The 57,671-nt window shown below is 39.5% G+C and carries 57 protein-coding genes and 3 tRNA genes (1 of these 60 running past the window's edge); 18 read left to right on the plus strand and 42 right to left on the minus strand.

The genetic code is table 11. From position 1 onward, the window contains the following. Positions 1 to 471 precede the first annotated feature (471 nt). The 4 genes from EAX61_RS10570 to EAX61_RS10585 all read right to left on the minus strand — a co-directional run bounded on the left by EAX61_RS10570 (position 472) and on the right by EAX61_RS10585 (position 3,875). Positions 472 to 972 carry a lipocalin family protein gene (locus tag EAX61_RS10570; protein ID WP_121917667.1) on the minus strand — a complete coding sequence of 167 codons (501 nt, stop codon included), beginning with the start codon at positions 970 to 972 and terminating at the stop codon, positions 472 to 474. Next, complete coding sequence (locus EAX61_RS10575; RefSeq protein ID WP_121917789.1) at positions 969 to 2,063, minus strand: COX15/CtaA family protein; 1,095 nt, start codon at positions 2,061 to 2,063, stop codon at positions 969 to 971. The genes EAX61_RS10570 and EAX61_RS10575 overlap by 4 nt, the downstream gene beginning before the upstream one ends. A gap of 123 nt (positions 2,064 to 2,186) precedes the next feature. Continuing rightward, positions 2,187 to 2,669: an Lrp/AsnC family transcriptional regulator gene (locus tag EAX61_RS10580; RefSeq protein WP_121917668.1), complete on the minus strand. Its 483-nt coding sequence runs from the start codon at positions 2,667 to 2,669 to the stop codon at positions 2,187 to 2,189. Between the two features lie 78 nt (positions 2,670 to 2,747). Continuing rightward, on the minus strand, positions 2,748 to 3,875 hold the full coding sequence (locus EAX61_RS10585; RefSeq protein ID WP_121917669.1) for a M14 family zinc carboxypeptidase: 1,128 nt from the start codon (positions 3,873 to 3,875) through the stop codon (positions 2,748 to 2,750). A gap of 270 nt (positions 3,876 to 4,145) precedes the next feature. Here EAX61_RS10585 and EAX61_RS10590 point away from each other — a divergent pair, with 270 nt between their 5' ends. The 3 genes from EAX61_RS10590 to EAX61_RS10600 all read left to right on the plus strand — a co-directional run bounded on the left by EAX61_RS10590 (position 4,146) and on the right by EAX61_RS10600 (position 6,534). Beyond that, positions 4,146 to 4,568, plus strand: coding sequence for a helix-turn-helix domain-containing protein (locus EAX61_RS10590; protein WP_121917670.1), 423 nt, complete (start codon positions 4,146 to 4,148; stop codon positions 4,566 to 4,568). 51 nt (positions 4,569 to 4,619) lie between these two features. Beyond that, positions 4,620 to 4,991 (plus strand): DNA topoisomerase IV, encoded by a 372-nt coding sequence (locus EAX61_RS10595; protein ID WP_121917671.1) that lies wholly within the window; start codon positions 4,620 to 4,622, stop codon positions 4,989 to 4,991. Positions 4,992 to 5,178: 187 nt separating this feature from the next. Further along, positions 5,179 to 6,534 carry a hypothetical protein gene (locus EAX61_RS10600; protein WP_121917672.1) on the plus strand — a complete coding sequence of 452 codons (1,356 nt, stop codon included), beginning with the start codon at positions 5,179 to 5,181 and terminating at the stop codon, positions 6,532 to 6,534. An 80-nt stretch (positions 6,535 to 6,614) separates the two neighbouring features. Here the strand turns inward: EAX61_RS10600 and EAX61_RS10605 are convergent, their stop codons facing one another. From EAX61_RS10605 to EAX61_RS10635, 7 genes are all read right to left on the minus strand, one after another. Next, the gene (locus EAX61_RS10605) at positions 6,615 to 8,081 is read right to left on the minus strand and encodes a lipopolysaccharide biosynthesis protein (protein ID WP_121917673.1); all 1,467 of its coding nucleotides are present in this window, start codon (positions 8,079 to 8,081) and stop codon (positions 6,615 to 6,617) included. Between the two features lie 2 nt (positions 8,082 to 8,083). After that, entirely contained in the window at positions 8,084 to 9,373 is a 1,290-nt protein-coding gene (locus tag EAX61_RS10610) for a glycosyltransferase family 4 protein (RefSeq protein WP_121917674.1), read from the minus strand. A gap of 1 nt (position 9,374) precedes the next feature. Further along, on the minus strand, positions 9,375 to 11,801 hold the full coding sequence (locus EAX61_RS10615; RefSeq protein WP_121917675.1) for a YfhO family protein: 2,427 nt from the start codon (positions 11,799 to 11,801) through the stop codon (positions 9,375 to 9,377). 116 nt (positions 11,802 to 11,917) lie between these two features. Further along, a complete protein-coding gene (locus EAX61_RS10620) occupies positions 11,918 to 12,466 on the minus strand; it encodes a DUF4252 domain-containing protein (protein ID WP_121917676.1) in 549 nt (182 codons plus the stop codon). A 4-nt stretch (positions 12,467 to 12,470) separates the two neighbouring features. Then, positions 12,471 to 13,007: a DUF4252 domain-containing protein gene (locus tag EAX61_RS10625; protein WP_236642027.1), complete on the minus strand. Its 537-nt coding sequence runs from the start codon at positions 13,005 to 13,007 to the stop codon at positions 12,471 to 12,473. Between the two features lie 25 nt (positions 13,008 to 13,032). Beyond that, positions 13,033 to 13,470, minus strand: coding sequence for a hypothetical protein (locus EAX61_RS10630; protein ID WP_121917677.1), 438 nt, complete (start codon positions 13,468 to 13,470; stop codon positions 13,033 to 13,035). After that, on the minus strand, positions 13,457 to 13,966 hold the full coding sequence (locus EAX61_RS10635) for an RNA polymerase sigma factor (RefSeq protein ID WP_121917678.1): 510 nt from the start codon (positions 13,964 to 13,966) through the stop codon (positions 13,457 to 13,459). The genes EAX61_RS10630 and EAX61_RS10635 overlap by 14 nt, the downstream gene beginning before the upstream one ends. Positions 13,967 to 14,111: 145 nt before the next feature. Between EAX61_RS10635 and EAX61_RS10640 the strand changes: the two genes are divergently transcribed. After that, positions 14,112 to 14,576, plus strand: a complete 465-nt coding sequence (locus EAX61_RS10640; RefSeq protein WP_121917679.1) for a hypothetical protein — start codon at positions 14,112 to 14,114, stop codon at positions 14,574 to 14,576. Between the two features lie 4 nt (positions 14,577 to 14,580). On the opposite strand, the gene EAX61_RS10645 is transcribed toward EAX61_RS10640, so the two are convergent. Continuing rightward, positions 14,581 to 15,075: a YkgJ family cysteine cluster protein gene (locus EAX61_RS10645; RefSeq protein ID WP_121917680.1), complete on the minus strand. Its 495-nt coding sequence runs from the start codon at positions 15,073 to 15,075 to the stop codon at positions 14,581 to 14,583. A 22-nt stretch (positions 15,076 to 15,097) separates the two neighbouring features. On the opposite strand from EAX61_RS10645, the gene EAX61_RS10650 reads away from it, so the two are divergent. Next, entirely contained in the window at positions 15,098 to 15,805 is a 708-nt protein-coding gene (locus EAX61_RS10650) for a class I SAM-dependent methyltransferase (RefSeq protein ID WP_121917681.1), read from the plus strand. Here EAX61_RS10650 and EAX61_RS10655 read toward each other — a convergent pair. Further along, on the minus strand, positions 15,792 to 16,328 hold the full coding sequence (locus tag EAX61_RS10655) for a DUF2059 domain-containing protein (protein WP_121917682.1): 537 nt from the start codon (positions 16,326 to 16,328) through the stop codon (positions 15,792 to 15,794). The genes EAX61_RS10650 and EAX61_RS10655 overlap by 14 nt on opposite strands. A gap of 38 nt (positions 16,329 to 16,366) precedes the next feature. Between EAX61_RS10655 and EAX61_RS10660 the strand changes: the two genes are divergently transcribed. After that, positions 16,367 to 17,155 (plus strand): zinc metalloprotease, encoded by a 789-nt coding sequence (locus EAX61_RS10660; protein WP_121917683.1) that lies wholly within the window; start codon positions 16,367 to 16,369, stop codon positions 17,153 to 17,155. A 74-nt stretch (positions 17,156 to 17,229) separates the two neighbouring features. On the opposite strand, the gene EAX61_RS10665 is transcribed toward EAX61_RS10660, so the two are convergent. The 9 genes from EAX61_RS10665 to EAX61_RS10705 form a co-directional block, all read right to left on the minus strand. Then, a complete protein-coding gene (locus EAX61_RS10665; protein ID WP_121917684.1) occupies positions 17,230 to 19,272 on the minus strand; it encodes a LysM peptidoglycan-binding domain-containing protein in 2,043 nt (680 codons plus the stop codon). Positions 19,273 to 19,281: 9 nt separating this feature from the next. Continuing rightward, positions 19,282 to 20,814 (minus strand): glutamine-hydrolyzing GMP synthase, encoded by a 1,533-nt coding sequence (guaA, locus tag EAX61_RS10670; RefSeq protein WP_121917685.1) that lies wholly within the window; start codon positions 20,812 to 20,814, stop codon positions 19,282 to 19,284. 145 nt (positions 20,815 to 20,959) lie between these two features. After that, positions 20,960 to 21,033: transfer RNA gene (locus EAX61_RS10675), tRNA-Arg, on the minus strand. A 14-nt stretch (positions 21,034 to 21,047) separates the two neighbouring features. Next, positions 21,048 to 21,122: transfer RNA gene (locus EAX61_RS10680), tRNA-Pro, on the minus strand. Between the two features lie 80 nt (positions 21,123 to 21,202). Continuing rightward, positions 21,203 to 21,291 (minus strand) — tRNA-Ser (locus tag EAX61_RS10685). Between the two features lie 202 nt (positions 21,292 to 21,493). Then, complete coding sequence (locus tag EAX61_RS10690) at positions 21,494 to 23,284, minus strand: T9SS type B sorting domain-containing protein (RefSeq protein ID WP_121917686.1); 1,791 nt, start codon at positions 23,282 to 23,284, stop codon at positions 21,494 to 21,496. 68 nt (positions 23,285 to 23,352) lie between these two features. Continuing rightward, the gene (locus EAX61_RS10695) at positions 23,353 to 26,031 is read right to left on the minus strand and encodes a DNA gyrase/topoisomerase IV subunit A (RefSeq protein ID WP_121917687.1); all 2,679 of its coding nucleotides are present in this window, start codon (positions 26,029 to 26,031) and stop codon (positions 23,353 to 23,355) included. 22 nt (positions 26,032 to 26,053) lie between these two features. Continuing rightward, a complete protein-coding gene (locus tag EAX61_RS10700) occupies positions 26,054 to 26,476 on the minus strand; it encodes a hypothetical protein (RefSeq protein ID WP_121917688.1) in 423 nt (140 codons plus the stop codon). 94 nt (positions 26,477 to 26,570) lie between these two features. After that, positions 26,571 to 28,427 carry a DNA topoisomerase IV subunit B gene (locus EAX61_RS10705; RefSeq protein ID WP_121917689.1) on the minus strand — a complete coding sequence of 619 codons (1,857 nt, stop codon included), beginning with the start codon at positions 28,425 to 28,427 and terminating at the stop codon, positions 26,571 to 26,573. A gap of 202 nt (positions 28,428 to 28,629) precedes the next feature. On the opposite strand from EAX61_RS10705, the gene EAX61_RS10710 reads away from it, so the two are divergent. The 4 genes from EAX61_RS10710 to EAX61_RS10725 all read left to right on the plus strand — a co-directional run bounded on the left by EAX61_RS10710 (position 28,630) and on the right by EAX61_RS10725 (position 32,148). Beyond that, positions 28,630 to 29,388 carry a hypothetical protein gene (locus EAX61_RS10710; protein ID WP_121917690.1) on the plus strand — a complete coding sequence of 253 codons (759 nt, stop codon included), beginning with the start codon at positions 28,630 to 28,632 and terminating at the stop codon, positions 29,386 to 29,388. 27 nt (positions 29,389 to 29,415) lie between these two features. After that, entirely contained in the window at positions 29,416 to 29,589 is a 174-nt protein-coding gene (locus EAX61_RS10715) for a Lacal_2735 family protein (protein WP_121917691.1), read from the plus strand. An 83-nt stretch (positions 29,590 to 29,672) separates the two neighbouring features. Further along, positions 29,673 to 31,520, plus strand: a complete 1,848-nt coding sequence (locus EAX61_RS10720) for a DNA polymerase III subunit gamma/tau (protein ID WP_121917692.1) — start codon at positions 29,673 to 29,675, stop codon at positions 31,518 to 31,520. Positions 31,521 to 31,566: 46 nt separating this feature from the next. Then, entirely contained in the window at positions 31,567 to 32,148 is a 582-nt protein-coding gene (locus EAX61_RS10725) for a MiaE family protein (RefSeq protein ID WP_121917791.1), read from the plus strand. A 71-nt stretch (positions 32,149 to 32,219) separates the two neighbouring features. On the opposite strand, the gene EAX61_RS10730 is transcribed toward EAX61_RS10725, so the two are convergent. From EAX61_RS10730 to pdxH, 5 genes are read right to left on the minus strand one after another with little or no spacing between them, the layout of a single operon-like run. After that, positions 32,220 to 32,855 carry a porin family protein gene (locus EAX61_RS10730; protein ID WP_121917693.1) on the minus strand — a complete coding sequence of 212 codons (636 nt, stop codon included), beginning with the start codon at positions 32,853 to 32,855 and terminating at the stop codon, positions 32,220 to 32,222. Between the two features lie 19 nt (positions 32,856 to 32,874). Then, entirely contained in the window at positions 32,875 to 33,777 is a 903-nt protein-coding gene (locus EAX61_RS10735; protein ID WP_121917694.1) for a Ppx/GppA phosphatase family protein, read from the minus strand. Continuing rightward, entirely contained in the window at positions 33,770 to 35,839 is a 2,070-nt protein-coding gene (gene ppk1, locus EAX61_RS10740; RefSeq protein WP_121917695.1) for a polyphosphate kinase 1, read from the minus strand. The genes EAX61_RS10735 and ppk1 overlap by 8 nt, the downstream gene beginning before the upstream one ends. Beyond that, positions 35,839 to 36,324, minus strand: coding sequence for a SixA phosphatase family protein (locus tag EAX61_RS10745; protein WP_121917696.1), 486 nt, complete (start codon positions 36,322 to 36,324; stop codon positions 35,839 to 35,841). The genes ppk1 and EAX61_RS10745 overlap by 1 nt, the downstream gene beginning before the upstream one ends. A 1-nt stretch (position 36,325) precedes the next feature. Beyond that, positions 36,326 to 36,973 (minus strand): pyridoxamine 5'-phosphate oxidase, encoded by a 648-nt coding sequence (pdxH, locus tag EAX61_RS10750; RefSeq protein ID WP_121917697.1) that lies wholly within the window; start codon positions 36,971 to 36,973, stop codon positions 36,326 to 36,328. Positions 36,974 to 37,126: 153 nt separating this feature from the next. Between pdxH and EAX61_RS10755 the strand changes: the two genes are divergently transcribed. Next, complete coding sequence (locus tag EAX61_RS10755; RefSeq protein WP_121917698.1) at positions 37,127 to 37,495, plus strand: hypothetical protein; 369 nt, start codon at positions 37,127 to 37,129, stop codon at positions 37,493 to 37,495. Between the two features lie 3 nt (positions 37,496 to 37,498). Beyond that, entirely contained in the window at positions 37,499 to 39,076 is a 1,578-nt protein-coding gene (locus tag EAX61_RS10760; RefSeq protein ID WP_201739447.1) for an FAD-binding protein, read from the plus strand. A gap of 3 nt (positions 39,077 to 39,079) precedes the next feature. On the opposite strand, the gene EAX61_RS10765 is transcribed toward EAX61_RS10760, so the two are convergent. The 5 genes from EAX61_RS10765 to pyrR all read right to left on the minus strand — a co-directional run bounded on the left by EAX61_RS10765 (position 39,080) and on the right by pyrR (position 42,324). Then, positions 39,080 to 39,478, minus strand: coding sequence for a hypothetical protein (locus tag EAX61_RS10765; RefSeq protein ID WP_121917700.1), 399 nt, complete (start codon positions 39,476 to 39,478; stop codon positions 39,080 to 39,082). A gap of 109 nt (positions 39,479 to 39,587) precedes the next feature. Beyond that, the gene (locus tag EAX61_RS10770; protein ID WP_121917701.1) at positions 39,588 to 40,502 is read right to left on the minus strand and encodes a ribonuclease Z; all 915 of its coding nucleotides are present in this window, start codon (positions 40,500 to 40,502) and stop codon (positions 39,588 to 39,590) included. 8 nt (positions 40,503 to 40,510) lie between these two features. After that, positions 40,511 to 40,846 carry a ribonuclease Z gene (locus EAX61_RS10775; protein ID WP_121917702.1) on the minus strand — a complete coding sequence of 112 codons (336 nt, stop codon included), beginning with the start codon at positions 40,844 to 40,846 and terminating at the stop codon, positions 40,511 to 40,513. 4 nt (positions 40,847 to 40,850) lie between these two features. Continuing rightward, positions 40,851 to 41,777 (minus strand): aspartate carbamoyltransferase catalytic subunit, encoded by a 927-nt coding sequence (locus EAX61_RS10780; RefSeq protein ID WP_121917703.1) that lies wholly within the window; start codon positions 41,775 to 41,777, stop codon positions 40,851 to 40,853. Between the two features lie 7 nt (positions 41,778 to 41,784). After that, positions 41,785 to 42,324, minus strand: coding sequence for a bifunctional pyr operon transcriptional regulator/uracil phosphoribosyltransferase PyrR (pyrR, locus tag EAX61_RS10785; protein ID WP_121917704.1), 540 nt, complete (start codon positions 42,322 to 42,324; stop codon positions 41,785 to 41,787). Positions 42,325 to 42,585: 261 nt separating this feature from the next. On the opposite strand from pyrR, the gene EAX61_RS10790 reads away from it, so the two are divergent. Continuing rightward, complete coding sequence (locus EAX61_RS10790; protein WP_121917705.1) at positions 42,586 to 42,924, plus strand: DUF6249 domain-containing protein; 339 nt, start codon at positions 42,586 to 42,588, stop codon at positions 42,922 to 42,924. A 125-nt stretch (positions 42,925 to 43,049) separates the two neighbouring features. On the opposite strand, the gene EAX61_RS10795 is transcribed toward EAX61_RS10790, so the two are convergent. From EAX61_RS10795 to pabB, 5 genes are all read right to left on the minus strand, one after another. Beyond that, positions 43,050 to 43,742: an HAD family hydrolase gene (locus tag EAX61_RS10795; RefSeq protein WP_121917706.1), complete on the minus strand. Its 693-nt coding sequence runs from the start codon at positions 43,740 to 43,742 to the stop codon at positions 43,050 to 43,052. Between the two features lie 81 nt (positions 43,743 to 43,823). Beyond that, complete coding sequence (ettA, locus tag EAX61_RS10800; RefSeq protein ID WP_121917707.1) at positions 43,824 to 45,515, minus strand: energy-dependent translational throttle protein EttA; 1,692 nt, start codon at positions 45,513 to 45,515, stop codon at positions 43,824 to 43,826. Positions 45,516 to 45,593: 78 nt separating this feature from the next. Then, on the minus strand, positions 45,594 to 46,097 hold the full coding sequence (locus EAX61_RS10805) for a phytanoyl-CoA dioxygenase family protein (protein WP_236642028.1): 504 nt from the start codon (positions 46,095 to 46,097) through the stop codon (positions 45,594 to 45,596). Beyond that, positions 46,081 to 46,317: a hypothetical protein gene (locus EAX61_RS16645; RefSeq protein ID WP_236642029.1), complete on the minus strand. Its 237-nt coding sequence runs from the start codon at positions 46,315 to 46,317 to the stop codon at positions 46,081 to 46,083. Before EAX61_RS16645 ends, EAX61_RS10805 begins: the two co-directional genes overlap by 17 nt. A gap of 5 nt (positions 46,318 to 46,322) precedes the next feature. Continuing rightward, on the minus strand, positions 46,323 to 47,630 hold the full coding sequence (gene pabB / locus EAX61_RS10810) for an aminodeoxychorismate synthase component I (protein ID WP_121917792.1): 1,308 nt from the start codon (positions 47,628 to 47,630) through the stop codon (positions 46,323 to 46,325). Between the two features lie 108 nt (positions 47,631 to 47,738). On the opposite strand from pabB, the gene EAX61_RS16475 reads away from it, so the two are divergent. From EAX61_RS16475 to EAX61_RS10825, 3 genes are all read left to right on the plus strand, one after another. Continuing rightward, positions 47,739 to 50,552 carry a Kelch repeat-containing protein gene (locus EAX61_RS16475; protein WP_161555221.1) on the plus strand — a complete coding sequence of 938 codons (2,814 nt, stop codon included), beginning with the start codon at positions 47,739 to 47,741 and terminating at the stop codon, positions 50,550 to 50,552. A 78-nt stretch (positions 50,553 to 50,630) separates the two neighbouring features. Further along, positions 50,631 to 52,241, plus strand: coding sequence for a class I SAM-dependent methyltransferase (locus tag EAX61_RS10820; RefSeq protein WP_121917708.1), 1,611 nt, complete (start codon positions 50,631 to 50,633; stop codon positions 52,239 to 52,241). Between the two features lie 19 nt (positions 52,242 to 52,260). Then, a complete protein-coding gene (locus EAX61_RS10825) occupies positions 52,261 to 52,482 on the plus strand; it encodes a VF530 family protein (protein ID WP_121917709.1) in 222 nt (73 codons plus the stop codon). 197 nt (positions 52,483 to 52,679) lie between these two features. On the opposite strand, the gene mazG is transcribed toward EAX61_RS10825, so the two are convergent. From mazG to ruvX, 4 genes are all read right to left on the minus strand, one after another. Continuing rightward, entirely contained in the window at positions 52,680 to 53,456 is a 777-nt protein-coding gene (mazG, locus tag EAX61_RS10830; protein ID WP_121917710.1) for a nucleoside triphosphate pyrophosphohydrolase, read from the minus strand. A gap of 158 nt (positions 53,457 to 53,614) precedes the next feature. After that, on the minus strand, positions 53,615 to 54,031 hold the full coding sequence (locus EAX61_RS10835; RefSeq protein WP_121917711.1) for a DUF5606 family protein: 417 nt from the start codon (positions 54,029 to 54,031) through the stop codon (positions 53,615 to 53,617). Between the two features lie 90 nt (positions 54,032 to 54,121). Continuing rightward, a complete protein-coding gene (gene def, locus EAX61_RS10840) occupies positions 54,122 to 54,712 on the minus strand; it encodes a peptide deformylase (protein ID WP_121917712.1) in 591 nt (196 codons plus the stop codon). Between the two features lie 3 nt (positions 54,713 to 54,715). Next, positions 54,716 to 55,126, minus strand: coding sequence for a Holliday junction resolvase RuvX (gene ruvX / locus EAX61_RS10845; protein ID WP_121917713.1), 411 nt, complete (start codon positions 55,124 to 55,126; stop codon positions 54,716 to 54,718). Between the two features lie 212 nt (positions 55,127 to 55,338). On the opposite strand from ruvX, the gene EAX61_RS10850 reads away from it, so the two are divergent. After that, entirely contained in the window at positions 55,339 to 56,154 is an 816-nt protein-coding gene (locus tag EAX61_RS10850) for a 2,3,4,5-tetrahydropyridine-2,6-dicarboxylate N-succinyltransferase (RefSeq protein WP_121917793.1), read from the plus strand. Between the two features lie 14 nt (positions 56,155 to 56,168). Beyond that, entirely contained in the window at positions 56,169 to 57,230 is a 1,062-nt protein-coding gene (locus EAX61_RS10855; RefSeq protein ID WP_121917714.1) for a glycosyltransferase family 9 protein, read from the plus strand. Here the strand turns inward: EAX61_RS10855 and EAX61_RS10860 are convergent. Beyond that, positions 57,220 to 57,671, minus strand: the end of a protein-coding gene (locus tag EAX61_RS10860) for an NAD-dependent epimerase/dehydratase family protein (protein ID WP_121917715.1). Its footprint extends 493 nt past the window's final position; only the last 452 of its 945 coding nucleotides appear in the window; its start codon lies beyond the right edge, outside the window — the gene reads right to left on this strand; it ends in the stop codon at positions 57,220 to 57,222. The two genes, EAX61_RS10855 and EAX61_RS10860, sit on opposite strands and share 11 nt — an antisense overlap.

Consider the following 57,671-nt stretch of genomic DNA (forward strand, 5'->3'; position numbering starts at 1 on the left):
ATTTCTTCTACTACTTGAAGCTTAAAAGAAAGCGAGTAGTCTTTTTGGGTACGTTTAACATACCCAGTGGTTACTGGTGTTTTCATTACACTAAGAATTTAGTGTATCGCTATTTCAGGACGGGACAGAAGCAATAATGAAAAAAGCAACGTTTGTTATCATTTTTACAGAAGCATATGATTTAATTTTATTCAAATAATTTTGAACACTAAATTCACATGAACTTCCAAAAGCATCCAAAATTTTTGTTAATTGGGCTATTTCTGTGGAGTTAGAATTTCAAAGCGCTTTCAAGCTTAATAAACGCTATGTAAAGGAGATTATGAACAGTTCCTCTTTCTCCGCAAAAAACCCACACCTTTTCAAGTTGTGGGTTTTTACTTAGGTGTACTTACTACTAAAACTAAATCTGCACGGAAGCTAACATCTCTACTTGCTCTAGGATTTCAGAGTAAAACAAAATATCAATCTCTAAAAATGGAAATTCCTATCTGATACCGAAACATCTTCTCTCACCAAATAATCTGATATCCTCCTTCGTTGTCCGAATTGATCGTGCAAAAAAGAAATATGGAGCGAATCTGCACTCACATAAAAAATCTTAAAATCCTTATAATCCTTCTCCATCCCAAAAATCTCACCTATCTGCGGACTACTAATTCGGATATTACTATATCCTAAACTATCCTTTAAAACAGCCCAAGATCCTCGAAGTGATGGGCCACAATCATAATTTTCTTCATTATTGTCAAAAACTGTCCCGTCACTTTTAAATGTTTGGCGATAACTCAAGAAGCAATCACCCATATTCATTCTAGTCTTACCATTATACCGTTTAGCAATTTTCCAAACTTTTGTAGAGTCCCCCGCAATAAGCAGGTGTACATTTTCAGGAACCTGATATAAATTACTCTTATTTTCCGAACAAGAAAAATAAGCTACAAAAACTAAAACAACAATTACCCACCTCATAATGCGCTTACTCCTTTACGATCACTACTCGGTCGGAAACTCTGTAGCACCAAGTAAAATTGCACTCCAAATAACAGCGCAGCTATGACTAGGTGAAGCGGTTGACTTGTAAAAGGAAAATCTAGATAATACATCGCCACACCAGTAATAACTTCTAGCCCAATCAGAATCAAAACCCAATTAAGAAGTGCCGTATGTCCTAAATTCAACTTACGATTGCGCCAGTATACGTAGACATTTAACAAGGTAACCAGAATCGAAAATGAGCGGTGTACATAAAACCCAAGCGTAGGCGGATCAAGCCAAAGACTCTTAACCTCATAACCTACCTTAGAAACACGCTCATCCACATATTGCCTTACCTGTGTACCCATAGCTACTTGCACCAATGTCAGCATCACCGCGATTAACATTAAATATTTAAATGTAGGATCGTATATAAGGGAGTGATCCCTTTCAGAAAATACTGTATGATTCGTATTACGCTTTCGCGAAAGCGTAACCTCTCTCTCACGAAGTTTAAACCATAAGAATAGTAAGAGTCCCGCAATTACAAGCGCTGCAATCATATGGATCGTAATTTTTACAGGAGTAAGGTTACTATCTACAACAAGTTTTCCCAACCAAGCCTGAAATCCCATAAGCGGCAAGACAAGAAATGAAGCAAAAATAAGCCACGGACGACCTTTCCAATACCAGAAGGCAAAAACAACCATAAGCAACATCGGGATTCCTGCCAAAACTGTAACCAGCCTATTAATGTACTCAATCCAAGTATGCCATTTATTAAAGCTCGAATAATCGTGCTTTGTATAGCGCTCCCAATTTTGAGCATTATAGCTTGAAGTTGTTTCAAAATCTGCAGAAGCAACACGTAATTCCTTATTTCTAATAATAACCTGCCCCTCTTTATAAAATCTATTTGCTTCCCATTCTAAATCTGCCTCTTCTTGTGGCGGGATGTAATACCCAAAACATTTAGGCCAGTCAGGACAGCCCATACCACTACCAGTCATACGTACCACAGCACCTGCGACGATAATGAGATATAAAAATATGATGGAAATTTTAAGACTATTGCGATACCACATGCGCTCAATGATTAGGAATACAAAAATAACGAAATGACAAAAGCTTCTCATAAACTCAAATCAATAAAAACAAAAAGGCCTTTCAAAAAAATTGAAAGGCCCTTAAATTATATTTCGAGACATTTAGTTAAGATCCTGAAAGATAGAATGCATTAAACGCTTTTTATCATTTATACTCTCTTCTAGTGAGATCATTGTTTCTGTGCGATAAACTCCATCTATATCATCTAGCATAAATATGATGTTTTTTGCGTGGTTTGTATCCTGAGCCCTGATCTTACAGAAAATATTAAATTTTCCAGTAGTTACATGAGCCACAGTAACATAAGGAATTTGGGCAATGCGCTCCAGTACAAAAGTTGTTTGAGAAGTCTTATTTATAAACACACCTACGTAAGCAATAAAAGCGTATCCCAGTTTTGCATAGTCAAGAACAAGAGAAGACCCTGTAATAATACCAGCCTCTTCCATTTTCTTAACACGAACGTGTACCGTTCCTGCAGATATCAGAAGCTTCTTTGCAATGTCTGTAAAAGGTGTTCTAGTATTCTCAATAAGCATATCGAGAATTTGGTGATCTACTTCGTCTAGCTTAAATTTTGCCATTATATTCGTTTTAATTGAATTATATGCAAAAATAATTGAATATTAGTGAATAATCCGCAAACAATTTAGGATTATTGACTACAACGTTATCGTTAGGTCGATACTGTTATTCCATTCTGTAAGCGTATCCCCTACTTCTATTTTCTTATCTTCCTCATCATAAAGTCCTGCAGAACTAATTGCAATCTCCTTATGGCCAAAAAACCTATCTAAATCCCCTATTTGAGAGACTTTAGGAACGAATAAGACTTTATTACCCTGGAGCACCTCTTCGTACTGTACAGCGATATCATCTCCAGAGCTATTTCTTAAAATAATGTCAAAAAAGCACTTTTGATGTTCTGGTATTTTAAAATAGTCACCATCTACATCTTCTTTTTTCAACGCAATACCCGCTAAAGCTATTGAAATTGCAGCAAATACATAGCCTCTTGTGACCTCGCGCTCATAATCATCAGGGTAATGCCCAGCCTCAAATAAAATTGTCGGAATACCAGCCGCCATGAAAGTATCTCCAGTACAATTGAGATTAAAGTCATCGTCGTAACGTCCTATTTTTCCTGAAAGTTGTGGATTTAGGCCATTATATATATGAGAAATAATATTCATAGCCCGCTTTCGCGAAAGCGTAACACTACGCCCTTCATCACCAGAAGGAGCTAAAAACGAGAGCACAGATAGCGCCCCCGAAGCCTCAAAACCATAAATTGTGCGCTGTCCGTGTAGGTTAAAACAGTAATCTGGTTTAAAATCTTCAAAAATCTTAGCTAGAACTTGGCTTTCTGGTTGCGTAAGATCCTGCGCATCCCTATTTAAATCTACTTGAGCTGCATTTACCCTAGTGTAAGCCTGAGCTCCATCAGGGTTGAGCATAGGGATGATTATAATTGTAAAATGCTCCGATACCCAATCAAAGTTCTTATCTGCATCATCTACAGCTTTAAATAGGTCAAATACTGCCTTTGTTGTAGTGCTTTCATTACCGTGCATTTGGGACCACATCAAGATCTTTATTTTACCTTGACCAAACTCAATAGCATAAATAGGACGCTCTTCTACAGAATGACCTAAGACACTAATCTTAAATGAGGACGATAAATCATCTATCAAAGGTTCAATCTGATGCAGATTTATATAGCGTCCTTTAATGACTTTTTGATGATTGCTCTTATGCCAATCTAATAAATTTTCCAATTGTAAATTCATAAGATTACAAATGTAAACAAGTCAATGTTTCCAAATGTATACAGATACAATTTACAATTGTATACAGGTTTTGTTTTTGAGTTTTTTGATTACTCGGATAAATTCCTACTTAGAATATAATATATTTTAAAATGCTCTTATTTAGATTATTAATTACTATATATTCATCCTATGATTTAAATATTTATTCATTATTTAAGGATAGATTAGGTTATTTTCTTTCCAATGTTTACATTTGTATACTCTCAAAATAATGAGACGCTGTAAACAATGGTAAACACCCCTGAATTTACTAAACGACTTGAAAAAATATGCCAAGAGCACGACCTTTCGGGGGCTGCTTTTGCAGAGCGTATTGATGTGGGAAGGGCTACGATTTCTCATATTATGAGCGGTCGCAATAAGCCAAGCTTAGACTTTGTGATGAAGGTGGTCTCCTCCTTCCCCGATGTAGATTTATATTGGTTACTTAATGGAAGAGGCTCTTATCCCAAAAACATCCAACCCGAAATAGTTCAAAGAATAGTCCCAAATACAAAATCTTCAGATCAACCAGAAAATCCTGAACAAGAACAAAACCCAGCCATAAATCCCGTAATTGAAAAAAAGCTAGCATCTCCAGCAAATGGCTCAGCTATCAAACGAGTGGTGATCTTCTTTGAAGATGGAACTTTTGAGAGCTATACACCTTAAAATGCCCAGATAAATAGAAATTACTCTATCGTTTCATATTTTTGCAGCGCTATGAGATGGATTCCTTTTTTACTTATTACATTACTATTTTCGTGTACACCCCTAAAGCGGGATTGCAAAGCGTTTAAAACAGGAACGTTCAGTTTTGAAACATTACAGGACGGCCAGCTCATCACAACCACATTTACCCGCAACGACACGCTCGAGGTTGCTATGGTAAACGGACGTCCAGATTCTTCGGATGTGCGGTGGATAAATGATTGCGAGTATATCGTGAGCAAACGCAACCCTAAGAACCGTGCAGAAAAGCAAGCTGTACACATGAAAGTGCTATACACAGAGGCAAATTCTTATACTTTTGAATATTCTTTGGTGGGTAAACCGCGCAAGGAAAAAGGCTCAGTTTCTAAACTGAAGGACTAATTTTAGCTGATATATTTAATTACAATATGCTGAAATTCAAGTATTTAAGATTATTATTTTGCGAAAGCGTAGCCCTTTTACATCTATTCTTCTAGAGGGCTTTTTCAATTTCTGGCACGTTACTTGTTTACTATTCATTGTTCATCAATTAATCACGAACAATTAAGAACCCTTAAAACAAGATATTATGAAAAAGCTCGCTTTACTACTTATCGGCTTTATGACATTTGGTTTTACAAATGCCGCCGAGGATACGACAACAATTACGCGTTATGCAAACTATGACGGCAGTAGATATACTTTTACAGAAGCGGGAATTGAGTTTTCTGTTTTTCCAGATGGAGAATTTGATTTTTACATCCCACAATACACAGAGGGTGTTTCTGTTTCGGTTAATGCTGGTCCTGTAGGACTTACATTTAACACAGGATACGACTATGATCCTTATGTACAGTATGATGATTTTGGTGCGGTAATACAAATTGAAAACACTCCATTATATTATGACAACTTTGGTCGCTTGACACAGGCCGGAAGCGTAGATATAAGATATAATAGTAATCGTATTGTACGCGTGGGAGGACTTAACGTTTTTTACAACCGCTATGGAGCGTTTGATTACTATACTGGATTTATTAATGTTTATAACAGACATTATGTGTACCGCCCATTTTACGACTATTTTTACAGACCAGTTTTTAATAGATGTCTAGTATGGACAACTCCATATAGATTACACTACGCCCCTATTCGCTATGGATATGCGTTTCATAGAGATAACTACTGGAGAGGATATAATGACGGATACAGAAATGCACGTCGTGACTTTAGACGTCCAGACCGTGGTCGTGTGGCTCACAATAACGGACGACGTGGTAATGTAGATCGCAATAACAGAAGCTTTAGAAGAGCTGCAGTTACAAACACGACAGGAAGATCCAGAAGTAATAATGGCGTAGTCTCGAGAAGTAATACTTCAAGAAGCAACTCTAGAGGTACAGCTAGCACATCTAGAAGTACAAGAGGAAATAGTACAGCAAGTCGCTCATCACGTTCGGCTAGTCCTAGAGCAACATCGGGTAACCGTTCAACGAGCAGAGATACTGCAAACAGAGGTTCATCACGCTCTAGCCAATCGGCAAGAACGGCTGGTGCGTCAGGTAACTCTAGAGGTACAGCATCGAGAACTGCACGTAGTACGAAACCAAGAGCAACTCAATCTCGTACATCTAGTAGTTCAAGAGGAACAGCGTCTGCGAGTGGCAGAAGTTCAAGTAAAGCCTCAAAGCGCTCATCGAGTAGCTCAAGAGCCATAGCTTCTAATGATGGTCGTAAGAGCAGAACGAGTTCGGCACAACGAGGTACTACATCTAGATCGAGTAAATCAACTGCATCACGCAGTTCGAGATCAAGTTCTAATAAGAGTACATCTCAAAGAACATCAAGAAGTTCTAGTAAGCGTTCAAGCGCAAGCAAAGCTCCACAAAGAACAACAAGCCGTAAGAGCTCAAGTAGCAAAAGCACAAGAGCCCGTCGCGGATAGAAAATTTAGATTTTTGGTTGGTTAGTTTGGAATTCCCGTTACAGTGTGGTTACTGTGCGGGAATTCTTTTTTGTATGCATTTAGAACTTTGTATATTTCTTGACAGCTTCGGTTATATCTGTTGAGATATTTGTCAAGCGTACGACCAGAATAAATAAACCGCCCAGCAACAGTGATTTCACTAAAATGCTGAGGACTGGATGCCAGTCAAAATTCCAAAAATAGAAAACGCTAAAGAAGACCCCTCCTACTAGAATCATTTTTAAGGTGCCTATGGTAAAAGGATGCATCTTAAATTTCCACTGGACAATCATAATTTTCATTACACCATAGCCTACACTTGAAATAAATGTTGCCACGGCCGCACCGTGAATCCCATACAGCGGGATAAGCCACATATTAAGACCTATAGCGATAAAAATAAGAACTACACCTATCACTAGTACAAGCCTATAATAATCACTATTGAAAATTATCGCATTATTCACACCAAGTACGTTATCAAAAACTCTTGCAAGACCTATAAGCAATACCACATAGAGACCATCTGCATACTGAGGCTCTACAAGTTTATATAGTGTTTCCACATTGCAGGCGATAAGCAGGAAAAGTAATGATGAAATAATAAAAAGGGTTAATGAACTCCGTTTGTATAAATTCTCAATTTCTGGAAAATTCTTCTCATTTAGGAGCTTAGCGACCATTGGGCTTGTAATTTGATGCATCGCCCGTTGCGGGATCACGATGGTGGTTGCAATATAAATCGCAACCGAATAATAGGCTACATTCTGAATAAACTCATATTTTCCTATCATAAACTTATCAATGTCCAGAAGCATTGTTGCCACAGAACCTGCTATAATGATGAGTAGCGTATACTTAATGACTCGTGAGAAATTCTTCGGCAACTGGTAACCATCACTTCCGAATGAAAACTTAGGCATTCTCAAATGGAACGCGTAAATTTTCATAATCACCATTCTTAAAATGTAAACAGCGGTAAACAGAATAAAGAAAAGGTTTAGGTCAATAATCTCGTAGCCCAGCAACAATAATAGCAAGGCCACGAGCAAGCGATGAAAAACTTCCTTTAAGAAATTACCAAAAATGCTTTTGAGCTGTACACGAGCCCAGGCAAAAAAGATTTCAAAATAGGCCGCAGTAATAGCGAGAATAACGATATACCATACATAGTCTGCAACTAGATCGTTTTTTGTAGATAAATAGGCTCCGATTTCATCATAAAAAACAAAGAAAACCCCTAGTCCAATTGTGACGGGAATCAATGGCAATAAAAGCATCACCCACAAAAACCGATCTTGTTCAGCTCCGGCATATGATGAATAAAATTTAATGAGTGTATTGTGAACGCCAAAGGCAAAAATGGGCATCAATAACATTGCCGTAGAGAGCAAGAAGCCTACTAAACCATAATAAGTGTCATTCATAAATTGCACATAAAAAAACAACGTGTTAAGCGCGCCTATCCCAAACCCTAAAAAGGTCGTGATAAGATTGCTCAACGATTGTTTGATTACGATTCCCACACTTAAATTTTAATGATTTCCGCAAGTCGGCTTGTTAGTTCGCGCCTATGATATTTATTTATCTCAACAGATTTTACACTTAAATCTTTACTTGAGATAAAGCCCTTAAATTTCTCTAAAACAAAGTGCTTTATCTCTTCTTTCGAATTATATGTAAAGTACTTTCCAGCACCAGTCTGGTCTATAATTGCCTCAACATCTCCTTCGGCGGGACCTACTGCGAGGATAGGTCTGCGTGAAGCTAGATATTCAAATAATTTTCCTGCGATAATACCTTTAGTGATGGTGGCGTCTATTTCTATAAGCAACAAAATGGAGGCCTGTCGCTGTAATATCAACGCTTCTTTGTGGGATACATAACCCAATACTTCTAAGTTTTCGGCGAGTCCTTGGGTGGCGATGGAGTCTATGACTTCTTGGCTTACTTTTCCGGCTAGTTTTATTTTTAACGCTTTCGCGAAAGCGGAATACTCTTCTTTCAACTGCGCAATTGCCTTCCACAATGATTTAGGATTACGGTCAGACAGCAAAGAACCGACGTGTGAAATGGTAAAAGTGTCGTCCACCGGAACCTCTGGAATTCCCTCATCATCAAACCCATTAGTAATCACGTGAATAGGTTTTTGTGTAATCGCCTCAAATTCTCTAGCTGTAGAAGGGCTTGTGACTATAACTTTATCTGCCATTTGTAATACCTCCTGCTCTAGCCTTTTATGCTTTGCCTTTGTATTTGTGGTCATTTTAAGCTTGTCGTGATACCCAATTGTAGTCCACGGGTCACGAAAATCTGTGATCCATTGCATTTCTGGAAACTCCTTTTTAAGGCCAAGACCTATTAAATGCAAGCTGTGCGGAGGTCCGGTCGTAATGATGGTCTCAATGCTGTTATCTGAAATATACTTCCTAAGAAACCGCACAGAAGGCTTTACCCAAAGGATGCGTGCATCAGGAACAAAGAAATTTCCGCGGATGTATAGCATCGCTTTTTGCAAGAAACTTTGCTTTCTCTCCTTTGGAATAATTCCTGAGGAAATTGATTTTGTTTGCTTTCGCGAAAGCTTACTCGCCCACCCATAAGGCTCCGTGATAGGATGTTTTATAATTGTGATGCCCTGAGTGACTTCATTAACTAAAGTCTCGTCCACCAAAGGATAACTAGGATTTTCAGGGATAAAAACTACAGGCTCAATACCAAATTCTGGTAAATACTTTACAAACTTAAGCCACCGCTGTACGCCTGGTCCACCCGCGGGAGGCCAATAGTAACATATGATAAGTGCTTTTTCAGCCATTTTATGCGGCTTCTTCTTTCTTTGATTCCTTCCAAGTATAAAACAAACCTCCTAGAACCAAGATTACGAGGAGTAAACTGCTCGCCAGGGTGATGGTGCTTCCTGTTTTTACAACTTGCGGATCAAAAACAAACGCAATGGTGTGATTCCCGGCAGGAACCTTAATGCCACGCAACATATAATTTACGGGATATATTTCAGTAGGATTACCATCTATAGTTGCTTTCCAGCCGTGTTCGTAATATGCTTCGGCAAAAACTGCAAAGCCTTCTTTGCTATTATTGGACTCATAAACCAGCTCATTAGGTTCGGATTTTATGACTTTAATGATGGCAGTGCTGTCTTTTGTAAGTTGCTGTGCTCCTATCTCGTTTTTGTATTTCTCACGAATGACTACGGTTTCCTTAGTATTTATTTCGCGTAAAGCGTTATACTCGGCATTGTAATCTGGCACATACTGTATATCGTTTACAAACCAAGCAGGGCCATTTGCATACGGATTGCGCTGTGTATACATCGCTCCTTTATTATCTTGAATGATATACTTGACATTGAGCATATTAAGGGCACCCACATTTCCTGAAGCAATGAGATTATATACATCCTCCATACGTTGTGGTCGTACGGCAGAATAGCCATTAAGCGAATTAAAGAAGTAAGCCGCGTGTGACTGGTTGTAACCACGATACTGGTCCAGCACTCTGAAATAGCCGTCGTCCTCAAGGATCTTCTTATCGGCTGGAGTAGGCTCAAAGTTTTGGGCATATTTTCGCTCGGTGATAAAATTTTCTTCGGTTACACTGCGGCGGTCAACGCCTACAAGGTCAAAAAGGATGATACAACCTATTAAAACGATGCCGATATTTTCTTTAATTTTCGCTTTAAGCGACAACCAAAGAATTCCTCCCAAGGTCAATACCAGAAGCAATGAACGTAAACTGTCGCTTTTTAATATGGTAAGTCGGTCGGCTTTTATTGAATTGAGGATTTCAGGTTGTTCGATGGCCATTCTACCTTCCGCATCAGAACGAAGGTCAAAAAGACTACCCCCAAAGAGAAAGAAAACCAAGCATAACCCACCTAAAATTCCTACAGCTATGAATAGCTTCTTAGTCTTCACTGCACTATCCTCTCGCTGATTATAAAATTGGTGCAATCCTATCACTGCTGCAATGGGGAACAACAACTCAAGAATCACTTGAATACTCGTAATCGCTCGAAACTTATTGTATAAGGGCACATAATCAACAAAAAATCGTGATACCCCCTCAAAATTCTTACCCCAGCTCAAAACTAAGGAGAACACAATCCCGCCGATGAGCCACCAGCGCAATCTTCCTTTTATGAGAAATAATCCTAGTAAGCCCAGTAAAACAACCGTTACTCCTATATATGGTGGATCCTCAACAAATGGCTGGTCACCCCAGTATAAACTTGTAGTCTGCGCATAATAATTTGCTTCCTCTGATGGAACCTGTAAATTGATAAGTTTCTTATAAAAAGCTGAGTCACGTCCCAGGTCTGAAGCACGCCCAGATCCGAAGAGCTTAGGGATAAATAAGTTAAATGACTCTGTAATCCCGTAGCTCCACTGGGTAATAGTTTCAAAGTCAAGACCGTCCGTAGTTGTGGACTCGGTTGGATTTTCAGGAGTTAGCAGTTTTTCTCCCCGTATACTTGCTTTGGCGTATTCGGCAGTACTTAGAAGTGTTGTTGCATTAGTCGCTAGTCCCAATAAAACTGCAAGGACTAAAATTCCTACAGCCTTAAAGAAGTGGGGTAATTGCTTACGCTTAAAAGCATCTACCAGATAGGCAATTCCTAAAATAAGCACGAGAAATCCTAAATAATAGGTCATCTGGTAGTGATTGGCCTGTATCTCCAGCCCCATCGCCACTGCAGTGAGCAGGAATCCCCACAAGTACCGCTTCTGGAAGGTCATAATTATACCAGCCAAAACCAATGGAAAATAGCCTATCGCGTGCGCCTTGGAATTATGCCCTACACCAATTATAATTATCAAATATGCCGAAAACCCAAACGCTAGTGCCCCGAGAACCCCGAGTTTCCAAGGAACCCGCATTACAAGCATTAAAATATAGAAACTAAAAAAATATAGAAAAAGATAGTCGGCTGGACGGGGTAAAAAACGAATCGCGCGATCCAGCTTGTCCATGTAATCGTGAGGAAAATAAGCGCCCATCTGGTAGGTAGGCATTCCGCCGAATGCTCCGTTAGTCCAATAAGTCTCCTCCCCTGTCTCTGCTCTAAACTGGCGGTGCTGCTGCGCCATTCCTTCATACTGCTTGATATCGTTTTGATACAGCATTTTTCCAGAAAGCACAGGATTAAAAAATAAAAGAGAAACTGCAATAAAGCCGAAAATCACTAAAATGTGCGGTAATAGTTGCTTCAAAGATGTGGGCATAGGAACATATTAAATTGTCATTTACAAAAGAACGGAAAATTAAGGGAAATATGTAAACAAAAAAATCCCGCCATAAAGCGGGATTTCAGGTTGTTCAACACCTTGGAGTAGCGCGTTTAGTTGTCCTTAAAGACATCCATCACTCCTTCAAACTGAGATACGTCAATACCTCCCTTTTCCATAGTTTGCGCTAGTTTCATCATATCGCCTATGTTCATATCGTCTCCCAAGAGACGTGCGAGCATAAATCCTTTTGTATCATCTGCTACAAAGACAATCATCTCATCTATAGCTTCTTCTTCTCCTTTAAAGAAAAGTTTCATAGCCCCCATATCAGAATTTGCTTTCATAAGCTCCTCATAGTCATCTCCAGCGAGGATTGTGTTTACTTTTACTTTCTCCGCTTCATAATTTGCTTCCGTAGTACTATTGCGTTGATATGCCATAATATTGATCTTACGAACGGTCTTGAGTACCTTCTTTTGCTCCTCATTCAAAGCATCGCTGTCTTTACTTATAAGACTCGTAGGGATGTCCACAAGAACAAAATCTCCATTTTCTTGATTGTCTACATAGTATTCTTGCAAGGACTGTTTATCGTTACAACTTACCAGGGTTACAAGTCCGAAAGCAGCAATCGTTATTATTTTAAGTAGTGCTTTCATAGTTTTATGATTTTTTTGCTTTATCTACGTTCTTTAGTTCTTCACTCCCTTTAAAATCAAACTCTTGGGCAAGTTTTGAAATTTGCTTTAAATCTATATCTCCAGTGAGTTGGAAGAATACAGCTCTATTCTCTCCTTCAATGTTTCCATTGAGGAACATTACAAATTCACTTACGTAGTCCTCATTCTTTCCTTCTTTGTAATAGAATTTTGCCGTTCCTTCATCTCCAGAAGCACGCATCAATTCTTGCAATGTCCCTTTCCCTAGGTATCCTTTCATTGCTGTAGACATTTGCCCCATCACAGCATCATCCTTAGAAGTAAACATCTTGATATTCTTAAGATTATCTACTAAATCCTTGTATGCCTTAATTTCTGGGTCTGCACCATCCAGATCAACTTTGCTCAATAATTTGAACATCTTTTGATTCATAATAAGTGACTGAACACCTTTTGTGTCTTCAAATTTGTCAAACTCATTTTGCGCCTGCATTCCTACTGAGAACACTGCACATATTGCTACTATAATTAACTTTTTCATCGTTATTGTTTTTTAAATTTTAATTCTAATTTGTTATAAATGGTGCTGGAGCATTCTGAAATTCTGATACCACCTCCAGCTGTGCAGTACTTTGATTAAACATTTTAGACATTACTCCAAAAGCTTGCTTTGCCTTTAGTACAGCAACTTCTTCATTTTCATAGGTTCCTTCGTATCCTGCGTTTTGGTTAAGTTGGGAAAATAGGCCTATGGCGATGATTACCGTTGCCGCTACGCTGGCTATCCAGCTCCAGTTGCGTTTCTTAGATGGTATTTTGATGGTAGTGGGTAGTGTTTCTTGTTGCGCTTTCGCGAAAGCGGAAAACATCCCACAATATACTTCTAGATGAGGAGCAACGTCCTCTCCAGTGAAGTAATCGCGTAGGGTTTTCTCCTCGACCAAAGTCGTCTCGCCCTCAAAATAGCGTTCCAATAAAACCTCAATCCTTTTAACGGATTCCATAATTCTGTTTTTTTATTAGTCCTTCTCTTAGTGTTTTTCTCGCTCTGGACAAAGCCACCCTCACGGCAGTTTCATTCATCTCAAGCATCTCTGCAATCTCAGCATTGTCAAACTGTTCCACATCACGCAACTGCACGATAAGTTGCTGTTGTTCTGGAAGTTGCTCCATTAACTTAAACAACCACTCCACCTCGTCATTTGCTTCTACTTGGCGCCCCGTGTTAGTGGAACTGTCCTCGTAATTACTGTGAACAATTTTTAAATTATTACTGCTCTTTGCCTTAAGCTTATCGTAGCAATAATTTTTTGTCATTGTCATTGCAAAAGCTTCAACACTTCTGTAATCTTGAATCTTTGAACGTTTTGTCCATAACTTCAACAGGATTTCCTGTGTCGCATCCTGCGCCTCCTCTGCAGATACTAGCAATCGCTTTGCAACGCGATACACCTTATCTTTAAAAGGATTTACAAGAGTTATGAACGATTCTTGATTCATTTGTTGTGGTTAGTTATCAGGTAGACGATGTACATCTCAATTTGTTACAGCATAAATTTATAAGCCCACTATTTCTCGTAACGTTTTCTGTATTTAGTGGTCTAACTTATAGTTCTAATAACGTAAAATATTAAAATCTTACAGTATGTTTCATAAAGTGAAAGTAATTCTCATAGTGGTGTGCGGTCTTTTGGCAGTTGCGACTTTAATAGACTTTGACTTTGATAGCGGGACATTTACGGAGCAAATAGAAGGTTCTGACCAGAAAAGACAGCGATATTATAATGCCGGCGGAAACTCACACAAGACCTTTAAAGTGTATACCAATAGTTTCAGTATTCCAGTCACCAAGGTTTTTTACAAGACAATACAAGAAGGTGATCAAGTTGTCGTAAGCAAATCGCTATTATTTGAAGAAATAAATAAGGTTGAAAATGTCAGAACAACTGTAAGCGAGACCCACTCTATGCGCTATTTTTCTGGTCTCGCAATTCCAATATTGATGCTCATTGTGGCTGGGCTGGCTTTCAAGTTCAAGAATAAATATGAAACGCTCATTTTTGTAGTTTGTGTACTTACAATTGCAAATTTCATCTATATTCTAAATTAGATCACTACAATTTTATCCTCCGTTTCATTTTCTCCACAATATTGAAGGCAGCTGGACACATTTTTACGTTTTCTAACGTGAGCTTAGCTATTTGCTGGAATTTCTTTCGGTCTGTATGCGGAAACTCTCTGCACGCTTTAGGTCTCACTTCATAAATAGAGCAATAGTTATCGGCTCCTAGAAAATGGCAGGGTGTGGTTTGCAGGACGTAATCTTTATCCTCATCTATGCGCAAGAAGGCCTGAATAAAGTCAAATTCCTTCATTTTAAAGTGCTTGGAAATGCGTGAGATGTCTTTGTCGGTAAATAATGGGCCTGTTGTTTTACAGCAGTTTGCACATTCCAGACAATCTGTGCGCTCAAACTCCTCCTCGTGCAATTCTTGCATAACATAATCCAGATTCTTTGGTGGTTTTTTGCGCAGTTTTGCAAAGAACTTTTTGTTTTCGTTCTCCTTATCTTTGGCGAGCTGTGGCAAGGCTTTTATAACATCTTCCATAGCGCAAAAGTAGCGATTACCTATGGATAACATTGATATTTTCGGGCGTGCACTTCAGGATTATCACGAGGATTATTATTCAGAGGACATTGTCGTGCACTCCTCTATCGCCGAAGATGATGTGATTCCCATCCCCTATTTATTTCGTGAGTTTGAAGAGATGCCAGTTATTGAGCAAAAGGCGCTTGAGCTTTGCAAAGGAAAAACGCTGGACATCGGCTTCGGTGCTGGTAGCCACTTAATGTGGTTGCAAGACAACGATATTGATGCTAGTGGAATTGATATTAGTGAAGGTGCGGTTACGCTTTCGCGAAAGCGTACTCTAAAAAACACGCATCACGCTCATCTTTTAGAATATCAAGGTACTTACGACACACTATTATTGCTGATGAACGGCACAGGAATTTTTGAAAAAGTATCCAAAGTAGACGAATACCTAAAACATTTAAAATCACTCCTCGCCGAAGGTGGACAAATTTTAATAGATGGCTCCGATATTAAATATATGTACGAGGACGAGGACGGCGGGTTATGGATTGATACGCATCGTGACTATTACGGGGAAGTGACGTATGCTATGAGCTATAAAGGGCAACGTGGAGCAACCTTTGACTGGCTCTACTTGGATTTTGAGCTTTTGAAATATTACGCAAATAAAAATGAGCTCAACTGTGAGCTCATTTTAGAAGGTGACCATTACGAGTATCTCGCACGGCTTACTGTTGCATAACGTGCCCTTTTTCGGCAAGTTTGTCAACCATCATTTTATAGAGATCTCGACTCCAGATTTCTGAAACTTCACCTACACTGCGGGATATTTTATCTTTGGAGGTCAAGATTTTTTTTCCAGTATCTGTATTATAGAAAAAACTTACATCATTGCGCTGGGCATCTGTCAGAGCCGTCTGGTCCTTAAGCAGTTGTTGTCCTGCCTCGGTTTGATAAAAGGAAATCATATTCTTGATATCATCTTGGGTATACGTGCCACGATAAGCAGAAACTAACATCGCCTTGATACGTCCTATCTCACCAGAGCTCGCATCTCTGAGCTCATCCCAAGTAGCAGGTGTTACATCGTTAGATGCATATTGCCTTTTTAATAGTTCGAACAATTGATCTATAGCATTTCGATATTGTTCGGTTGTTCCATTGAGACTCAAAAGATCTAGCACATCTTCCCTGTAAGAAGATTCTTGAGCCGATGCACTTAATGTTATCGTAAATGCAAATAGGATACATAATATTTTTTTCATCTTTACAGTTCTATTTATAAGGACTAAATATATAAAAAATGACGGTAGCTCAACTGAAAAGACTTTCTATATTATTCATAATATGTGCTTTGTCGCTCACTGCCTGTAATGATGATGACGATGCTACAGGAAGTAATAGTCAAGAAAATGAAAATGCGGCAAATAAACGACCTTTGGGCACTAGCGCAAACGAACTCCTATCGTCTGATGAGTTTACGAGTTTACGCCTAGAAATAGCATATCCAGACGGGTTTAGACCTACACAAGGAACTATAGATCTTATAGAAAGTTTTCTAGAAGAGCGACTCAATAAACCAAATGGTATAACGATGGTAGAGACTATTATCAATCTCTCACAAGACCCACCATATGATATCGATGAAATAGTCGCTATAGAAGATGAAAACAGAACGATTTTTAACAATGGAGACGAAATAGGCGTTTATGTATTTTTCTCTGACGGAAATTCAACATCAGATGAGGGAAACTCAGTGGTTTTAGGAACTGCTTACCGTAACACGTCTATGGTAATTTACGAGAAGACCTTTAGAGATCTTGCAAATAATTCATCTACGGCAATTAATAGAACTTTAATAGAAACAGCAACCCTACGTCACGAATTCGGACATATTTTTGGCCTAGTAAATTTAGGAACACCTCTTACCTCTGAGCACGAAGATCAAGATAACCGTCGTCATTGTGATGTAGAAGATTGCCTAATGTTTTTCCAAACGGTTTCGAATGTATTCAATACTAGTAACGTGGCATCCCTGCCTGAGTTTGACCCACAGTGCATCGCCGATTTACAGAATAACGGAGGAAAGTAAATAGCTCCTGAAAAAACAAAAACGGGAAAGTGTTTTGAACATTTTCCCGTTTTTGTTTTATATGAATATATGGTCTAATCTTTTAAATCAAGAGGAACAGTCATCTTCACCTCTTCCAGTTGCAAATCTTCTCCATACTTCATAAGATAAACAGCGTCATTGTAAAAACCACTGGATCCATCATTTGAGTAGTGAAACTTATGCTCTATATATTGTGTCTCTACTCCTGAGGCAGCTGCTTGAAAAAGATCATCTGCATACGCGAGTCTTAAAATTACATCGTAGGCAATATCATAACCTCTTTTTGCAACCATACTTGGACTTACATCAAACATATCTTCGTAAGCATCATCAAAAGACAAAGTTGTTTCAGACAATATCTCTTTGCTAAAAGATGGAAAATGAAACTTGAGATTCATAAGGTGCATATGTTGTATCTCGTCACTGTCATAAGCAGACCCCTTATCAGTGGTAAAGAGCGTCACATTTTTATCGGCAACCATAGTATTTAGGCTAGTGGTTACATTACTTATAAGAGGTACATCATTAGTTTCAAGAATTACCCAATTATCTTGTGTTGCAGAAATCTGCTTTGGAATATCATCGGGGTATAAATAATACCCGCTATCGCTAGACCTAGGAGTCACTGTTTTTGCTGTCGGGAATAAAGCCATAAGTTTAGACTTATTCGAGCTGTTCTTAGCATCTGCGATGATGACGATATTTTTTCCCTGCCCGTTTGCTTTTAAATAAGACAGCATACGATCTCTTAATATTTTGTCACTTGGTCTCGTCTGGAAAGTCGTGTTGCGCATCTCTATGCCTGAACTCAAAGCAATTAAGGGAATTCCTTTTCTGCTCAGCAGTGAAGAAGCGCGATTAACGTTAGCCTTAATTAATGGTCCAATAACCACATCTACATCGTCAAAATTATTTCTCGCGATTATATCGTCTATTTTACGTGCATTTACTGAAGCTCCGTTTTTACGGTCATATTCGGTATCATAAACCTCCAAGTTTACTGACAATCCTTCTTTTTTTGCTTGATCTATGGCCATCAGTATACCAGAGTGAAAATCCAGCGCAAGTCTAAGTACGCGATCGCTTTTTAAAAGTTTCTCTTTGGTCATTGTAGAATCACCATTTATCCTCTTAAGACCAAATGGTAACATAACCACCATTTTTTTTGCAGAAGTGTAAGTGATACTATCTCTTAAATCTATAAAATCTCCCTTTTCACTCGGTGTGATATCAATATTAGTATTAACAACGATACCACCTTTTGCTTTTGGAATTTTAAGTACCATTCCTTCCTTAAGGCCATCGGCTAGTGCAGGATTCAGATCTACCAGAGCATCTGCATTCATCTCAAGACGCTTTAAAAGGCTGTACATCGTATCGCCTTTTGGCACTTCATAAAAATCAAACTCCGTTTTGTCTATTACTTCTGTAGAAGAAGGCTTTTTTCTAGGGACATTAATGGTTGTCCCCATCTGAAGGCCTTTTCCCATTCCTGGGTTCATTGCTTCAAGCTCAGCTATTGTTATTCCATAGCGTTGTGCAACACCGTACTTCGTTTCTTTAGGCTGGACTTTATATTTTTCGTAAGGATTTCCGTCTGTAGGGATGTTGTTAGGAGATACTCCTCCTCCACTTTGCTCGACAACAGTTGTCGTTGTCTCCTTATAATTCGTTGGGATTTTTATCTTGTCCCCCTTTCGCAAGGGCGAACTATATAATTGTTTATTGTAACGCTTGATAACGTCCTGTGGGACTCCATATCTTTTTGAGATACTGTAAAGTGTTTCTTTACGACGTACTTTATGGGTTTTAAATGTGATATCCTCTTGATCCATATCTATCGCTCTAGGCTTCTTTGCCTTTGCCTCTGATGGTAAAATGAGTACTAATCCCTCATAAATATTCTTACGAGCGTCAGGGTTCAATTTTAGGATTTGCTTTTCGTCTATGTTGTACTTTTTTGAGATACTGTACACGGTTTCACCTGCTTGTACCTGGTGAGAAACATAATCCTGAAAAGCGGTGGAGGTTGATGTACACGCTTTCGCGAAAGCGCAACAAAAAACAATCAATCCTATAAAAAGTGATTTCTTCATATTTAATATTTATTCCCACTCAATAGTGGCAGGCGGTTTAGAACTAATATCGTACACCACTCTATTAACGCCTTTTACCTTATTTATTATATCATTAGACACCTTCTGAAGAAACTCATATGGCAAATTTACCCAGTCTGCCGTCATCCCATCCGTACTCTCTACAGCACGTAATGCTACGCACTTTTCATACGTACGCTCATCACCCATCACTCCTACTGAGTTTACAGGTAACAACATTGCACCTGCTTGCCAAACCTTGTCATACAGTCCCCACTCGCGCAATCCTGAGATAAAAATATGGTCTACCTCCTGTAAGATACGTACTTTCTCTGGCGTGATATCTCCTAAAATTCGAATTGCAAGTCCAGGTCCAGGAAAAGGATGTCTCCCCAACAACGATGGGGATAATCCCATACTTTTTCCTACGCGACGTACTTCATCTTTAAATAACATCTTGAGTGGCTCTACCACTTTAAGTTTCATAAAGTCTGGAAGTCCGCCTACATTATGGTGTGATTTGATCGTTGCGCTTGGTCCACCCGTTGCGCTCACAGATTCTATCACGTCAGGATAAATGGTGCCTTGACCTAACCACTTCGCATTTTCTACTTCTTTACTCTCATCATCAAAAACCTCGATAAATACACGTCCTATGGCCTTACGTTTGGTTTCAGGGTCGCTTTCCCCTTCCAGCGCTTCCAAGAAACGTGCCGACGCGTCTACTCCCTTAACGTTCAACCCCATTCCCTCGTATTGCAACAATACTTCTGAAAATTCATTTTTGCGCAACAAGCCGTTGTTAACAAAAATACAATACAGATTATCACCTATCGCCTTGTGAAGTAAAGTAGCGGCTACCGTGCTGTCTACTCCTCCAGATAATCCCAAAATTACACGATCATCACCCAGTTGCTTTTTGAGCTGCGCCACAGTAGTATCTACAAACGCATCTGGTGTCCACGTTTGTGCTACACCGGCAATTTTTACTAAGAAATTCTCAAGAATTTGTTTCCCATCGCTAGAGTGATATACTTCTGGATGAAACTGAATCGCATAAGTATCTTCTCCTTCTATTCTATATCCTGCATTTTCTACATCATTTGTAGATGCAATGCGCACACCATCTCTAGGAAGTTTTTTAATCGTATCACTATGGCTCATCCAAACCTGACTACCCTGAGAAACTCCCTCAAAAAACAATTCTCCTTCCTTAACCATAGACAAGTTTGCTCGTCCGTACTCGCGTGTGTTGGACTGCCCTACTTCTCCATCATAAAAATGAGCAAGGTATTGTGCACCATAACAAACGCCTAAAAGTGGTTTTTGTCCTTTAATTTGCGATAAATCAGGATGTGGAGCGTCTTCTCCTCTCACCGAATGTGGTGATCCAGAAAGAATAACCGCCTTGTATGAAGACAAATCTTCTGGCGGATTGTTATAAGGTTTGATTTCGCAATAAATATTAAGCTCGCGTACACGTCTAGCGATGAGTTGTGTGTATTGCGATCCGAAGTCGAGGATGAGTACGTTGTTTTGCATCCGCAAAAATATTAAAAATAGCGTGAGGAAATTACCTATTAGAAGTACAAAAAAATAGAGTTTTTAACAAGCTTATTGTATTGAGGACTCTTTTAGATGAATGTTTTATAAAACAAAAAATCCCCGCAAATGCGAGGATTAAATGTGAGCCCTGAAGGATTCGAACCTTCGACCGCCTCCTTAGAAGGGAGGTGCTCTATCCAGCTGAGCTAAGAGCCCTAACTCTTAAGTTGTCGGGGTAGCAAGATTCGAACTTGCGACCTCCTCGTCCCAAACGAGGCGCGATAACCGGGCTACGCTATACCCCGAAAAGCAACTACGTTGCAAAAAAAATAAAAAAATGAATTCTAAATTCCTAAAAATGGTCTTTAAAATTCATCTTCTATCGCGGAGAGACAGGGATTCGAACCCTGGGTAAGTGTTTCCACCTACGACGATTTAGCAAACCGCTCCTTTCGGCCACTCAGGCACCTCTCCAGTCTTTATAAAAGAACTTGCTTTTCTTAAGCGGTTGCAAATATAAAAAATTTGTTATTCACTTTCCAAAAGAAATCAAAGTAATATCTAAATATTATCTCACTTTTTTTTGTTCAGTCCGTAGTCATTTGAAAGTGAGTAACAAAAAGAAGATAACAAAATGACATTCTAGGTATCTACTTTTGCAAAACCGTAAAAATCACTATCGCCTGAGTGCAAAGTAACCTGTAAAGATCACATTACTTTCCGTAAATGCTTTGTACCAAAATCCTGAATCTAAAAGCATATTACCTCCATAGCTTCCATCCCACCCCATACTACGAGAGCTAAACTCCGTAATTTTCTTACCGAACCGGTCAAAAATCTGAATGTTTGTAACAATCTCACCATCCACTCGTACGCCACGTACTTGCCAGTAGTCATTAATACCATCTCCGTTAGGTGTAAAATATTTGGGAAATCCTCTATCTCGAACAATCCTTTTTGAAGTAATACGGCAACCATTTTTATCTCTTACGTAAACCATTACATCAGTAATATTTACGTTATTAAATACATTGCTATCTTGATAAGGTCCATCAACATCGAGTGCGTACTCATAATCACTACTACCCTCGGCAGTGACAGTAAGTTTAAAATTAAATCCCTGATTACGTATATCCAATCCTGTGATTATGGCAGCCTCGGAGGTTGTTACTTCAAATTCATGTGAAGATTCACACATTAGACTTCCCCCACTAGGAATAATAATCTCATTAACTACCTCTAAGCGGTACAAACCTCCTTGGTCAATGGCTACGTCCCGACTCGTAGATATTTCTCTCTCGCTAGTTCCTTCTAAAAATAACCAGCGAAACGAAGTGCCTTCTCCACTATGATTTAATCGTAACGGGCTCTCGTTTAAACATAATATATAAGAATCTTCTAAATCTATAATAGGATTGAGGTCTATTGTATTTCCAAATTCATTAATATATGGCCCACATCCTAATACAGTGGTAAAACTCGTTGTGAGACAATTACGAGCCTCACCAGCAAGGTTATAAGGTGTAACTGTGACATAATATGTTACTCCTTCGTCAAAATCGAGCACAAGAGTTGACGTTCTATCCCCTAAATCTTCGTTATTGAGTACATCTCCCGCTCCTGGCGAAGTTCCTATGCGTAATAGATAACCATCGGCGGTAGCTACAGGTAACCAAGATAAAAGAGGTGTTAGTGCAACCCCTTCGGCGCCATCTGCAGGATTAATTAGTTGTGTGCAGTCAGGAACATCGTCATCTAAAAATACAGTAGTAAAAGTCGTCTCCGAGCAATCTCCCCTTTCTCCAACAGAATTTTCTGGGATTACTCTGGCATAATACGTTGTACCAAAATCTAAATTAAAGGGTATGGTATATTGCAATTCGTTGCTATTCGTATCTACATCAAGAACATCTGTGCCGCCTGGGGTAGTACCTAGTTGTACTATATAATTTGTAGCTCTTGGAGCGTATGTCCATACCAATGTCAAGGCAACAGCAACATCTACCTCTCCGTCGGATGGTATACTCAAAGAAGTACACTCAGAAAGTTGTGTGATTGCTCCAGTTGTAAACTCTTGCTCATTACAAGCTATAGAAGTGGACGAAGAGTCTCGCACTTCAATATTTACATAAATAGTAGTGTTTTCGGGAAGTCCCAGAGGCGGTCTAAAAGAGTTGGATCCTACGCCTGTCGAGGAGACAATTTCATTACCACCCGGTGTTGTTCCTAATGTAATAATGTATCCAAAATTACCTTGTGTGGGGTCCCAGGTGATAATGCTCTCCACAGGGACATTTGTAGCTCCAGCAGCAGGAACAATTAAAGCTGAGCAGGGTTGTTGTATACTGCTATTATCACTTTTGAGAGTCTCAAATGCTTTTATTTGAGGTGATTCCGCTTTCGCGAAAGCATAATTAGAACAATTTCCCAGTAGAAAAAAAAATCCTAAGCAATATGTCCAGAACACCTTATGCACTTTTTTATTTTAAAGATACTTAAAATGCCTAAACCTCACTTTACAATGCAGCAACGATATTAAAAAAGCGTAATCTGACCTTCTCCATCTCCATCGTTGCCCCCCTTTTGAGCGTCATCATCTTTTGGACTATCATCACTTGCAGCAACAGTTTCGTCGTCTATAACCTCAATCTCTTCTTTGGGAGTTTCTTCCGGAATTTCATATGGAAGTGGTTCCAGCCAGTTGAGCTGTTTAAGTTTTTCTGGGTAAAACTGGTTTCCAAGAGCTTTTAAGCCTTTTACGGCAATAAAATCCTCCATCGAGACTTCTTCATTTTCTTTCTGATCTTTACCACGCTCTTTATAAAACACCATCTCTGCCACGGGGCGATAATCGGTAGAAACCAACTCGAGGTGACTGTTATCATTTTCGGAAATAAAGACTTCAGATTTATCTGGGTTTTCCACTAGGAAACGTTTCCCGTAGTATTTCTCCTTTTCGCCATCCCAATAAATTGCAGTGATCGGTTTTTCGGGCACCCATTTTTCGAGAATAATCATATCATCGTCAAAGTGTGCTGTCACATCTGGAACAATAGTCCTCACGTTCCCGTGCTGATTGATAATAAGCAATCTGTCCTCTGCAGTGAATTCACCCACTAGATCTCCACGACCATCCACATTGAGTCGTTGCACCGTATCGTCAAACCATATTTTTCGGGGCTTAAGCGTAGATAGTCCCTTCTCCTTAAGCTCTACAGACTTCACCGAATGCTTAGTAACAATATTACCTTTAGACCCGCGACCTTTTATAAGAATGTCTGCAAAGTCTAGGTCAAAGCGAAGTTTCTTTATTTGGCCTACTGCTCTCAGAAAAATATTAACCACCTCTGCCTCTCCGTTAGAATTTGCTGTAAAGTAAAAAACGACAGAGCCTTTTTTACCATTGGTCAGGTCATAGTCTCGATCCCGTGTTACCGAGGTAACATTAAATCGTTTTACGTAGGTGGCACCACCAGAACCATCACGATATATCATATTGTATGTGGTTCGCTTATCTTTTTTCTTAAATACGGCCACGTGCAGGATGTCTTTGCCCACAAAAGTTTTTGCATCCACTTTTGTAACCATCATTTTTCCTTCTTTAGTAAAAACAATGATATCATCTATGTCTGAACAGTCTGTCACATATTCATCCCTCTTTAAGGAAGTTCCTATGAAACCTTCGGCACGGTTTACGTAGAGTTTTGTGTTTCTCAGAACCACTTTTGTGGCCTGAATATCGTCAAAAATGCGAATCTCCGTTTTACGCTCGCGACCCTCACCATAATCCTTTTTTAATCTCGTGAAGTAATCTACCGCATATTGCGTTAGATTTTCTAGGTGATGTTTTACTTGCGCAATTTGATCCTCTAAAGCTTCTATTTTTTGTTGTGCTTTGTCGATGTCAAATTTTGAAATACGCTTGATGCGTATTTCTGTAAGCCTCGTAATATCCTCAACAGTAACAGGACGCTTAAGATGACCTATGTGTGGTTTCAGACCTTTGTCAATAGCCTCAATAACACCGTCCCACGTTTCCTCTTCTTCGATATCGCGGTAAATTCGGTTTTCAATAAAAATGCGCTCTAGCGACGCATAATGCCATTGGTTTTCAAATTCACCAAGCTGTATTTCTAGTTCGCTTTTAAGCAATTGCTTTGTCCGGTCTGTAGATCTACGTAGCATTTCTGTAACACCTACAAATAGAGGCTTATTGTCTTCAATCACACAACCTAGAGGAGATATGGAAGACTCACAATTTGTAAAAGCAAATAAAGCGTCTATTGTTTTCTCTGGTGAAATACCAGAAGGAAGATGCACCAGTATCTCAACATCTGCAGCGGTGTTATCTTCTATTTTTTTGATTTTTATTTTTCCCTTGTCATTTGCTTTCAGAATAGAGTCAATTAATGACCCTGTCGTCTGACCAAAAGGAACCTCAGTGATTACTAGCGTATTTTTATCCTGTTGATTTATACGTGCTCGCACTCTTACCTTCCCGCCACGCAGTCCATCTTTATAATCTGAAAAGTCTGCAATTCCAGCGGTGGGGAAATCTGGGAAAATGGTAAATTTTTTATCCTTAAGGTGCTTGATAGACGCGTCTATCAATTCGATAAAATTGTGAGGTAATACTTTTGTACTTAATCCTACAGCAATACCCTCTGCCCCTTGAGCAAGAAGTAGCGGGAACATTACCGGAAGATTTATAGGCTCCTTTTTACGGCCATCGTAAGATGCTTGCCAGTCGGTTATTTTGGGATTATAAACCACATCTAGGGCAAACTTAGAGAGTCGTGCTTCAATGTAACGAGAAGCAGCGGCGCGGTCGCCTGTTAGAATATTTCCCCAGTTTCCTTGGGTATCGATGAGAAGGTCTTTTTGACCTATTTGCACCATAGCGTCCCCAATACTTGCATCACCGTGCGGGTGATACTGCATCGTATGTCCAACAACATTTGCTACTTTATTATAACGACCATCGTCCAGCTCCTTAAGCGCATGCATAATCCTGCGTTGTACTGGTTTGAACCCGTCTTCAATAGCAGGTACTGCACGCTCCAGAATTACATAGGAAGCATAATCCAGAAACCAGTCTTCAAACATTCCCGAGACACGGGTAATGGTTTCTGTAGACCCATCTTCTGGAACTTGTGGCTCTAGGTTTGGGTTTATTTCTTCTTCTTCGCTATGGTCGTTTATTTCTTCGCTCATTTAGTATTTTAACTTACTTGCTTCACTTTTTAGGTGAATTCATTTCATCATCCCAAGGAATAACTACAACATCTAAAATTTCTCTTTTGTTGAAAGTTTGCACCCTTACCTCTTGAAGAATATCAGAATCCTTGAACCAAGCTTTCATTCGATAATTCATTGTGTCAGACAAGGAGCCTTTTAACCTATCGATTTCCAGATGCTCTAATTTACCTAGTTTCTCATTGATATTCTTGAAATATGCTTCGCCTTTTTCAGATTCTAAAAATTTTTCAAAACTTGAGGAAAGCCTCATTTTATTCTTGTTTATTTCTTCACTTTCATTGTTCACGATTTTCTCAGCTGCCTCTTCTACTTTTTTGGTACCTAAGACTGCTTTTGCAACTGGCGCACAACTAATTAAAAAACATCCTACGAACGTAATAATCATAATTTTCTTAATCATCTCACTTTATTTAATGGGTTATATAAATTAAGACGTCAAAAAAATTAAAATAGTTGCCTCGCTTTTAAATTTGCTTTCGCGAAAGCAAAAAAACCTACTCCTCCACTACTCTATCCAATTCTACTTTTAGGTTTTCGATGATAAACTTTTGTCTATCTGGCGTATTTTTTCCCATATAAAAAGACAGTAATTCCTCTATCATCAGCGCTTTGTCGAGCATTACGGGTGCTAATCTTATATCTTCCCCTATGAAAAATTTAAACTCATCTGGAGAAATCTCTCCAAGTCCCTTAAATCGCGTAATCTCAGGTTTTGCACCTAATGCTTCCATTGCATCTGCCTTCTCCTGATCGCTGTAACAGTAAAAAGTTTTCTTCTTGTTACGCACTCGGAATAATGGAGTTTCCAGAATATACAAATGTCCATCCTTAATAAGCTCAGGAAAGAACTGAAGGAAAAAAGTAATCAATAGTAACCTAATGTGCATTCCATCCACATCTGCATCTGTCGCGATGACAATGTTATTATATCTTAAATCCTCAATGGATTCTTCGATGTTCAGGGCCGCTTGAAGCAGGTTGAATTCCTCATTTTCATACACAATCTTTTTTGTGAGCCCATAACTGTTTAATGGCTTCCCTTTAAGGCTAAAAACCGCTTGGGTATTTACATCCCTAGATTTTGTGATAGATCCACTTGCACTATCTCCCTCTGTAATAAAAAGTGTAGATTCTAGATTACGTTCTTTCTTACTGTCCGTAAGATGGATACGACAATCACGTAGTTTCTTATTGTGAAGACTGGATTTTTTTGCTCTGTCTCTCGCGAGTTTACGTATTCCAGAAAGGTCTTTACGTTCCCGTTCTGCTTGTAACACCTTACGTTGCAGTGCATCTGCCGTTTCTGGATTTTTGTGCAGGTAATTATCTAAGGCCGTTTTTATAAAGTCATTTATGTAGGTACGTACCGTGGGAAGGTCGCCACCCATATCTGTACTACCCAGCTTTGTTTTGGTTTGCGACTCAAAGACAGGCTCCATTACTTTGATACTAATGGCAGAAACAATGGACTTTCTAATGTCCGAAGCATCATAGTTCTTACCGTAAAATTCGCGTACGGTTTTTACAATGCTTTCGCGAAAGGCCGCTTGATGCGTTCCACCCTGCGTCGTGTTCTGACCATTTACAAACGAGTGATATTCCTCAGAGTACTGCGTTTTACTATGTGTGAGCGCAATTTCAATATCCTCACCTTTTAAATGAATGATAGGATACAATCTATCCCCTTCTGCAATGCTTTCTGAGAGGAGATCTTTTAAACCGTTTTCAGAAAAGAATTTCTCTCCATTAAAAATTATGGTCAATCCCGGATTGAGGTACACGTAGTTTTTGAGCAGTCGTTCTACATACTCGCTACGAAATTTAAAATTCTTAAAAATGGAATCATCCGGAACGAATGATACCTTTGTACCACGACGTCGTGATGTCTCGTTCAGTAATTCTTCATCCTTTAATTCGCCACGCTCAAACTCGGCACTTGCAGATTTACCATCGCGGGTAGACTCCACCCTAAAGTAGTTAGAAAGTGCATTTACCGCTTTTGTACCGACCCCGTTAAGTCCTACAGATTTCTTAAAAGCACGCGAGTCATACTTACCTCCCGTGTTCATTTTTGAAACCACATCTACCACTTTCCCTAGCGGAATCCCACGACCGTAATCCCGTACAATAACTTTCTCTCCTTGTATGGAAATCTCGATGGTCTTACCAGCCCCCATCACAAACTCGTCGATACAGTTGTCAAGCACCTCTTTTACAAGGATATAAATACCATCATCTGCACTTGAACCATCGCCTAATTTACCGATGTACATCCCAGGACGCATCCTGATATGTTCCTTCCAGTCGAGCGATCGTATGTTATCTTCGTTGTATTGTGTTTCCTGAGCCATAAAGTATCGTAGAGTCGCTAATATAAGGACTTGCGACACCTTAATGCAACAAGAAAAACAGAAGTAATTAACAATTTAATAGATACGGTTGTTAATTGTTTTTTTAGCCCGCTTTCGCGAAAATTTTAGACGAATCAAACCGACACTTCTGCCAAATATTTCGTCTATTTGCACTTCATATTTTAAATCATTCATCCAGAAAATGGCTGTCATAAGAGGACTAAACAGACGATTACTTTTGATTGCAGGCGTGGGCGGAATCATAGCCCTCTTCTTTATTTTTAGAGGTAAAGATGCAACAGTCATTCCCGAGACTGGAGCAACCTTCCTTGCCAAAATAATGGATGAACACGGTGGCAAAAAGGCTTGGGACAGCATTAATAAAATCTCATTTCTCAAAACATTTAGCCTATACAAAGAAGATGGTTCCGTAGAAATGACGCGTAACGAGAAACATTCCTATGGGTATACTAATGGAATCTCCAGACTTGTACAATGGAAACAAGATGAGAAAACGTATAACCTAGTTCAAGATGATAATACCTACAGCCAAGTTATCGATGGGCAACTGGATACACTTGCTACAACCGAGCAGTTAAGAAATAAGATGCAAGCCTCAACCTTTGTGCTAGGACTTCCCTACACTCTAGATACACCCACTAATGAGCTTTCATATAACGGACTAAAAACTTTCGAAGGGAACATCGCACACGAACTAGAGGTCCGTTTTCAGGGTTCTGAGGATATCTGGTGGCTGTATTATTCGGAAGCAGAGTTGGAATGGCTGGGATATTGGGTAAAGACATCGGGCCATTACAGTCTGGTGCTCAATACGGAAATGATTGTAGAGAATGGGTTTTTGCTTTCGCGAAAGCGTAAAAGCTACCGTACAGATTCGCTACGCAATAAAACATATCTACGCGCGGAATATCTGTATGACAACTATGCCATAATAAAGTAGAAATAGCTGTATTTTTAAAAGAAAAAAATGGCTGGATTATTTTCACGTAAGACTCCGCTTCAAAAATTAGAAGCAAAACACAAAAAAGTATTGGAAGATGCCTTTAAAACCTCGCAAACGAATCGGTCTGCTGGGGATACTTTGTATGCTCAGGCAAATGAAATCGAGAAGGAAATTGAAAAGTTAAAGGCGGACCAGTAAGAGGTATCGCTGTTAATAAATACCCACATTTAGGGCGTAAGAGGTTTCTTTTTATACTCCTGCGCTCATTATATTTGTGACCTATGGAACCATTTATTGTATCTGCCCGAAAATATCGCCCGACGACTTTTAAAGACGTTGTGGGACAGCAGGCAATTACAAATACGCTAGAGAATGCCATTGCAAATGACCACCTTGCACAGGCACTGCTTTTTTGTGGTCCCAGAGGTGTAGGAAAAACGAGTTGTGCGCGTATTCTTGCAAAACGTATCAACACGGATGAAAACACGAGTCCCGATGAGGATTTTGCCTTTAATGTTTTTGAGCTCGATGCGGCGTCTAACAACTCGGTAGATGATATACGGAACTTGATAGACCAAGTGCGTATCCCACCGCAAGTAGGAAAGTACAAAGTGTACATTATAGATGAGGTACATATGCTTTCTCAAGCGGCATTTAATGCTTTCTTAAAAACGCTAGAAGAGCCTCCTAAACACGCTATTTTCATTCTCGCCACTACAGAGAAACACAAGATTATCCCGACGATATTATCGCGATGCCAGATTTTTGACTTTAAGCGTATTACCGTTACAGATGCACGCCAGCATCTTGTACAAATAGCACAAGAAGAAGGTATTGAAGCAGATGAAGATGCATTACACATCATTGCTCAAAAGGCTGATGGTGCAATGCGGGATGCCTTATCCATATTTGACAGGGTTGTTAGTTTTAGTGGAAAAAAGCTTTCGCGAAAAGCGGTAACCGAAAACCTGAATGTTCTAGATTACGAGACCTATTTTACTGCAACGGACCTTATTCTAGAAAATAATATCCCGGAGCTATTGGTGCAGTTTGATACTATACTCTCTCGTGGATTTGATGGACATCACTTTATAGCGGGACTTGCTTCACATTTTAGAGACCTAATGGTTTGTAAAAACCCTCCAACGATTCATTTGCTGGAAGTAGGTAAAGACACCAAATTAAAATACCACGAGCAAGCCCAAAAAACAGATCTTGACTTCCTGCTGAAAGGGATTGAAATTGCAAACACTTGCGATTTAAAATATCGAACGAGTAGGAATCAGCGTCTTCTCGTAGAGTTATGTTTGATGCAACTAGCCTCTATCACATTTGATGGAGAAAAAAAAAATGACGGCCCCTTCTTAATTCCGCCATCGTACTACAAAATTGATACAAACGCAGATTTTAGTAGGAAAGAAAGCAATCAATTTATCGCAACCCCTGCGACCAATCCCATTAAAAAGGAGGTTGAGGTCACTGCTACTGAAGAAGTTGCTCCCGAAATAAAGAAACAAACTATTACTGCGACACCCGTTCAAGAAACACCAGCAATTGCTGAGAACGCTAGCGAAATACTTAAATCATCAAACGAGAATTCTTCTGTTTCCCGAGATGCCCAAATCACTAAGGAAACAGAAACTTTTGCCCCGACCATCGAACCTCGCCAGAATCGAATTTCCGGTCTTTCACTAAAAGGATTGCAAAAGAAAAAAGAACTCGAAAAAGAACGTGCTTCTCAAAAGGTAGATGTCACAAATTTACCTAAGGAACCGTTTACTGAGATTGCTATGCAGGCCGCCTGGCAAGAATACGTGACCAAAATAACAAACGCTGGAGAAAAGATTATCGCATCAAACCTAGAAGCAGATGAGCCTAGGTTAAAAGGTACCACGATACATCTTGAATTTCCTAACGAAACAATGAAGGTCGAGGTAGAACGTGCGCAGGGACCCCTATTGGAATTCCTAAAACGCAAACTTAATAATTACGATATAACGCTGGAGATTGTTGTAAATGAGGAAGTACAGCGCAAATACGCTTACACCCCACAAGAGAAATATGAGAAGTTACTTTCTCAAAATCCTGCGCTAGATATACTTAGAAAAACATTTGATTTAGATTTCTAATCGCAAAAAAACAAAGATTATGGAAGAAGAAAAAGCAGCGATTAAGATGCTTCACTTAAAATTACCCACGGACCCGAGATGGGTAAATATTGTAGAAAAAAATGTAGATGAAATCCTGACGGATCACGCCTACTGCGAGCAAAAAGCAGCATCTACGGCGATTTCCTTTATTATAGGATTTCCCGACCATACCGAGCTTGTATCTGAGATGAGTGACCTTGTAATGGAAGAGATGAGCCATTTTAAAATGGTACACGACATTATAAAAGAAAGAGGTGGTCATTTAGGTCGAGAAAGAAAAGATCCTTATGTTCATAAACTCCGCTTTTTCTTTCCTAAAGGAGGATCTCGCACAGAAAGTTTAGTAAATAGACTTCTCGTTGCGGCACTTATAGAAGGTAGAAGTTGTGAGCGGTTTAGATTACTTTCAGAAGAGCTAGAAGATAAAAAGCTTGCAAAGTTCTATAGAAAGCTGATGATAAGCGAAGCTGGTCATTATACAATGTTTCTCAACTTTGCCAGAAAATATGGCGATAGAGAGATTGTAGATAAAAAATGGCAAGAACTTCTGGCCTTTGAGGCTGAGGTTATGAAAGAATTGAGTACCGGAGAAACAATCCACGGTTAAGAAAATACCTTATCAAACTAAAAATGCCTGAGACTTACATCTCAGGCATTCTTATATAATATGTCTTCTTATTAAAGTCTGTACCCTAACACAAAAGAGAAATAGGCATTTTTACCCGATAGATTTCTATAACGATTATCTTGATTCACCTCATTAGAACCTTCAAGCTGCACTCGAATAGGAATGTCTGCATCGTCTTCAAAAACTTCTGCAAAACCTAAGGTGTATCTGGCCTCAACAAAGATATTTTCTCCAAAGAAATACCCTATTCCTCCAAAAGCACTAAAGTCGATAGACTTGTAATCATTAGACTGTTCAAAGAAAGAAACCTTAATTGCTGCCTGAGGTCCGGCTAGAACATAGAGTTTACTAAAGTCATATTTTAAGGCTAGTGGTAACTGCAGTTGCTCATATTTAAATGCATCTCCTTTATTTCCTAAGGACGTGAATAAAAATTCCGGTTGGAATTTGAGCTTTTCTGTTATTGGAATCTCTGCAAAAAAACCTGTAGTTACAGCGATGCGTCCATCTTCGTTATCACCTGGGGATGCAATAGGGGTTTCTCCCTCTACATTTACTAAATCGAAAGAAAAATCACTTATTGATGTTGATGCGAGTCCAAATTTAAAACCATATCTGGTTCCCTGAGCTTGCATAGTCGCGCCAAACATTAAAAATATCGAACTTAGGAGTATTATTTTTTTCATAATTATTTTATGCTATTTATTAATCTAAATCTGTTTTGGTTGCAAGATACTGACTTTTTATAATTCCGTCTGCTAATCCTATTTTAGGTACAAAGATTTGCTTTGAACGTCCCCACTTCATCGCCGAAAGGTAAATACGCATCGCGGGAATGATCACATCTGCCCTATCCTGATTTAATCCTAGGTCTACTATACGATCTTCGTAACTATAGGACTGTAGCTCTTCATAAAACTGAGTCATAAATAAGTACGATAAAGGTTTACCTACTTTTCGACCACTGAGCTTAAAAATCTTATTAATATTACCTCCAGATCCCACAAGATTTAGTCGGTCGTAAGAAGCCGTGTGCTCACGAATCCATTGTTGTAGTTCTTCCCAATCTTTATGTGATACTAAGTCATTGAGTAATCGTACTGTCCCTATTTTAAAAGAACGGCTTACAATTAGTTTGCCCTCGCTGTAAACGGTAAATTCTGTACTTCCTCCACCTACGTCTACATAAAGGTAGTTTTGGTCATCACTTAGGAGTGTATGTAGATCTGTGGCCGCAATTATTGCCGCTTCTTCATCACCATCTATGATCTCAATGTTGATAGAGGTTTTTTCTTTTATTGCTTTCGCGAAAGCGTATCCATTACCAGCCTCACGCATCGCACTCGTAGCACAGGCACGATACTGAGTAACCTTGTGCGCGTTCATTAACAGACGGAATGCCGTCATCGCATCAATCATTCGCTCAAGATTTTCTTGAGAAATTTCCTTTGACTTAAAAACATCTTCCCCTAAACGAATGGGAACTCTAATAAGGGCACTCTTACGAAAAATTGCTGGCTCATCATTGCGTTCTAAAACATTAGAAATAAGAAGTCGTATAGCATTAGACCCAATATCTATAGCGCCAAATTTTTGAATCTTAAGCATTGAGACCCAATTTATCTAGATAGTAATCATAAGTAGCAAATTGTGATCGAACTTTAGTTTTATCGTTTTTTCTGTAAGCGTTGTCTTGAGCAGCATTGAGCAATCTAGCTTTAACATTATCCTGCCAGCAAATCTCGTGTGTATCTATAATTTCTTGCTTTATATCTTCTGCATAAATAGGGCAGGTAACCTCCACTCTATTGTCTAAATTTCTACTCATCCAATCTGAAGATGATATAAATACCTGTTCTTTACCTCGCTCACCAAATATATATACTCGAGGGTGCTCTAAAAATTTATCTACTATACTGATGAGTTCAATATTCTCACTCATCCCAGGTATTCCTGGAATCAAGCAACATATACCTCTGACAATCATTTCGACCTTTACTCCAGCCTGACTAGCTTCATACAATTTATCTATTATGTCGTAGTTAGAAATACTATTGAGTTTAAGACGTATCAAGCCTTTGCCCCCAGATTGCACTTTTGTAATTTCTGCATCGATCATTTTATTAAAACGATTACGGGCGTATAAAGGCGATACAATAAGGTGCTTATATTTATTTACAATATAGTTTGTCTCAAAAAAGTTAAAGAGTTTATTAAGGTCTTTAAGAATTTCTTGGTTTGCGGTAAATAAAGTGTAATCCGTATAAATACGGGCCGTAGCGTGATTAAAATTACCAGTACTTATGAAGCCGTAACGCTTTACCTTCTTATTCTCATTACGTTCTATTACACAAACTTTGCTATGTACTTTTAATCCTGGAACACCAAAAATGAGTCGCACACCTTCGTTTTCCATCTTTTTAGCATACATCATATTTGCTGCTTCGTCAAAACGCGCACGCAGCTCAATCTGGACAGTTACCTGTTTACCATTTTGGGCAGCGTTAATTAATGCACTAGCGATACTAGAAATTTTGGCGAGACGGTAAATAGTAATTTTTATGGATATCACTTTAGGGTCCAGCGCCGCTTCCCGTAACATTTTTATGGTGTAAGAAAATGTTTGGTATGGAGTATATTGTAAATAATCCTTTTCGGCTACCTTCTCAAACATGCTATCTTCAAGGTGCAATCCTTTTATAGGTAGTGGTTTTACTTTCTCATATAAAAGATCTGCTCTGCCCAAACTGGGAAAGCTCATGTAATCTTTGCGGTTATGGTAGCGACCACCTGGAATTATACTATCGGTACGATCTATTCCTAGTTTGTGTAGTAAGAACTTGAGTGTTGATTTTTCAATGGTTTTATCAAATACAAAACGTACCGGTTGCCCATCTTCTCGTCCTTTTACACTTCGTGAAAGCTTCTCAACAAAACTCTTACCTAAATCTGACTCAATATCTAATTCTGCATCACGAGTGATTTTAATCATATGTGATGTTATTGAATCATACTTAAATATGTTGAAAATACTGTCCAGATTATAGCGTATCAAGTCATCGAGTATCATAATGTAATCTTTCCCATCTATAGACGGCATTACAATAAAACGATCTATCGTACTAGGGATTTCTAGTAGAGCATATAATGGTTTTTGTGTTTCAGTAAGAACCATCTTTACCATAAGGTAGGCATCAAGATCCTGAATACGTGGTAACTCAACGTCTTCACGAAGTATAATTGTCTCGACGGCTAGACTTACTTGATCCGTAAAAAATTCTTGTACAAACCTTTTGTGTACTTCGTGCTCGATCTCTTTTTCGTTGAGTACGTAAATATTCTCCTTTGCCAGCCGCTTATGGATATCTTTAAGAATCTCCAGACTTTCTGTTTGCTGGCTGATTACGATTTCGGTAATTCTCTCAAGAAGTTCTTCTGCCGAATAGACTCCAAGCGCTTTGCGCCCCGTTTTACCAGCCTCTACGATCCTGCGTACCGTTGCATAACGAACTCTAAAAAACTCATCAAGGTTGTTTGAGAAAATACCTAAAAATCGCAATCTCTCAATAAGTGGCACCGTCTCGTCTGCTGCTTCCTGTAATACACGAGCATTAAATTGTAACCAACTCAACTCTCTATTTATATATCTTTTTTCTTGATTGTTTGTCATTACTTTAGTGCTTTAGGTGTTGCAGTGGCTATGGTCTTGCCTTGCTTTAAATTTTTCCAATTATCAATATCAAATTGAATTGCCGTAAATCCTGCGGTAGGAACATTATCTATTTGGGTATCCCCATAAACGTTCACTACGTTAGTCATAGCATTGTTGTGTCCAAATACCATCAGGCAATCTATAGCGTCATCGCACTTCCTAATTTGCTCGATAAGTTGTTGCCCCGCAAAGTCGTACAATTCGTGTATTAGGACTATCTCTTTAGAAGGTATGTTATATGCTTTTGCAAAAAAAGCTGCAGTAGTTTTTGCCCTGAGTGCATCGCTACTTATCATTAAGTCCGGTTTAGGCATCGTAGTTGCCACGTGATCTGCAACTAATAGTGCATCATTTAGTCCACGCTCGTTAAGTGGTCTCTCGTGATCTATAACATCAAACTCCCAACTGGATTTTGCGTGTCTTACTAAATATAATGTCTTCATATTAAGGTGCTAATCGTTCTTTAAGCCAACTTCCATTTTTGCGTGTGTACCTAATTCTATCGTGAAGCCTGCTTGGACGGCCTTGCCAGAACTCGATACTCTCAGGCTTTACTATATAACCTCCCCAATGTTCTGGACGGGGAATTGTATCCACATTGGCATATTTCGCTTTAAGCGCACTCATTCTATCTTCTAATAATTGACGGTCAGCAATGACATCACTTTGGTCTGAGGCTAGAGCCCCGAGTTGGCTGGCTTTAGGCCTAGCATTAAAGTAGTTGTCAGATTGCGAGGCAGGAACTTTGCTCGCTATTCCTTTAATAACTACCTGACGCTCCAGATTGGGCCAAAAAAAAGAAATACCAACCTTGCTATGATGCGCAATGCTCTCGCCTTTCTCGCTACCGTAGTTTGTGTAAAAAACAAAACCAGCAGCATCGTATTCCTTTAGTAAAACTATACGGGCTTTGGGAAATGCGTCTTTGCCTAAGGTAGCAAGAGTCATCGCATTGGGCTCTGTTACGCCTCCAGCCTCCTCTACTTCCTTAAACCAGGTCTCAAACTGTGCTATAGGATCAGACGCCGAATTTTCCAATAGCAGCTCCCCTTTTTCGTACGATTTTCTATAATCGTGTAAATCTCGATTCATATCTGCTAATTTACAAATAGCACTATGAAGTTAAAAGCATTCCGAAAGGTTTCACACGGAATTAATACTGTCTTTTAACGTGAGGAAAATAGGGTATTTGACCCTTATTTTTTTCTTTCACACAACCTACTTTTACCCCGTAAAACATTGATAATGAATATTAAGAAACTCTTATATATCACATTGTATGCCTGTGCAATAACATTACTTCTTCTTGCAACTTCTTGTGTGAGTACAAGAGTCGAGGCAAATCCATATCAAGATAGTGCAGAGAATATTGCTTGTCAAAAGGAAAGTAGCTGGAGTTATTTCTGGGGTTTAAAACAGAAAATGGTAAGTGCAAATCCTGAAATTCCAGATACGACTTGTCCGTGTGCAGAGAAAGCAATGAGTTGGGTCGTTACAAAATCTTCTTTTGGAGATTTTATGTTGAGCCTTGTAACACTAGGAACGGTAAACCATCGCACCGTAACCTACGGTTGTGCACGACCACGAGATGGCGATGGTGGCTTAGATGATTAGATTATGATACCCGACGGAATTACACGACTGCCCATTACCAGCTGGATGAACAAGCACGAAAATTTTACCCAAGATTTAGTGCAGGACGCTTCTTTCCAACTGCGCAATCCGCCGGGGTTTAATAGGCAAGAGCGCTATCAGATCACTACGCAAAATTTCCAATGGCTCATCAGGCACGCAACCACCCACGATTTAAAACTACGCGCAATGGGCAGTGGCTGGTCCTTTACAAAAGTAGGCGTTACCGAAGGAGGAATAATAGACACCGCTTCATTGAATTTCTCTTTTCCGCTTTCGCGAAAGTATGTAAACGACAACTACCCGCTCACACCTGAGGATTTATACTTCGTACAATGTGGCACCATCATCTATGAGTTAAATAATAGACTAGCTGCCAAAAGCCCACCACGTTCCATAAAGGCCTCTGGAGCCAGCAACGGTCAGACCATAGCTGGGGCCTTATCTACTGGTACACACGGCGCAGCTTTTAAAGTAGGCGCTATACAAGACTTCGTTGTCGGGCTTCATATTATAACTGGCGAAGACAAACACATTTGGCTAGAACGTGCCTCCTATCCCGTAGCAGCACCTGCATTTATCGATTGGTTAGACACAACCATTATTCGAGATGACGCTATGTTTAATGCCGCTCTCGTGAGCTTTGGCAGTTTCGGGTTTATTCACGGTGTAATGATAGAGACAGAACCTATTTTTCTGCTAGAAGAACATCGTATTGGTAACGTTCCTTATGATGTCAAGCTTAAAAAAGCAATGACAACGCTGGACTTAAGCGATTTAAATCTTGCTGGAGCTGGGCCAAACAAAGATTTGTATCATTTCGAGGTATTATTCAACTTACACAAGTTTGCTATAAACGATCCTCAAAAAGGAGCATTCTTAAAATATATGTACAAAAAGCCCTATCAACTTCCATACACCCCTGTTACTCGTAATAATGTGTTTACTTATGGTGATGATCTTCTAGGAATCATTTCTACGGTTCTGGATACTTTAGGCAAGGCATCTCAACTCTTGATTCCAAAACTTGTAAATACAATGTTTGGACTAGCTTTTGCGCCCCAACCTCCCCAAGAAGGAACAATACGAGAAATATTTAATTATACGAAATTTCGAGGTAAGGTAGCTAGCGCTGCAATCGGTATCGACATAAAAGATGCCGCGCAAGTCGTAGAAGAAATAATTGAAGTTAACAAGCAACACCCCTTCTCTGGCGGTCTCTCACTGCGCTATGTTAAAGGTACTAAAGCAACTTTAGGGTTTACAAAATTTAAAGATACCTGCGTCCTAGAAATGGATGGTGTAGATAGCAATGTAGCAAGAGATTTTTATGAAGCGGTCTGGAATACATTAGAAAGCAAGAATATCCCGTACACCTTGCATTGGGGTAAAATCAACTTTAACCTAAATGCAACGAGAATAAAGAATATGTACGGAAGCGCACAAGTAAACCAATGGATTGATGCCCGTAACACACTATTGAGCAATAAAGTAGCTTCGGTTTTTACAAATAAGTTTATAGAACGATGTGGGCTGGATAAACTATTAGGGCCCATTGTCTAGCGGCTATTTCTTTACAAATCCTTTTTTAATCAATATATCGCGCACCTCCTTATTGTGCTTGAGCATTCGTTTGTGCTCTTCATAGGAAATATCATCATCCATCAGATCGTACTGGCCTTCATAATTTTCCAGCTGTTCAAAATCATCTTGACCAACAAACCAACGTCTGTGCGCAGAGAAATTATCCGTTTGCACAAAATACTCCGTATAATATCCCTCCTCTTCTTCGGCAATGAAAAATGAAATCATCACATTGTTCTTTACCGAAATAGACCCAGGTGTGCGATATACCCTATTGAGCATTGTCCCTTTCTTTACGAGAAAAAGGTTGCGAGGGATAAGATTGTCAAAGTGCTCCTGAACCTGTGCGGCAACTTGAGGTGGTACGGGTTTCTGTTCCATAATTTTTGTAATAAACTATCTCGATGCGAACATACGAGGTATTAATATTATTGTATTTCATTTTAGGGCGAGTCCAAGAGACTCTTTTCCTAGGCTATTTCCCCCCGGATTAAAATTCAAAGGTTTTACCATCGTCCGCAAGATGAACATTTTTAAATATAGGAGCGGCCTCTTTTTCAAACATTTCCAAATCTCGATAGCGCGTGGAGTAATGTCCTAAAATAAGATGTTGCGCTCCAGCGAGCTTTGCAATTGATGCGGCTTGGGCTGCAGTGCTGTGCCCTGTAGGTTTGCAAAGTTTTGCGTGGCTTTCTAGAAATGTGCTTTCGTGATAAATAGCGGTTACACTAGTAATTTGTGTAGCAATTTCTGGTTTATAGGCAGTATCACTGCAATAGGCGTAGCTTTTAGCAGGTTCTGGAGGGAAGGTGACTTCTTCATTTTTGATAATGGTACCATCTTCCAATCGTGCGTCCCCACCCTGTTTGAGTTTTTTATAATAAGCTTTATCTATTTCCAGATTTAGGCAAGTATTGATGTCCAATTTTCGCTCCCCAGGTTTTTCCTGGAAATGAAAACCATTTGCATAAATCCTATGATTCAAGGGAATAGTTGTGACCGTTACTTTATCATCGTCCAGAATAACGGTTGGGGTTTTGGCTCCTATTTCACGAAAGTGTAAAGGATAACTTGTAAATCCTTGCGAAAGTTTGAGCTGTAAGAGACATATTTCTTTAATGCCTTTAGGTCCATAAATAGTTAATGGAGCGCTACGTTTCAGCAAGCTAAATGTTGTGATGACTCCCATTAATCCAAAAAAATGATCTCCGTGCAAATGGGAGATAAAAATATGCTTGATTCGGGAGAACTTTATTTTGTTTCGCCGTAAGGCTACTTGTGTTCCTTCTCCACAATCTATGAGAAAAAGATGATTGCGCATCTCCAGTACTTGAGCCGTAGGATTCTTAAACGAACCCGGTGCGGCAGCATAACAGCCTAAAATATGTACTTTAAAAGTGCTCATAGGCCAGATTAAAAGCCTAAATCACGTTCTATCTCTTCCATCTGAATGATATCCTCTGCCTCCTGTAAAGTCGGTACGACAATCATCTCATCGGGAACTAAATCGCTATTAATGGCACTATTTACAATCACATAAGACTTTTTACCACCGCGTTGATAGTTAGAGAGTTTGAGATATGAGACTAATTGATCTAGAGTAAGATCTTCGTATTTGAGCAAATCTATGACAAGGTTGTGCATCTCATAAGTTTGAGGAACTGCCCTTTCTAAGTAAGAAGCAAATGCAACAGGATCGTCATGGTCATCACCTAGGATAAAATAATTATCTTTTTTAGTAATCTGCATTGTACTATTGAATTTTTGATGCCAGAAGGTAAATAACCGCCATTCTCACCGCAACACCGTTCTGTACTTGATCGAGAATTATTGCTTGTCCTGAGTCTGCTACATCACTGGTAATCTCTACACCTCTGTTTATAGGCCCTGGGTGCATAATAACGATTTCTTTGTCCAGCGACTCCAATATTTCCTTATTAACACCGTATTGCTGGGTGTACTCTCGGGTGCTCGGAAAATAACTGATGTCCATACGCTCGTTCTGAACGCGTAACATATTTGCCACATCACACCATTCCAGTGCTTTTCTCAGGTCTAGCTCTACTTCTACCCCTAGACTTTCTATATATTTTGGGATGAGCGTTTTAGGACCGCACACTTTTACATTTGCTCCTTGCAGTTTAAGTGCATATATATTTGATAGCGCAACACGACTGTGCAATATATCTCCTACGATCACAACATTTTTACCTGCTACCTCGCCTAATCGCTCCCTTATGGAGTAACTATCAAGCAACGCTTGTGTGGGATGCTCGTGGGCTCCATCGCCTGCATTTACAATACTGGCCTTTATATGTTTAGACAAGAAAACCCCTGCTCCAGGATTGGGATGGCGCATAACGACCATATCAACTTTCATTGATAGGATGTTATTTACCGTATCGATAAGAGTTTCCCCCTTTTTAACCGAAGATGCTGCAGCGCTAAAGTTAATAACATCTGCACTGAGACGTTTTTCGGCTAGCTCAAAGGACAGCTTGGTACGGGTACTGTTTTCAAAAAATAGATTTGCAATCGTGATATCACGCAGGGAAGGAACTTTTTTAATAGGCCTATTGATCACTTCTTTAAAATGATCTGCCGTTTTAAAAATAAGATCAATATCTGCAGCGGTGATATATTTAATCCCTAACAAATGATTGACGCTCAACTCAGCCATAATATCCTTAACTATTTATAACGTAAACACTATCCTCTCCTTCATTCTCCACCCAGCTCACTTTTACCTTTTCATTATTAATTGCATCCACTTGTCTTCCTCTGTAATCCGGCTGAATGGGTAAATGTCTGCTAAAACGTCTGTCTATCAAACACAACAACTCTACTTCCTGAGGTCGCCCAAAGCTTTGTACCGCTGTTAAAGCCGCATTTATACTACGCCCCGTGTACAAAACATCATCAATGAAGACGACTTTCTTATCTTCTACAACAAAATCAATTTTAGTCTTGTTTGCCTCAAGTGTTTTTTCTGATCTGCGGAAATCGTCTCTGTAAAATGTAATATCGAGGTATCCCAATTTTATATTTTCCAGACCATAATCTTCTATGAGCATTTTCTTGATACGATCTGCCAGATAAATCCCACGAGGCTGAATGCCTATGAGTACCGTATCTTCAAAAGTATCGTGATTTTCAATGAGTTGACACACAAGTCTATTCAGTGTAATATTGACTTCGGTGGCATTAAGTAGTACTTTCTGACTCATAAACAGTTTCCAAACGTTGTTCGGAGGACAAAGGTACAATATTTAAGGGTTATGATATTGTTTTTTACGCTTTCGCGAAAGATGGTAGTTTCGATACAATTTTCAACTGCGCTGTCGCTTCGTTCAAAATCACTCAACCACCTTGGATTTGTTCAGAGATTGCCAAACCTTTGAATATTTGAATAAATAAATGAAAATTCTGTAACCAAAAGAGAGAGACACCCGTCATAGGTACATAATCAATTAAAAAAATCAATAGTTATGGGAGGAGAATTAGTATTTATCTGTTTATTTATTATCGTGTTTGGCATTGCATATTTGCATTATTCAACACGCAATAAGGAACGACTTGCACTTATCGAGAAAGGTATGGACGCTGGAATCTTTAAGCAATCTAGAGAAACTGCGCCCGTGTGGAAAGTGCTTGTCTTAAACCTTGCACTTCTATTAATGGGAATAGGTGTGGGTATTTTATTGGCCTTATTACTACAAGAGGGTCTCGGAATTGTAAATGACGCCCTTTTTCCAGCACTCATCTTTTTAATGGCGGGAACTGGACTTCTAGTTGGATTCTTTATGACGAAAAAGTATGTGAAGTAAGAATACTTTAATTTGTCTGTTCGGGCGCAGTCGAGAACGCATTGAAGATTTGTAGTTTTCACTAAACCTTTCGACTGCGCTCAAGGAGACATTCTTTGATAGTGGAAGTATATTTTAGAAAAAAATTATAGGACGTTTAAAATATCATCCACTTTCTCAAAAGCCTGAAAATTATCGTGCACCACTTCATAATCTATCTGCTCGTGCACCCAAGTCGTATGAAACGGAATATGAATAGCGTTCCCTCCTATCTCCAGCACAGGAAGAATATCCGACTTGAGGCTGTTACCCACCATAAAGAAGGATTCAGGGGCAATATCCAGATGGTTTACGAGCTTCATATAATTTTTTGGCTGTTTGTCTGACATCACTTCGATGTGGTGGAAGTATTTGGCGAGCCCAGACTTTTCAAGTTTCCGTTCTTGGTCCAGCAGGTCGCCCTTTGTGGCCACTACGAGTCTATACTTTTGCGAAAGCGTATCCAAAACCCCTTCTATCCCTTCCATAAGTTGGACAGGCGCATCTAGCATCGCCTTTGCCATTGCGATCAATTCCTGAATTATTTCAATAGAGACTTCACCATCTGTAATCTCGATGGAGGCCTCAATTAACGATAGTCCAAAAGGCTTAATCCCATAACCATACAACGGTAAATTGCGCATTTCCATCTCAAAAAGGCGCTTGTGGCACTCCTCATAAGGAAGATAATCTTCCAGTAGCGCACAAAACTGATCCTCAGCATCGCGAAAGAACGTTTCGTTTATCCACAATGTATCATCTGCGTCGAAGGCTATGGTTTTAATAATGGATTGATTCATATTGAAAAGATAAAGAAATAGCTGTCCAAATGAAGATATGAACAGCTATTTATAGAATTAATTGATTTGTATTGAAAGTAACTACCTCACCAACTTCTTATACTTAATACGCTTAGGCATCAAGTCACCGCCCAATCGCTTCTTCTTGTTCTCTTCATACTCTGAGAATCCACCTTCGAAGAAATAGACCTGACTATCCCCTTCAAAAGCAAGAATATGCGTACAGATACGATCCAAGAACCAGCGGTCGTGACTAATCACAACGGCACATCCCGCAAAGTTTTCCAATCCTTCCTCTAATGCTCTCAACGTATTAACATCAAGGTCATTTGTAGGCTCATCCAGAAGTAATACGTTTCCTTCCTCACGCAGTGTCATCGCGAGGTGTAAACGGTTGCGCTCTCCACCAGAAAGGGTTGATACTTTTTTGTTTTGTTCACTCCCAGAGAAGTTAAATCGGCTCAGGTATGCTCTGGAATTTACTTCCTTTCCTCCCATCAACACCAGCTCCTGCTCATCAGAAAAATTTTGCCAAATGGTTTTTTCTGGGTCTATATTACTGTGACTCTGATCTACATAAGCGATCTGAGCAGTTTCTCCCACGGTAAAGCTTCCTTTATCTGGAGTCTCCTCACCCATTATCATTTTAAAAATGGTGGTCTTCCCCGCTCCGTTAGGTCCTATAATCCCAACAATTCCTGCTTGTGGTAGGTTAAAGTTTAAGTCTTCATAAAGCAACTTATCGCCAAAAGCTTTACTCACTCCACTTGCCTCAATCACATTTGTTCCTAGACGAGGTCCGTTAGGGATGTAGATTTCCAGTTTTTCATCTACTTGTTTCTGATCCTGACTCATTAACTTATCATAGTTTTTGAGACGCGCCTTTTGTTTAGTCTGACGACCTTTTGCGCCTTGACGTACCCATTCGAGCTCGCGTTCAAGTGTTTTTTGACGCTTAGATGCGGTTTTTCCTTCCTGTGCCATACGTTTGGACTTTTGGTCTAACCAAGAAGAATAGTTCCCTTTCCAAGGTATTCCCTCTCCTCTATCCAGTTCCAGAATCCATCCCGCTACGTTATCTAAGAAATATCTATCGTGCGTTACGGCGATAACAGTTCCTTTGTATTGAGCTAAGTGATGCTCTAACCAGTGTACGGACTCGGCATCAAGGTGGTTTGTAGGCTCATCTAATAATAATACGTCTGGTTCCTTTAATAAAAGACGACAGAGCGCCACGCGACGTTTCTCTCCTCCAGATAGTACTCCCACTTTTTGATCTCCCGGTGGAGTTCTTAAAGCATCCATTGCGATTTCTAGCTTTGTGTCCAGTTCCCAAGCACCACGAGCGTCTATTTCATCTTGAAGGACTGCCTGACGTGCCATAAGCTTATCCATCTTATCTGCATCTGAATATACTTCCTCTAGACCAAAAGAATCGTTTATTTTATTGTATTCCTCCAGAATCGCAACAGTTTCTGAAGCGCCCTCTTTTACGACCTCCAAAACGGTTTTTTCTGGATCAAGCTTAGGCTCCTGCTCAAGATACCCAACAGAAAACTCCTTATCTGAGGTTACATCGCCCTGAAAGTTAGTATCCAATCCCGCAATAATTTTCATTAGCGTTGATTTACCAGAACCGTTAAGTCCTAGAATACCAATTTTTGCCCCGTAGTAAAAACTGAGGTATATTTTTTTAAGTACAGGTGTCTGCGCTCCAGGATACGTCTTAGACACGCCCTGCATTGTAAATATTATTTTTTTATCGTCGCTCATATATAGTTTTATTTTGTCATTCCCGCGAAGGCGGGAATCTCGTTAGTCTGTAGACGGTAGTTTTATACTACACTAGTCTTATACAAAAATAGGCATTCTTTCACGCCATTCAAGGGGTGGTAACAATTGTTCACTTGAAAATTCTAGATGTATTACTCTTCTGTTACTGTTTCCTTGAGAACGACCAGAAGCGTGCATTGTAAGAGGTTTCATCAACATAGCACTACCTCTCTTGACATTACAAATCACCTCATTAGTTAAAGAAATACTTTCTTTTCTCAAAATTCCACTATTATGTGATGTTGGAATTACCTTGAGCGCTCCATTTTTTTCGGTGGTGTCGTCCAGATGTATTCTTAAAGTTATTATGTTTTCAAGAATTGATACAGGCGGAATAACCCCAATTTGCCCACGCTTTTCTGTCCATTTTGTATAGCCCGGCAAATCTTCTTTTTGGTTTACTGATATACTTAGGTCTTGATGATACGAAACAAACCAATTGGATGTTTTAGGCTTATCAAAGTAAATTGCTTTTGTCAAAAAATAGTCTTCATTCCCTACTAATCTAATTAGATCCTTCACTTTTTTTAGAAAACAGGAAGGGAACAAATTGAGGAGCAACATCAATAAAACGTCGGACAGCAAACAAATCTTTGGTTATCAAAAATGATGTTCCGTTTTTTGGTAACAAAGATAATTCTTGATCTAGTCTTTCAATTTCCCTCTCAGAAAATAAATTTTCAACAATTGAAAATCCATTTTCAATCAACTCCATTTGAGATTTTAAAAATTGTTCTTTCATATCCATTACTCTTTCCCCTCTAAAACAGCCCGCATCGCCTTAGCTTTAAGTAAACATTCTGCATACTCCTTTTCTGGATCAGAACCTGCTGTGATGGCGCCTCCCACGGAGTAGGAAATGTATTTTTCTGTTGCATTGTACAAAATGCTCCTTATAATCACATTAAAGTCAAAATCACCATTCGGTTTAAAATATCCCACGGCACCGCTATATAATCCGCGTTTTGAGGCTTCTAGGTTTTCTATGATTTTCATTGCGCTTACTTTTGGTGCGCCGGTCATACTGCCCATTGGGAAGGTGCTTCTTATGACGTCTACGGGTGAAATGCCCACGCCTATTTCTGAAACTACGGTGCTTATCATTTGATACACTTGTTTAAATGGGTAGACCTTGCACAATTCTTCCACCGCAACGCTTCCTTTTTTTGCAGTGCGGGACAAATCGTTGCGTACGAGATCCACAATCATTACGTTTTCTGAGCGCTCTTTTGGGTCTGTTGATAACGCTTTCGCGAAAGCGGAATCCTCCTCCTCACTATTTCCTCTTTTTGAAGTGCCCTTTATAGGTTGACTCACAATCTTATCCCCAATCTTCTTTAAATACCGCTCTGGCGTTGCCGAAAGTAAGTACTTATCCTCGAGGCGCATAAAGGTTGCAAAGGGCGGTGTACTTATTGCGTTTAGATTTTTATAAGTCTCAAAAGGATCAATGGTACCGTGGGCATAAAATTCCTGACACAAATTTGCTTCATAAATATCACCACGGTGAATGTGGTCTAGCATTTTCTGAATTTTCTCCTTGTAAGCTTCTTTATGAATTTTAAGTTTTATAGACAGTGGTTCCTTGTGATTCTTTGAGGCTTCAATTTTAAGGTTTGCGTTTTGAATTTCTTCCCAGTCTTTATCCATCTCATCGTCTACCATCGCGAGATAATGCATTTCAACCACGCCGTCTTTGAGTAGGAAAATCTTTTTAGGTTGAAAAAAATGCAGGTCTGAGAAACCGAGACCATCATCATTTTTAGATGTAAGTCGTTCCGTGTCATTCTTTAGGTCGTAGCCCAAGTAGCCAAAAATCCAATCTTTAGTTGTGTTCTGATATTCTTCAAGTCTATCAAAGGCACCTTGATATGAAGTCTCGATACTCGTAAAAGCCTCAACGGCAAGGATAGCTTCATATTCAGGGTAGTTCTGGTAATCGTAACTATTGCTATCCAGCCAGACCACTTCATCAAACTGCTGAGACCACGCTAAAAGATTCCTTTTAACTGTTTTTAAGTCGGTATAGCTATGTTTTTGTATCGCACGATTCACATCGTAAAAATAAGAACTACCTCTCAAGCAAGCGAGGAATGCACTTTAAAAATATCCGCAATTACGGTATCTTGCTTATCTTAAATAACAACCGACTTAAATCTAGCTATGCGTATTTTCTCAATACTATGTATCCTAACATTCTTCATAAGTAGCTGTTCTCAAAACACACCAGAAAATTGGAATTGGGAAACTATGGAGGCTACAGGTGCTCCTACCGCAAGGCACGAGGCGGGAATGGTAGGATATAAAGACCAGCTCATTTTAATGGGTGGACGACGTATCAATCCCACTTCAGTTTTTAACACTAAAACAAATACGTGGACCCAAAAAGCAGAAACTCCAATTGAGTTGCACCACTTTCAGCCCGTTGTGATAGATGATGCCGTGTATATTGTGGGCGCAATGACAGGTCAATGGCCCAATGAAACGCCAGTAGATAGAGTGATTATCTATTACCCAGAAAAAGATGAATACGTTCACAGTCACGACATTCCTGAGGCGCGCCGTCGCGGTGGCGCTGGAGCGACTGTTTATAATGGTAAGATATATCTAGCTGGAGGAATTACAAAAGGTCATATGAATGGTTATGTACCGTGGCTAGATGTGTATGACCCAAAAACTGGTAAGTGGGAAATATTACCCGACGCTCCACAAGCTAGAGACCATTTTCAAGCAGTTACTGTAAATGATATGTTATATGCTTTTGCCGGTCGTACGACCTCAAAAATCACAGAACAAGATATGGCGCTCACGGTTGCTCACGGCGATAGATTTGACCTAAAAAATAACAAATGGCTTCCTGTCATAAATGCCACTAAAATTCCTACCGAACGTGCAGGAAATATGGCTATTGTATGGAATGACGAAGTCATAATAGGCGGTGGCGAAAGCACCGCACACGTAGTTGCTCATAATGAGACAGAAGTCTATAATCCCAAAACGCAACAATGGAGCCTCTGGCCTACGCTTAATCAAGGTAGACACGGAACAGGTTTTGCGATTATTGGTGATTATTTATACACGGCCTCTGGATGCGGTAATCGTGGTGGCGAGCCAGAATTAACGACGGTAGAACGCCTCGAACTTCCTAAAGGTAACGCGGAGCCTATCTCCACTACAATTAATAAAACACCTGTTCACAAGCAATTCCACAGCCTAGAATTATCATTTAATGGACCCGAAACTTCGGAAGATGCTCCGGATAATCCGTTTCTGAACTACAAGCTCGAGGTAACATTTAAAAACGAAAAACAGAGCCAAATCATACGAGGTTTCTACGCTACAGATGGTAACGCATCTGAGACTAGCGCTACGTCGGGTAACGTATGGAAAGTTCGTTTTAATCCGCAATCTGTTGGGGAGTATTCGTATGAAGCTCGGCTTTGTAAGGGAGATAGCATTGCGCTTAAAGAACCTTCAGATGTCACTGAGCAAATTCCTTTAAAAGAAAATACGGGCGCATTTACCGTCGTACGTTCTGATAAGGAAGGCGCCAATTTTAATTCACACGGAATATTAGAAATGGAAGAGGGATTTTTCCGCTTTCGCGAAAACTTGCCCCGAATTAATTTCGGGGGAGGTAAACATTTCATTAAAACCGGCGCAAACAGTCCAGAAAATCTGCTGGCTTATGTAGATTTTGACGACACCTACCGTATCAAAGCCGAAGCACGAGAAGGCGAAGCCGAAGCTCCCGAAGCTATCCACACGTTTTCTCCGCATTTAAATGATTGGAAAAATGGTGACCCGTCGTGGAAGAATGGAAAAGGAAAAGCAATCATAGGTGCGATGAATTATCTTGCTTCTAAAGGAATGAATTCGTCATATTTTCTAACCCTCAATATTCTAGGCGACGGTAAGGATGTTTGGCCGTACCTGACTCCAGATGATTTTACACGATTTGATGTGAGCAAGCTAGAGCAATGGGAAATCCTATTTGAGCATATGCAGTCTCAAGGTATTTTACTCCACCTCGTCGTGCAAGAAACCGAAAACGAAACGATGCTTGATAATGGTGAGACTGGACCGTTTCGCCAATTGTATTTTCAAGAGCTGATTGCTCGTTTTGGTCATCATAATGGTCTCGTTTGGAATCTAGGCGAAGAAAACGGTCCTGCTCCTTGGACTCCCGTAGGGCAAAATGATGCGCAACGTAAGGCAATGGCATCGTATTTAAAAGCTAATGACCCTTACAAGCATCCTGTACTTTTACACACCCATTCCTACGACCCGTTGCGTAGTGATATTTTAAATGACATCGTAGGCGATAAAAACATAGACGGACTTTCCCTACAGCAAGCCGACCGTAAAAAAGCAGGCGTAATTATAGCCGAATGGAAAGAGAAATCACGCAAAGCGGGAGCTCCGTGGGGAATTACAATGGACGAGATAGGAGAATGGCACACGGCTGTCCTTCCTGATAGTATAGACGCACACCACAATACCATACGTCATTATGCGATGTGGGGAACATTACTGTCTGGCGGTGCAGGGTTGGAGTGGTACTTTGGCGCAAAATATCCTTCTAATGACCTCACTTCTGAAGACTGGCGCAAACGGGATAATCTATGGACCCTTACAAATCACGCTCGCTTATTTTTTGAAAACTACCTACCCTACTGGGAAATGCACCCCAATCACAACTTGATTAATACATCTGAAGCCTATTCTTTAGTCAAGGAAAATGAAATCTATGTCACATACCTTCCAAAGTTTGGACAACATACTTTAAATTTAGAAGATGCAACGGGTACTTTTAAAGTGCACTGGTACAGTCCTGTTTCAGGAGGTGAGCTTCAAAATGGCTCTGTAACAACTATCCAAGGTGGGACGATTCAGAGCTTAGGTAATCCTCCAAATGAAAAGCGCTCTTCAGGAAGCTATGAGGATTGGGTAGTATTAGTAAGGAAGGAAAATTAATACCTTTTGTAAACACTAGTTCAATCTCCCGACTTAGTAAACTTTTACAACTAGAATTCCGTTTAATAAACTTTTACAATGATAAACACAGCGCTACAGGCTACTTACAGGGCAAGACTCTTTCGTCATCTGGACGGTATAGTTGTCGCGCCATCGGCATATGCATTATACTCAAAAGGTATCACAAAGCGGATACTCAACGAAAAATCTGTAAGCGTAAGTGAGTTATCGCAAGCTACTAATGCAAATGAAGGATACCTCAATGTTGCATTACGATTACTAGCATCTCAAGGCTGGCTAGAGCAAGAAGTAGATAATATAAATAATGTTATTACCTATAGTGCAAACGATAAAACAGCCACTGCTTTTGAGCTCTTTCCACTTTATGAGGATGTAACAAATCTTCTTAAACTTTCTGAAGATTATCATTTTAGGAAATTTGAAGTAGCACCGTTTAAAGCGTTGCAAGCCATTTTTGATAAGTATAAAGATAATTACAATTTAGATTTCTCAAAGGATAAAACTACTAGAGAAATTCAAGAACAAGTACTTGCTCATATTGAGGGAATCATACTGGGACCCACGCTCGTTCATCTCGCTATGAATGGCGCTTTTCATAAGTATTTTATGCAAGCTAGTTTTAGGCCAGAAGAATTTCACAATGATGCTGAGAACTTTATGAAGCTCTTGGATATGCTTGTATACTTTGACCTATTTAGCAAAAGAGGAGAAACCTATCAGTTCACGGACAAGGGACTTTTCTTTGCAAAACGCGCTAGTGCTTATGGTGTGACCGTATCATATATTCCTACGCTACGGAAACTGGATGAACTTATTTTTGGTAATCCGCTTAGCGCGAAAGATCAAGGTGATAGGTCTAAAGAAGGACATGTAGATAGAGCGATGAATGTTTGGGGAAGTGGTGGTGCGCACGCTACTTACTTTAAAGTGGTAGATAAAATTATACTCGATATTTTTAATAAACCCCTAGAAGAACAGCCAAAAGGCATACTGGATATGGGATGCGGAAATGGTGCGTTTTTAATCCATCTCTATAATCTTATTGAAAGACATACCCTGCGCGGAAAGCATCTCAACGAGCATCCGCTTATTCTTGTAGGAGCAGACTATAACAAAGCAGCAATAGACATTACAAAGGGCAATCTCATCCAATCTGAAATTTGGGCAAAAGTAATGTGGGGAGATATAGGGGATCCGGATAGGCTCGCCGCAGATTTACAAGAAGATTATGGGATTGAACTTAGTGAGTTGCTCAATGTACGCTCTTTTCTAGATCATAATCGCGTTTGGAAAGCTCCAGTTAAACCATTAGAGATACCGAGCAGTTCAACGGGCGCTTTTGCTTTCGAAGGAAAGCGTCTCTCAAATTCTGACGTTGAAGCCTCGCTTGCCGAACATTTTGGAAAATGGTCTCCTTATGTGAGTAAACACGGACTTGTCTTAATTGAATTACATAGCATCCCTCCTATCATCGCTGCAAAAAACATAGGTAAAACAGCAGTTACAGCCTATGATGCCACGCACGGGTATTCCGATCAATTTATTGTAGAGGTTCCTGTGTTTCACAATATTCTAGAGAATATTGGGATGAAGCGTGATGAGCGTCTCAGTGCAAAATTCCCGAACACGGAAGCGGCAACGGTTACTGTTAATTTATTTCGCAACTAGATTGTTTTATCTTTGAGCTATGAATGAAATAAATGAACAACCTAATAACCCGCTACACGGTAAAAAACTGGTCGATATACTGGAATTTCTTGTTGAAAAATACGGCTTTAAAGAACTGAGCTATCAAGTAGACATTAATTGTTTTAAGAAAGATCCTTCTATTAAGTCAAGTCTCAAATTCTTGCGCAGGACGCCTTGGGCACGGGAGAAGGTAGAGCAACTCTATTTGCAGAGTATTTAGAAAAGTACTACTGTTTCAGAGGTTTCGGTACAATCCAGTGTATAGGCGGAAAACTAAACCACCCCGATATTGCTATTTCATTTTGAACCATTATTCCCTACTGCAACACCCCAATACGCGTGGAATAAATGAAGCAACTATAGCTATGTAGATTTTAAGTTTTTTAGAACTCAAGTAAAACTGAAAACTGAGACTACCTACTTTTGTTTCTTCGCTTCTTCCCAAAAGACATCCATCTCTGCAAGCGTCATATCAGACATCTCTTTGCCAAGAATTTTTGCCTTACTTTCCAGATATTGAAAACGTTTAATAAATTTCTTATTAGTACGCTCTAGCGCACTCTCTGGGTCGATCTTAAGAAAACGAGCGTAGTTTATCATTGAGAAGAGTACATCGCCAAACTCCGCCTCTATCTTGTCTTGATTGTTCTCTTTAATTTCGTGCTGCAGTTCGCCCAACTCCTCCTGTACTTTTTCAAAAACCTGTTGTGGTTCTTCCCAGTCAAAACCTACTCCAGAGACTTTATCTTGTATGCGACTGGCCTTTACCACCGCAGGTAGTCCTTTAGGCACACCTTCTAGAACGGATTTTTTTCCTTCTTTGAGTTTAAGTTTTTCCCAGTTGCGCTCCACTTCGGCAGCATCTGCCACATTAATGTCACCGTAAATGTGGGGATGACGGGAGACGAGTTTATCGCTTATAGAATTTGCAACATCTGCAATATCGAAGTCGTTTGTCTCGCTTCCTATTTTAGCATAGAAAACGATATGCAACAGTAAGTCGCCCAGTTCCTTTTTTATTTCTTCAAGGTCATTATCCAGAATGGCATCACCTAGCTCGTATGTTTCTTCTATCGTCAAGTGACGCAAACTTTCCATCGTCTGTTTCTTATCCCAAGGACATCCCACACGAAGTTCATCCATTATGGTGAGAAGTCTTTCAAAAGCTGCTAGTTGTTGTTGTCGTGTACCCATTTATACCTTAAATTTTAGCAAAGGCGGATATCTAATCTCGCGATCGCTTTGTGCTGATACTTATTTTACTCAAATGTACTTCCATTTTCGCGAAAGCAAATAAAAAAGCCTTTACAACAAGATCGTAAAGGCATTCTTTAATTATAGAAAGTTATGCACTACTCTTCTTCTCCAGCTGTATCTGCAGGTGCGTCAAAATCTAGCATATCCTTAGCTTGTAATATATTGTACCATTGCACTACTTTTTTTATGTCGCTTGCATATACACGGTCCTCATCGTAATCTGGAACTACGCCAAAAAAGAATTCTTCTAGTTCATCTTTAGAGACCTTATGACTAATCGTTTGCTCACCATTTTCCTTGTCCTTTATTTTTTGTAAAACTTCTCTCAATGGCATCTCTTTAGAAAGCGTGTAAATCGCAATTTCAGAAAGGATACTCACATTGTGACGTATTCCTACAGTAATACGTTTACCGTCCAGTAAGGACTCTGCCACAAAACCGCTTCGAGTCTGTGTCTTTAATTCGTAAATTCCTGGTTTTCCTGAAATGGCTAAAACTTTATCTAAACTCATAGTTATTTTTCAAAATTGGTGCGCAAAAATGCAATACACAACGCACTTATGCAAGTATTTCTGCAATGTGCTGAGAAGCTTTGTGATTATTTAACGTCTTTTTGACATAAGTGGGAAACGCATGCGATAGTCTGCACTACATTTTCCCTTTGAAATATTAGTCAATTTTCCTTTAATTAAACGTTTCTTAAGACTTGAAAGTTTATCTGTAAAAAGAACTCCTTCTATATGGTCGTACTCGTGCTGTATTACTCTGGCAATAAGACCTTCGTATGTTTCGGTATGCTCTTTAAAGTTTTCGTCTTGATACTTAATGGTCACGACCGGCTTTCTAAACACATCTTCGTTTATTCCGGGAATACTTAGGCATCCTTCAGAAAATGGCCACTCCTCACCTTCTTCGTCGAGGATTTCTGCATTTATAAACGTTTTTTTGAATGTAGCAAGTTGATCTCTTTCTTCCTCCGTGTAGCTTTCATCATCAGAAAACGGTGAGGTGTCTACTAGAAACAAACGTATGGCAAGTCCTATTTGTGGTGCCGCGAGACCTACGCCGCTCGCGCCATACATGGTCTCATACATATTCTCAATAAGCTCCTTGAGATTTGGGTACTCTGGAGTAATATTTTTGGCTTTTTTCTTTAATACGGGGTCACCATACGCCACAACAGGTAAAATCATATCTTATAAATTATACAGGTAATCTTGTAAAATAATAGTCGCACTTATCTGGTCTACAAGTGCTTTGTTTCTTCTCTTTTTCTTTCCTAAACCGCCATCTATCATCGTCTGGAACGCCATTTTTGAGGTAAAACGCTCATCTTGTCTAATGATTTTGAGGGTAGGGAATTTTTTTTCTACGCTTTCGCGAAAGCTTAAAATATGCTCTTCCACCTGTGAAGCCTCGCCGCTCATACGTTTGGGCTCGCCCAACACCATTGTCTCTACATTTTCTTCTGCCAAATATTTGGTTAGAAAATCCATAAGAGTTTTAGTCTCCACAGTAATAAGTCCAGAAGCAATCATCTGCAACTCATCTGTTATCGCGATTCCCGTGCGTTTTGTTCCGTAATCTATCGCAATAATGCGTGCCATTGTAAAAATTTGTGCAAAAATAAGAAATCACAACACAAGGGACGACTTCTAAGAGCAGGAAGTTATACAGTCCTCACAAAGTCAATTGAAAAGTACACTATCACTTTTTTTAGTCGTGCTGTCTTAGATGGAAACTTTATCTTTGATTTGGTAAAACGATTACTAACAAAACAAATCGGGTGGATGAGATTTCCGCCTTCTTGGAAATTAAGATGACACAACTACAAAATATCATAGAAGAAGCCTGGGAAGACCGTTCCCAACTCACAAATAAAGTAACCATAAATGCTATACGCGAAGTGGTAGATATGCTAGATCGCGGCACCCTGCGCGTAGCAGAGCCCACAGATGAAGGCTGGCAGGTAAATGAATGGATAAAAAAGGCGGTAGTCCTTTATTTTCCTATTCAAAAAATGGAAAAACTAGAGTCCGGTATTTTTGAGTATCACGATAAGATTCCGCTTAAGGGGGATTATGAAAATCGTGGAGTTCGTGTCGTACCCAATGCAGTAGCACGTCATGGTGCTTACATATCTAAAGGAGTGATTCTTATGCCTAGTTATGTAAATATAGGTGCTTATGTAGACGAAGGAACAATGGTAGATACTTGGGCCACAGTGGGAAGTTGCGCTCAAATAGGTAAAAACGTACACCTAAGCGGTGGCGTAGGAATAGGTGGGGTTCTTGAGCCGCTACAAGCCGCACCAGTGATTATAGAAGATGGTGCGTTTATAGGTTCAAGATGTATTGTTGTAGAAGGCGTACGAGTAGAAAAAGAGGCTGTTTTAGGAGCAAATGTGGTGCTCACTATGAGTACGAAGATCATAGACGTTACAGGTGATAAGCCCGTCGAGACAAAAGGTATTGTGCCCGCTCGCTCCGTGGTAATTCCAGGAAGTTACACAAAGAAATTCCCAGCGGGAGAGTATCAGGTTCCCTGTGCGCTCATTATCGGAAAACGTAAAGAAAGCACAAACAAAAAGACATCACTCAATGATGCGTTAAGAGAATATGATGTAGCGGTTTAAGAGCTCAAAATCCTATGAAGTTTCTCATTATTCAGCAAAAGATGATAGGCGATGTTCTTACATCGTCTATTTTGTGTGAATCGCTTAAAAAGCGATATCCAGATAGTGCTGTGCATTATCTTGTAAATAGCCACACTATCCCTGTGCTGGATAATAACCCATATATAGATAAACTTATTCTATACACTCCAACAATGGAGAAAAATAGTGCAGACAGAAAACAACTACGACAAATTCTAAAAGCAGAGGATTACGATGCAGTTATGGACGTTTATTCTAAAATAGGAAGTGCCAGAATTGCAAATGCTACAAAAGCCCCAAAGATTATTGGATATAAAAAGTGGTATACCCGATTTATGTATACGCACGTTTTTAGGTACAATACTGTTCCCGAAACAGAGGCTGGTTTGGCGGTAGAGAACAGAATGATGTTGTTGCAACCTATTGCTCCAGATTTCCCTAAGGAAGTTAAACCTAAAATATATTTGAGGGAAGAGGAGATCGCTTTCGCGAAAGCGGAATTAAAAAAATACGCCGTCTCCACCTCAAAACCCATCTTTATGATTGGTGTTTTGGGCAGCTGCCCCGAAAAAACATACCCACTAACCTATCTCGCCCAAGTATTGGACTTCATTGTCCTAAAGACAGAAGCAACACTTTTACTAAACTATATTCCAAATCAAAAGGATGACGTAGAGAAACTCATTGCTCATTGTAATAGCGCTACTCGCGACCATATAAAAGAAGATGTTTACGGCAAGAGTCTACGTGAGTTTATTGCATTAACAAACGAATGTACGGCCTACATAGGAAACGAAGGCGGTGCGGCAAATATGGCAAAGGCCATAACTATACCTACATTTTCTATATTCTCGCCTTGGATCACAAAAGCTGCCTGGGCACTTTATCTAAACGAGAATAATATAGCCATACATCTTGCAGATTATAAAGCCTCTCTTTACAAAGAGAAAACCTTAAAAGAAATACGAAAACGCGTTCATCATTATTACGAAAAGTTGGAACCTGATCTTTTTAGAAAAGAACTAGATGAGTTTTTGAAAAAATTTATTTTATAAACTTCTCATTATACCAGGCCACCTGAGCCCTTAAACCCTGTTCGAATGGCATTTGAGGAGCATAGTCTAAAATTCTTTTTGCTTTCTCAATATTTGCAGAAGTCTTAAGTTGATCTCCAGAACGTTTAGACCTCATTTCCAGATTTGCCTTCTTACCTATAATCTTCTCAATAAGTGAAATACCTTGAGATGTCGTGTAGACTTCAGAACTTCCTAAATTTATGATTTCTCCATTGCAAGCGCTTATTTTGCTAAGTATTGCAGTCAGACCATTTACAATATCGCCTACGTATGTAAAGCTACGCTCGTGCTCTAAACTTCCCTCGTATAAGGGAAACGGCTGGTTTTCGTATATCGCTTTAATAAGTTTAGTATATAGCTTTTCTGGACGTTCCCTAGGTCCATAAACAGAAAATAAGCGAATCGACGTTGCAGGGAATT

The sequence above is a fragment of the Dokdonia sinensis genome (assembly GCF_003688895.1).
Classification (GTDB): domain Bacteria; phylum Bacteroidota; class Bacteroidia; order Flavobacteriales; family Flavobacteriaceae; genus Dokdonia; species Dokdonia sinensis.

Excerpts from the sequence above, each read along its gene's own strand:
- EAX61_RS10570 (WP_121917667.1), bottom strand. The coding sequence starts at position 972 with ATGAGGTGGGTAATTGTTGTTTTAGTTTTTGTAGCTTATTTTTCTTGT.
- EAX61_RS10575 (WP_121917789.1), bottom strand. The coding sequence starts at position 2,063 with ATGTGGTATCGCAATAGTCTTAAAATTTCCATCATATTTTTATATCTC.
- EAX61_RS10580 (WP_121917668.1), bottom strand. The coding sequence starts at position 2,669 with ATGGCAAAATTTAAGCTAGACGAAGTAGATCACCAAATTCTCGATATG.
- EAX61_RS10585 (WP_121917669.1), bottom strand. The coding sequence starts at position 3,875 with ATGAATTTACAATTGGAAAATTTATTAGATTGGCATAAGAGCAATCAT.
- EAX61_RS10590 (WP_121917670.1), top strand. The coding sequence starts at position 4,146 with ATGGTAAACACCCCTGAATTTACTAAACGACTTGAAAAAATATGCCAA.
- EAX61_RS10595 (WP_121917671.1), top strand. The coding sequence starts at position 4,620 with ATGAGATGGATTCCTTTTTTACTTATTACATTACTATTTTCGTGTACA.
- EAX61_RS10600 (WP_121917672.1), top strand. The coding sequence starts at position 5,179 with ATGAAAAAGCTCGCTTTACTACTTATCGGCTTTATGACATTTGGTTTT.
- EAX61_RS10610 (WP_121917674.1), bottom strand. The coding sequence starts at position 9,373 with ATGGCTGAAAAAGCACTTATCATATGTTACTATTGGCCTCCCGCGGGT.
- EAX61_RS10615 (WP_121917675.1), bottom strand. The coding sequence starts at position 11,801 with ATGCCCACATCTTTGAAGCAACTATTACCGCACATTTTAGTGATTTTC.
- EAX61_RS10620 (WP_121917676.1), bottom strand. The coding sequence starts at position 12,466 with ATGAAAGCACTACTTAAAATAATAACGATTGCTGCTTTCGGACTTGTA.
- EAX61_RS10625 (WP_236642027.1), bottom strand. The coding sequence starts at position 13,007 with ATGAAAAAGTTAATTATAGTAGCAATATGTGCAGTGTTCTCAGTAGGA.
- EAX61_RS10630 (WP_121917677.1), bottom strand. The coding sequence starts at position 13,470 with ATGGAATCCGTTAAAAGGATTGAGGTTTTATTGGAACGCTATTTTGAG.
- EAX61_RS10635 (WP_121917678.1), bottom strand. The coding sequence starts at position 13,966 with ATGAATCAAGAATCGTTCATAACTCTTGTAAATCCTTTTAAAGATAAG.
- EAX61_RS10640 (WP_121917679.1), top strand. The coding sequence starts at position 14,112 with ATGTTTCATAAAGTGAAAGTAATTCTCATAGTGGTGTGCGGTCTTTTG.
- EAX61_RS10645 (WP_121917680.1), bottom strand. The coding sequence starts at position 15,075 with ATGGAAGATGTTATAAAAGCCTTGCCACAGCTCGCCAAAGATAAGGAG.
- EAX61_RS10650 (WP_121917681.1), top strand. The coding sequence starts at position 15,098 with ATGGATAACATTGATATTTTCGGGCGTGCACTTCAGGATTATCACGAG.
- EAX61_RS10655 (WP_121917682.1), bottom strand. The coding sequence starts at position 16,328 with ATGAAAAAAATATTATGTATCCTATTTGCATTTACGATAACATTAAGT.
- EAX61_RS10660 (WP_121917683.1), top strand. The coding sequence starts at position 16,367 with ATGACGGTAGCTCAACTGAAAAGACTTTCTATATTATTCATAATATGT.
- EAX61_RS10665 (WP_121917684.1), bottom strand. The coding sequence starts at position 19,272 with ATGAAGAAATCACTTTTTATAGGATTGATTGTTTTTTGTTGCGCTTTC.
- guaA (WP_121917685.1), bottom strand. The coding sequence starts at position 20,814 with ATGCAAAACAACGTACTCATCCTCGACTTCGGATCGCAATACACACAA.
- EAX61_RS10695 (WP_121917687.1), bottom strand. The coding sequence starts at position 26,031 with ATGAGCGAAGAAATAAACGACCATAGCGAAGAAGAAGAAATAAACCCA.
- EAX61_RS10700 (WP_121917688.1), bottom strand. The coding sequence starts at position 26,476 with ATGATTAAGAAAATTATGATTATTACGTTCGTAGGATGTTTTTTAATT.
- EAX61_RS10705 (WP_121917689.1), bottom strand. The coding sequence starts at position 28,427 with ATGGCTCAGGAAACACAATACAACGAAGATAACATACGATCGCTCGAC.
- EAX61_RS10710 (WP_121917690.1), top strand. The coding sequence starts at position 28,630 with ATGGCTGTCATAAGAGGACTAAACAGACGATTACTTTTGATTGCAGGC.
- EAX61_RS10715 (WP_121917691.1), top strand. The coding sequence starts at position 29,416 with ATGGCTGGATTATTTTCACGTAAGACTCCGCTTCAAAAATTAGAAGCA.
- EAX61_RS10720 (WP_121917692.1), top strand. The coding sequence starts at position 29,673 with ATGGAACCATTTATTGTATCTGCCCGAAAATATCGCCCGACGACTTTT.
- EAX61_RS10725 (WP_121917791.1), top strand. The coding sequence starts at position 31,567 with ATGCTTCACTTAAAATTACCCACGGACCCGAGATGGGTAAATATTGTA.
- EAX61_RS10730 (WP_121917693.1), bottom strand. The coding sequence starts at position 32,855 with ATGAAAAAAATAATACTCCTAAGTTCGATATTTTTAATGTTTGGCGCG.
- EAX61_RS10735 (WP_121917694.1), bottom strand. The coding sequence starts at position 33,777 with ATGCTTAAGATTCAAAAATTTGGCGCTATAGATATTGGGTCTAATGCT.
- ppk1 (WP_121917695.1), bottom strand. The coding sequence starts at position 35,839 with ATGACAAACAATCAAGAAAAAAGATATATAAATAGAGAGTTGAGTTGG.
- EAX61_RS10745 (WP_121917696.1), bottom strand. The coding sequence starts at position 36,324 with ATGAAGACATTATATTTAGTAAGACACGCAAAATCCAGTTGGGAGTTT.
- pdxH (WP_121917697.1), bottom strand. The coding sequence starts at position 36,973 with ATGAATCGAGATTTACACGATTATAGAAAATCGTACGAAAAAGGGGAG.
- EAX61_RS10755 (WP_121917698.1), top strand. The coding sequence starts at position 37,127 with ATGAATATTAAGAAACTCTTATATATCACATTGTATGCCTGTGCAATA.
- EAX61_RS10760 (WP_201739447.1), top strand. The coding sequence starts at position 37,499 with ATGATACCCGACGGAATTACACGACTGCCCATTACCAGCTGGATGAAC.
- EAX61_RS10765 (WP_121917700.1), bottom strand. The coding sequence starts at position 39,478 with ATGGAACAGAAACCCGTACCACCTCAAGTTGCCGCACAGGTTCAGGAG.
- EAX61_RS10770 (WP_121917701.1), bottom strand. The coding sequence starts at position 40,502 with ATGAGCACTTTTAAAGTACATATTTTAGGCTGTTATGCTGCCGCACCG.
- EAX61_RS10775 (WP_121917702.1), bottom strand. The coding sequence starts at position 40,846 with ATGCAGATTACTAAAAAAGATAATTATTTTATCCTAGGTGATGACCAT.
- EAX61_RS10780 (WP_121917703.1), bottom strand. The coding sequence starts at position 41,777 with ATGGCTGAGTTGAGCGTCAATCATTTGTTAGGGATTAAATATATCACC.
- pyrR (WP_121917704.1), bottom strand. The coding sequence starts at position 42,324 with ATGAGTCAGAAAGTACTACTTAATGCCACCGAAGTCAATATTACACTG.
- EAX61_RS10790 (WP_121917705.1), top strand. The coding sequence starts at position 42,586 with ATGGGAGGAGAATTAGTATTTATCTGTTTATTTATTATCGTGTTTGGC.
- EAX61_RS10795 (WP_121917706.1), bottom strand. The coding sequence starts at position 43,742 with ATGAATCAATCCATTATTAAAACCATAGCCTTCGACGCAGATGATACA.
- ettA (WP_121917707.1), bottom strand. The coding sequence starts at position 45,515 with ATGAGCGACGATAAAAAAATAATATTTACAATGCAGGGCGTGTCTAAG.
- EAX61_RS16645 (WP_236642029.1), bottom strand. The coding sequence starts at position 46,317 with ATGAAAGAACAATTTTTAAAATCTCAAATGGAGTTGATTGAAAATGGA.
- EAX61_RS16475 (WP_161555221.1), top strand. The coding sequence starts at position 47,739 with ATGCGTATTTTCTCAATACTATGTATCCTAACATTCTTCATAAGTAGC.
- EAX61_RS10820 (WP_121917708.1), top strand. The coding sequence starts at position 50,631 with ATGATAAACACAGCGCTACAGGCTACTTACAGGGCAAGACTCTTTCGT.
- EAX61_RS10825 (WP_121917709.1), top strand. The coding sequence starts at position 52,261 with ATGAATGAAATAAATGAACAACCTAATAACCCGCTACACGGTAAAAAA.
- mazG (WP_121917710.1), bottom strand. The coding sequence starts at position 53,456 with ATGGGTACACGACAACAACAACTAGCAGCTTTTGAAAGACTTCTCACC.
- EAX61_RS10835 (WP_121917711.1), bottom strand. The coding sequence starts at position 54,031 with ATGAGTTTAGATAAAGTTTTAGCCATTTCAGGAAAACCAGGAATTTAC.
- def (WP_121917712.1), bottom strand. The coding sequence starts at position 54,712 with ATGATTTTACCTGTTGTGGCGTATGGTGACCCCGTATTAAAGAAAAAA.
- ruvX (WP_121917713.1), bottom strand. The coding sequence starts at position 55,126 with ATGGCACGCATTATTGCGATAGATTACGGAACAAAACGCACGGGAATC.
- EAX61_RS10850 (WP_121917793.1), top strand. The coding sequence starts at position 55,339 with ATGACACAACTACAAAATATCATAGAAGAAGCCTGGGAAGACCGTTCC.
- EAX61_RS10855 (WP_121917714.1), top strand. The coding sequence starts at position 56,169 with ATGAAGTTTCTCATTATTCAGCAAAAGATGATAGGCGATGTTCTTACA.